At 36.0% G+C, this 57671-nt stretch carries 55 protein-coding genes (2 of these 55 only partly in view); 32 read left to right on the plus strand and 23 right to left on the minus strand.

Translation table 11 applies throughout. The features are described from left to right. Positions 1 to 209, minus strand: the start of a protein-coding gene (locus GFU89_RS01640) for a hypothetical protein (RefSeq protein ID WP_318845475.1). 373 nt of this gene lie to the left of the window's left edge; the window shows 209 of its 582 coding nt (coding positions 1-209); its start codon is at positions 207 to 209; the stop codon falls past the left edge of the window. Positions 210 to 543: 334 nt separating this feature from the next. Between GFU89_RS01640 and GFU89_RS01645 the strand changes: the two genes are divergently transcribed. The 5 genes from GFU89_RS01645 to GFU89_RS01665 all read left to right on the plus strand — a co-directional run bounded on the left by GFU89_RS01645 (position 544) and on the right by GFU89_RS01665 (position 5344). Beyond that, positions 544 to 909: a BlaI/MecI/CopY family transcriptional regulator gene (locus GFU89_RS01645; protein WP_318845476.1), complete on the plus strand. Its 366-nt coding sequence runs from the start codon at positions 544 to 546 to the stop codon at positions 907 to 909. A 5-nt stretch (positions 910 to 914) separates the two neighbouring features. Further along, positions 915 to 2828 carry a M56 family metallopeptidase gene (locus GFU89_RS01650; RefSeq protein ID WP_318845477.1) on the plus strand — a complete coding sequence of 638 codons (1914 nt, stop codon included), beginning with the start codon at positions 915 to 917 and terminating at the stop codon, positions 2826 to 2828. A 71-nt stretch (positions 2829 to 2899) separates the two neighbouring features. Then, a complete protein-coding gene (locus GFU89_RS01655; protein ID WP_318845478.1) occupies positions 2900 to 3790 on the plus strand; it encodes a GLPGLI family protein in 891 nt (296 codons plus the stop codon). A 100-nt stretch (positions 3791 to 3890) separates the two neighbouring features. Continuing rightward, on the plus strand, positions 3891 to 4457 hold the full coding sequence (locus tag GFU89_RS01660) for a sugar O-acetyltransferase (RefSeq protein WP_318845479.1): 567 nt from the start codon (positions 3891 to 3893) through the stop codon (positions 4455 to 4457). A 20-nt stretch (positions 4458 to 4477) separates the two neighbouring features. Beyond that, the gene (locus GFU89_RS01665; RefSeq protein ID WP_318845480.1) at positions 4478 to 5344 is read left to right on the plus strand and encodes a GLPGLI family protein; all 867 of its coding nucleotides are present in this window, start codon (positions 4478 to 4480) and stop codon (positions 5342 to 5344) included. Positions 5345 to 5412: 68 nt separating this feature from the next. Here GFU89_RS01665 and fsa read toward each other — a convergent pair whose 3' ends face one another. Then, positions 5413 to 6066: a fructose-6-phosphate aldolase gene (gene fsa, locus GFU89_RS01670; RefSeq protein ID WP_318845481.1), complete on the minus strand. Its 654-nt coding sequence runs from the start codon at positions 6064 to 6066 to the stop codon at positions 5413 to 5415. A gap of 308 nt (positions 6067 to 6374) precedes the next feature. On the opposite strand from fsa, the gene GFU89_RS01675 reads away from it, so the two are divergent. Next, positions 6375 to 6863 carry a YdeI/OmpD-associated family protein gene (locus tag GFU89_RS01675; protein WP_318845482.1) on the plus strand — a complete coding sequence of 163 codons (489 nt, stop codon included), beginning with the start codon at positions 6375 to 6377 and terminating at the stop codon, positions 6861 to 6863. 200 nt (positions 6864 to 7063) lie between these two features. Here the strand turns inward: GFU89_RS01675 and GFU89_RS01680 are convergent, their stop codons facing one another. After that, entirely contained in the window at positions 7064 to 7600 is a 537-nt protein-coding gene (locus GFU89_RS01680) for a tetratricopeptide repeat protein (protein WP_228460077.1), read from the minus strand. A gap of 195 nt (positions 7601 to 7795) precedes the next feature. Here GFU89_RS01680 and pepE point away from each other — a divergent pair, with 195 nt between their 5' ends. The 4 genes from pepE (at position 7796) to GFU89_RS01700 (ending at position 11986) form a co-directional block, all read left to right on the plus strand. Then, positions 7796 to 8488, plus strand: a complete 693-nt coding sequence (gene pepE / locus GFU89_RS01685; protein ID WP_318845483.1) for a dipeptidase PepE — start codon at positions 7796 to 7798, stop codon at positions 8486 to 8488. Beyond that, entirely contained in the window at positions 8488 to 9342 is an 855-nt protein-coding gene (locus tag GFU89_RS01690) for a hypothetical protein (protein ID WP_318845484.1), read from the plus strand. Before pepE ends, GFU89_RS01690 begins: the two co-directional genes overlap by 1 nt. Positions 9343 to 9438: 96 nt before the next feature. Continuing rightward, a complete protein-coding gene (gene dacB / locus GFU89_RS01695) occupies positions 9439 to 10812 on the plus strand; it encodes a D-alanyl-D-alanine carboxypeptidase/D-alanyl-D-alanine-endopeptidase (protein WP_318845485.1) in 1374 nt (457 codons plus the stop codon). 7 nt (positions 10813 to 10819) lie between these two features. Then, positions 10820 to 11986, plus strand: a complete 1167-nt coding sequence (locus tag GFU89_RS01700; RefSeq protein ID WP_318845486.1) for a HAMP domain-containing sensor histidine kinase — start codon at positions 10820 to 10822, stop codon at positions 11984 to 11986. 47 nt (positions 11987 to 12033) lie between these two features. On the opposite strand, the gene GFU89_RS01705 is transcribed toward GFU89_RS01700, so the two are convergent. The 5 genes from GFU89_RS01705 to GFU89_RS01725 all read right to left on the minus strand — a co-directional run bounded on the left by GFU89_RS01705 (position 12034) and on the right by GFU89_RS01725 (position 20904). Beyond that, the gene (locus GFU89_RS01705; protein ID WP_318845487.1) at positions 12034 to 13890 is read right to left on the minus strand and encodes a PDZ domain-containing protein; all 1857 of its coding nucleotides are present in this window, start codon (positions 13888 to 13890) and stop codon (positions 12034 to 12036) included. Positions 13891 to 14023: 133 nt separating this feature from the next. Further along, positions 14024 to 15655 carry a M1 family metallopeptidase gene (locus GFU89_RS01710; RefSeq protein ID WP_318845488.1) on the minus strand — a complete coding sequence of 544 codons (1632 nt, stop codon included), beginning with the start codon at positions 15653 to 15655 and terminating at the stop codon, positions 14024 to 14026. Positions 15656 to 15792: 137 nt separating this feature from the next. After that, positions 15793 to 18753 (minus strand): reprolysin-like metallopeptidase, encoded by a 2961-nt coding sequence (locus GFU89_RS01715; RefSeq protein WP_318845489.1) that lies wholly within the window; start codon positions 18751 to 18753, stop codon positions 15793 to 15795. A 229-nt stretch (positions 18754 to 18982) separates the two neighbouring features. Beyond that, positions 18983 to 19810, minus strand: coding sequence for a twin-arginine translocase subunit TatC (gene tatC, locus GFU89_RS01720; RefSeq protein WP_318845490.1), 828 nt, complete (start codon positions 19808 to 19810; stop codon positions 18983 to 18985). A gap of 134 nt (positions 19811 to 19944) precedes the next feature. Further along, on the minus strand, positions 19945 to 20904 hold the full coding sequence (locus GFU89_RS01725) for a KpsF/GutQ family sugar-phosphate isomerase (RefSeq protein ID WP_318845491.1): 960 nt from the start codon (positions 20902 to 20904) through the stop codon (positions 19945 to 19947). A gap of 157 nt (positions 20905 to 21061) precedes the next feature. On the opposite strand from GFU89_RS01725, the gene recQ reads away from it, so the two are divergent. From recQ to GFU89_RS01770, 9 genes are all read left to right on the plus strand, one after another. Continuing rightward, complete coding sequence (gene recQ / locus GFU89_RS01730) at positions 21062 to 23266, plus strand: DNA helicase RecQ (RefSeq protein WP_318845492.1); 2205 nt, start codon at positions 21062 to 21064, stop codon at positions 23264 to 23266. A 1-nt stretch (position 23267) separates the two neighbouring features. Beyond that, positions 23268 to 23819: a hypothetical protein gene (locus GFU89_RS01735; RefSeq protein ID WP_318845493.1), complete on the plus strand. Its 552-nt coding sequence runs from the start codon at positions 23268 to 23270 to the stop codon at positions 23817 to 23819. A gap of 10 nt (positions 23820 to 23829) precedes the next feature. After that, complete coding sequence (locus GFU89_RS01740) at positions 23830 to 24909, plus strand: glycosyltransferase (RefSeq protein WP_318845494.1); 1080 nt, start codon at positions 23830 to 23832, stop codon at positions 24907 to 24909. 66 nt (positions 24910 to 24975) lie between these two features. Next, positions 24976 to 25320, plus strand: a complete 345-nt coding sequence (locus GFU89_RS01745) for a hypothetical protein (protein WP_318845495.1) — start codon at positions 24976 to 24978, stop codon at positions 25318 to 25320. Positions 25321 to 25365: 45 nt separating this feature from the next. Further along, complete coding sequence (locus GFU89_RS01750) at positions 25366 to 25752, plus strand: cupin domain-containing protein (protein WP_318845496.1); 387 nt, start codon at positions 25366 to 25368, stop codon at positions 25750 to 25752. 130 nt (positions 25753 to 25882) lie between these two features. After that, positions 25883 to 27286 (plus strand): dihydrolipoyl dehydrogenase, encoded by a 1404-nt coding sequence (gene lpdA / locus GFU89_RS01755; protein WP_047374277.1) that lies wholly within the window; start codon positions 25883 to 25885, stop codon positions 27284 to 27286. Positions 27287 to 27406: 120 nt separating this feature from the next. Further along, entirely contained in the window at positions 27407 to 28261 is an 855-nt protein-coding gene (locus GFU89_RS01760) for a DUF4476 domain-containing protein (protein ID WP_318845497.1), read from the plus strand. A 66-nt stretch (positions 28262 to 28327) separates the two neighbouring features. Next, positions 28328 to 28909 (plus strand): TetR/AcrR family transcriptional regulator, encoded by a 582-nt coding sequence (locus GFU89_RS01765; protein ID WP_318845498.1) that lies wholly within the window; start codon positions 28328 to 28330, stop codon positions 28907 to 28909. A 44-nt stretch (positions 28910 to 28953) separates the two neighbouring features. After that, positions 28954 to 29745 (plus strand): SDR family oxidoreductase, encoded by a 792-nt coding sequence (locus tag GFU89_RS01770; RefSeq protein WP_318845499.1) that lies wholly within the window; start codon positions 28954 to 28956, stop codon positions 29743 to 29745. Positions 29746 to 29762: 17 nt separating this feature from the next. On the opposite strand, the gene GFU89_RS01775 is transcribed toward GFU89_RS01770, so the two are convergent. Continuing rightward, positions 29763 to 30209: a hypothetical protein gene (locus tag GFU89_RS01775; protein ID WP_318845500.1), complete on the minus strand. Its 447-nt coding sequence runs from the start codon at positions 30207 to 30209 to the stop codon at positions 29763 to 29765. 137 nt (positions 30210 to 30346) lie between these two features. On the opposite strand from GFU89_RS01775, the gene GFU89_RS01780 reads away from it, so the two are divergent. Next, complete coding sequence (locus GFU89_RS01780) at positions 30347 to 31171, plus strand: S1 RNA-binding domain-containing protein (RefSeq protein ID WP_318845501.1); 825 nt, start codon at positions 30347 to 30349, stop codon at positions 31169 to 31171. A 40-nt stretch (positions 31172 to 31211) separates the two neighbouring features. Here the strand turns inward: GFU89_RS01780 and GFU89_RS01785 are convergent, their stop codons facing one another. Next, positions 31212 to 35117, minus strand: a complete 3906-nt coding sequence (locus GFU89_RS01785) for a T9SS type B sorting domain-containing protein (RefSeq protein WP_318845502.1) — start codon at positions 35115 to 35117, stop codon at positions 31212 to 31214. A 179-nt stretch (positions 35118 to 35296) separates the two neighbouring features. On the opposite strand from GFU89_RS01785, the gene GFU89_RS01790 reads away from it, so the two are divergent. From GFU89_RS01790 to GFU89_RS01805, 4 genes are all read left to right on the plus strand, one after another. Then, on the plus strand, positions 35297 to 35890 hold the full coding sequence (locus tag GFU89_RS01790; protein WP_318845503.1) for a TetR/AcrR family transcriptional regulator: 594 nt from the start codon (positions 35297 to 35299) through the stop codon (positions 35888 to 35890). 88 nt (positions 35891 to 35978) lie between these two features. Next, positions 35979 to 37331, plus strand: a complete 1353-nt coding sequence (locus GFU89_RS01795) for a TolC family protein (RefSeq protein WP_318845504.1) — start codon at positions 35979 to 35981, stop codon at positions 37329 to 37331. A gap of 9 nt (positions 37332 to 37340) precedes the next feature. After that, complete coding sequence (locus GFU89_RS01800; RefSeq protein WP_318845505.1) at positions 37341 to 38402, plus strand: efflux RND transporter periplasmic adaptor subunit; 1062 nt, start codon at positions 37341 to 37343, stop codon at positions 38400 to 38402. A gap of 7 nt (positions 38403 to 38409) precedes the next feature. Next, positions 38410 to 41601, plus strand: a complete 3192-nt coding sequence (locus GFU89_RS01805) for an efflux RND transporter permease subunit (RefSeq protein ID WP_318845506.1) — start codon at positions 38410 to 38412, stop codon at positions 41599 to 41601. Positions 41602 to 41882: 281 nt separating this feature from the next. Here the strand turns inward: GFU89_RS01805 and GFU89_RS01810 are convergent, their stop codons facing one another. The 13 genes from GFU89_RS01810 to GFU89_RS01870 form a co-directional block, all read right to left on the minus strand. Beyond that, positions 41883 to 42329 (minus strand): KTSC domain-containing protein, encoded by a 447-nt coding sequence (locus tag GFU89_RS01810; protein WP_318845507.1) that lies wholly within the window; start codon positions 42327 to 42329, stop codon positions 41883 to 41885. A gap of 147 nt (positions 42330 to 42476) precedes the next feature. Then, entirely contained in the window at positions 42477 to 43373 is an 897-nt protein-coding gene (locus tag GFU89_RS01815) for a retropepsin-like aspartic protease (RefSeq protein WP_318845508.1), read from the minus strand. 178 nt (positions 43374 to 43551) lie between these two features. After that, a complete protein-coding gene (locus tag GFU89_RS01820; RefSeq protein ID WP_318845509.1) occupies positions 43552 to 44307 on the minus strand; it encodes a hypothetical protein in 756 nt (251 codons plus the stop codon). 569 nt (positions 44308 to 44876) lie between these two features. Next, positions 44877 to 45557, minus strand: coding sequence for a DUF2306 domain-containing protein (locus GFU89_RS01825; protein ID WP_318845510.1), 681 nt, complete (start codon positions 45555 to 45557; stop codon positions 44877 to 44879). Between the two features lie 36 nt (positions 45558 to 45593). Next, a complete protein-coding gene (locus tag GFU89_RS01830; protein WP_318845511.1) occupies positions 45594 to 46052 on the minus strand; it encodes a DUF2750 domain-containing protein in 459 nt (152 codons plus the stop codon). A 68-nt stretch (positions 46053 to 46120) separates the two neighbouring features. Continuing rightward, positions 46121 to 46495 carry a hypothetical protein gene (locus GFU89_RS01835; protein WP_318845512.1) on the minus strand — a complete coding sequence of 125 codons (375 nt, stop codon included), beginning with the start codon at positions 46493 to 46495 and terminating at the stop codon, positions 46121 to 46123. A gap of 98 nt (positions 46496 to 46593) precedes the next feature. Further along, positions 46594 to 47175: a GDP-mannose pyrophosphatase NudK gene (gene nudK, locus GFU89_RS01840; RefSeq protein WP_318845513.1), complete on the minus strand. Its 582-nt coding sequence runs from the start codon at positions 47173 to 47175 to the stop codon at positions 46594 to 46596. After that, positions 47168 to 47521 carry a DUF4406 domain-containing protein gene (locus GFU89_RS01845; RefSeq protein ID WP_318845514.1) on the minus strand — a complete coding sequence of 118 codons (354 nt, stop codon included), beginning with the start codon at positions 47519 to 47521 and terminating at the stop codon, positions 47168 to 47170. The genes nudK and GFU89_RS01845 overlap by 8 nt, the downstream gene beginning before the upstream one ends. Before the next feature lie 52 nt (positions 47522 to 47573). After that, the gene (locus GFU89_RS01850; RefSeq protein ID WP_318845515.1) at positions 47574 to 48164 is read right to left on the minus strand and encodes a Crp/Fnr family transcriptional regulator; all 591 of its coding nucleotides are present in this window, start codon (positions 48162 to 48164) and stop codon (positions 47574 to 47576) included. Between the two features lie 4 nt (positions 48165 to 48168). Next, positions 48169 to 49077 carry a TIGR01777 family oxidoreductase gene (locus tag GFU89_RS01855; RefSeq protein ID WP_318845516.1) on the minus strand — a complete coding sequence of 303 codons (909 nt, stop codon included), beginning with the start codon at positions 49075 to 49077 and terminating at the stop codon, positions 48169 to 48171. Positions 49078 to 49101: 24 nt separating this feature from the next. Then, a complete protein-coding gene (locus tag GFU89_RS01860) occupies positions 49102 to 49446 on the minus strand; it encodes a hypothetical protein (RefSeq protein WP_318845517.1) in 345 nt (114 codons plus the stop codon). A gap of 4 nt (positions 49447 to 49450) precedes the next feature. Next, positions 49451 to 50053 carry an HPP family protein gene (locus GFU89_RS01865; RefSeq protein ID WP_318845518.1) on the minus strand — a complete coding sequence of 201 codons (603 nt, stop codon included), beginning with the start codon at positions 50051 to 50053 and terminating at the stop codon, positions 49451 to 49453. Further along, positions 50054 to 50959, minus strand: a complete 906-nt coding sequence (locus GFU89_RS01870; protein ID WP_318845519.1) for an arginase family protein — start codon at positions 50957 to 50959, stop codon at positions 50054 to 50056. 393 nt (positions 50960 to 51352) lie between these two features. Between GFU89_RS01870 and GFU89_RS01875 the strand changes: the two genes are divergently transcribed. The 8 genes from GFU89_RS01875 to GFU89_RS01910 form a co-directional block, all read left to right on the plus strand. Next, positions 51353 to 51685, plus strand: a complete 333-nt coding sequence (locus GFU89_RS01875; RefSeq protein WP_047374319.1) for a single-stranded DNA-binding protein — start codon at positions 51353 to 51355, stop codon at positions 51683 to 51685. A 14-nt stretch (positions 51686 to 51699) separates the two neighbouring features. Then, positions 51700 to 52155, plus strand: coding sequence for an HRDC domain-containing protein (locus tag GFU89_RS01880; protein ID WP_318845520.1), 456 nt, complete (start codon positions 51700 to 51702; stop codon positions 52153 to 52155). Positions 52156 to 52277: 122 nt separating this feature from the next. Further along, positions 52278 to 53630, plus strand: a complete 1353-nt coding sequence (gene hisS / locus GFU89_RS01885; RefSeq protein WP_318845521.1) for a histidine--tRNA ligase — start codon at positions 52278 to 52280, stop codon at positions 53628 to 53630. Between the two features lie 224 nt (positions 53631 to 53854). Further along, on the plus strand, positions 53855 to 54718 hold the full coding sequence (locus tag GFU89_RS01890) for a PH domain-containing protein (RefSeq protein ID WP_318845522.1): 864 nt from the start codon (positions 53855 to 53857) through the stop codon (positions 54716 to 54718). 10 nt (positions 54719 to 54728) lie between these two features. Next, positions 54729 to 55571, plus strand: a complete 843-nt coding sequence (locus GFU89_RS01895; RefSeq protein ID WP_318845523.1) for a PH domain-containing protein — start codon at positions 54729 to 54731, stop codon at positions 55569 to 55571. Positions 55572 to 55589: 18 nt separating this feature from the next. Then, positions 55590 to 56237 (plus strand): GNAT family N-acetyltransferase, encoded by a 648-nt coding sequence (locus tag GFU89_RS01900; protein ID WP_318845524.1) that lies wholly within the window; start codon positions 55590 to 55592, stop codon positions 56235 to 56237. Between the two features lie 64 nt (positions 56238 to 56301). After that, on the plus strand, positions 56302 to 56838 hold the full coding sequence (locus tag GFU89_RS01905; protein WP_318845525.1) for a PH domain-containing protein: 537 nt from the start codon (positions 56302 to 56304) through the stop codon (positions 56836 to 56838). 58 nt (positions 56839 to 56896) lie between these two features. Further along, a protein-coding gene (locus GFU89_RS01910) for a class I SAM-dependent methyltransferase (protein ID WP_318845526.1) crosses the window boundary here: on the plus strand, positions 56897 to 57671 show its 5' portion. Its footprint extends 17 nt past the window's final position; the window shows 775 of its 792 coding nt (coding positions 1-775); the start codon lies at positions 56897 to 56899; its stop codon lies beyond the right edge, outside the window.

Below are 57671 nucleotides of genomic sequence, written 5' to 3' on the forward strand. Positions count from 1 at the left end.
GCAATCTTTCCGTTCGTTACGATATTATTATCCCCTTCTTTTGTAGCAATGGTCTGAAGATGTTGAATAACCAATGGAACGGTAGCTTCGATTTTTGATTTCGTATCCTTTAATATGCTCAGATCAGCAGCAGGAGAACCCTTCTTTTGTGCTGTAGTAACGTTGAAAATAAGCAGTAATAGTACAATCAATAAATTATATCTTTTCATGAGAAATTTTTAAAGCACTAAAATAAATATAATTTCCCGGTTAAAACAAATTCATTTTAATTTTATTTAATAAAATTTAACAAGTTTTAAGAATTTATCCCTGAAATGACTCTTTTTCTGTGGATTAAGCAGGTGAGTATTTCACTCCTTTACAAAATTAATATATTTTAACTAATTTTATTTTACTGATTATCAGAAAGATATATCATGAGTTATGTTTATCACTAAAAAAATAGTTGTTTGATTCATTTTTATTTCTACATTTGTATAACTAATTTCTTAGTGATATAGAATTGGATACTTTATATCACAATAATTGATAATTGAACAGGATATGAAAATTCAGACTTTAACAAAAGCAGAAGAGCAGGTAATGCAGTATTTATGGAAAATAGAAAAAGGATTCCTAAAGGATGTTCTTGATCTTTTTCCGGACCCAAAACCGCATACCAATACGGTCTCTACCATTTTAAAAGTATTGAAAGACAAAGAATTTGTAGACTATCGTGTACACGGAAGACAGCATGAGTATTTTCCGCTGGTTTCAAAAGAACAGTATTCCGGGAAAACGATGAAGAGTCTTGTGAAAAACTATTTTAAAGGCTCCTACAAAAGTGCCGTTTCATTTCTGGTAGAAAAAAACGAAATGACTGTAGAAGATCTTGAGATGTTATTGAATGAACTAAAAAAGAAAGACTAGTACCTATGGAAGCAATACTTTTATACTTTGGGAAAACAATTTTATGTTCGGGTGTAACATTTTTGTATTACCAGTTGTCTTTAAAGGACAAGACATTCCATCATTATAACAGATTTTATCTGTTGGCGGCAATTGTGATATCGCTGCTGCTGCCACTTATCAAAGTAGATGATTTTACGATAGAAGTAAATAATGATATGTATATGCTTCTTGACAAGATTCAGAATTTTAATTCAGAAAAAAATATAAATAATGGTAACCTTTATTTTAACATTATTTTTTCAACTCTGGGACTGGTTTCTCTCTATTTTTTAGGGAAGCTTATCTATGGGATTTTCAAAATCCAGCAGTTTAAAAAACAGTTTCAGAAAGAAAGTTTTGACGGGATCAACTTTTACCGTACAGACCTTAGCGAGGCTCCATTTTCATACTTTAAGAACCTTTTCTGGAAGAATGCCATTACACTGCATTCTGATATCGGAAAACAGATTTTAAAGCATGAGATGGTACATATTGAACAGAAACATTCCTTTGATAAAATTTTTATCGAGATTATTACTTCTGTTTTCTGGTTCAATCCGTTTTTTCATATTATCAAAAAAGAAATTAATCTCATCCACGAGTATCTGGCTGATAAAAAAGCCGTACAACAATCGGACACCAAAGCATTTGCGCAGATGCTTTTAGCAAGCCACTTTTCCGGAACACAGTTGCCTGCTGCCAGTCCGTTTCTAAGTTCAAACCTTAAAAAAAGACTTAAAATGTTACAAAAACCAAAAACCAAGTTCGGATATGCGCGAAGAATTCTTGCATTGCCAGTGTTATTTACCGTAGCTTTTGCTTATCTGGTAAATGCGAAGAACAGAGAGATTGAAGAAACAAACCTTTCCATTAAAAAAGTAGTTTCAGAAATCAAAAAAGATACAGTAAGACCTGAAAAATCAGTTCAGGGAAATATCACAGGATTAAAATCTGTATCACCGGAAGATCATACAAAATTGACCGATCTTGAGAAAAAGATAAAAGAAAAAGAGAAGGAACTGGACGGATTGGATCCGGAAAGTGATGCCTTCAGTGATAAAATTGAAGAAATAAGCAACCTCGCATCAGAGATAGGAGAGATTGCTTCCAAAGTTGAAGTTGATAAATATTTCAATTCTGCTGAATGGAAAAATCAGATGAAGGAACTTGAAAATATGGATCCTCTGGATAAGAAAGAACTTCGTAAAATAAAAAGAGCGGCAAAAAAAGCGGGAAGAGAGGCTGCAAGAGTAGTAAAAGAGATGGTTCCTCCCACACCGCCCAATGCACCTCAGGCTCCAAAATCTCCTAAAGTAGTTTATTTTAAAAATAATAATACAGTTTATTATAAGGATCTGAGCCCTAAAGAAAAAGAGGAAGTACGTAAAGCAATGGCAGAAGCTAAAAAAGCTATGAAAGAAGCAGCAAAAGCCAGAGTAGAAGGAGAGAAAGCCAGAATAGAGGGGGAGAAAGCCCGGTTAGAAGGAGACAGAGCAAGAGCTGAAAGTGCTGTATTCCTTATCAAAGGAGAAAAAGCCAGAATAGAAGGGGATAGAATAAGAAAAGAAAGCGAAAAAATACGTGTGGAAGCTGAAAAAACAGCACAAAGTTTCAGAGCTGGTAACTTTACCATGATAACTTCTGCTCCTAAGGTTATGGTAATGCACGCTGATTTCATCAAAAAAGACGGTAACGGAAACATTGCCATGAATGGGGTGAAAAAGTTTAGCATTAACGGTAATGATGATCACAACTATAAGTATTACATTGATGGAAGAGAAGCATCCAAAGATGATGTTAACGCTTTGAATTCTGCTAATATTTCAAAAGTAATGGTCAATACCCAGAAGGATGGGGAAGTGAAGAAAGGAGAAGTAAGAATTGAGACAAAGAAATAAAGTTCCAAAAAAGCTTTGTCAGTACTCCATTGTCAGAGCTTTTTTATTATGATCTGTATAATACATAAATTATGAAAAAAAGTTATTTCATTTTATTAGCATTTTTAAGCGTAGCCATTAACGCGCAAGTGAACAGGTTCTTTTATGACTATAAATACATCTCTGATTCAACCAATAAAGCAGACGTGAAAAGTGATGTTATGCTGCTGGATATTGATAAAAACGGATCTAAATATTACAGCCGCGAAAAATTTGTTGCTGATTCAACAATGAAAGCAGATATCGCCAAGCAGATGAAAGGGGGATTCGGAGGAAGCATCAATATCAAGAGAAATATAAAGCCGGGAACGACTTTTTCTACGGTCACGAAAAAATATCCGGATTATAGTGTTTCATTCTCTGAGAATATTGGAAATACAACCTATAAAATGCCGGAAGACCAAAAACCTGAATGGAAAATTCTTCCTGAAAAACAGAAAATTGGTGACTATAACACGCAAAAAGCAACCACGAATTTTGGAGGCAGAAGCTGGACTGCTTGGTTTTCTACAGACATCCCATTCCAGGATGGTCCCTATAAATTCTATGGACTGCCAGGACTTATCATTAAAATTGAAGATAAAACAGGATCTCATATCATGACTTTAATCGGTAATAAGAAAACGGAAGCCGCATCAGAAGAAGATGTGCAAATACCGGGTCTTACTACAATTGGTTTAGGAGGTAAAGAAATTGAGATAAACAAAAAGCAGTTTAAAAAAGCCTGGAAAGATTATCTTACGGATCCTACAAAAGATATGAAGCAAACCATGAGTACTCTTCCTGCAGGAGCTGTGGTACAGATGAAAAATCAGGATGGGAAAAGTATTGATGTGAATGAAATGTACAGGAATATCGAAAAAAGAGCAAAAGAAGAACAGGTAAAAAATAACAATAAAATAGAACCGGAGCTTTATAAATAAGCAGTTTCTATTTATTTAAAATACAGTAAGGTTATAATAATCTTACTGTATTTTTTTTTGTATTGTGTATCTTTAATCCCAAGACTTAGAATTTTATATCATGACAGAAAAGGAAAAATGTGCAGCAGGACTTTTATACAATGCTAATTATGACCAAGAACTGATTCAGGAACGTATTACCTGCAAAGATCTGTGCCAGGAATATAATGGACTGAAAAACTCAGATACGGAAAGGAGGTATGGACTACTCCAGAGAATAATTGGTAATATAAAAGAAAATATCTGTATAGAACCCAATTTCTGGTGTGATTACGGATATAATATAAAAGCAGGAGAGAACTTCTATGCGAATCATAACCTTGTTATCTTAGATTGTGCCAAAGTAGAATTCGGTGATAATGTATTTATAGGTCCCAATTGCAGCTTCTATACAGCAGGCCATCCGCTTGATGCTAAACAAAGAAACGAAGGTCTTGAATATGCACATCCTATTAAAGTGGGAGATAATGTTTGGCTGGGAGGAAATGTTGTTGTACTTCCCGGAGTTTCTATCGGAAATAACTCAGTGATTGGTGCAGGAAGTGTCGTAACGAAAGATATTCCGGATAATGCAGTAGCTGTGGGAAACCCGTGTAAAGTTGTTAAAAAGATTACAGAACAGAATTAAAAAACGATATCCACCTAACCATGAGAAAATTGATCATTCTATTCAGTCTTATATTGGCCGTACTCACTAATGCCCAGAATCAAAGGTTTATTTATGAATACAAATATGCCCTGGATTCTACAGCTAAAGATAAGCCGGAAGTGGAAATGATGCTTTTAGATGTTGCGGCAAAAGGATCAAAATTTTACAGTAAAGATTCTTTTGAATCAGATTCTCTTATGACTTCTGCTATGGAAAAACAGCTTCAGATGGGAGTTAAAGAATTAGATTTTTCAGGAATCAACTTCAAAGGCAAAATAAGTTATAGTGTTGAAAAGATGTATCCGGATTATTCAGTGAATTTTTTCAATAATCTTGCTGCTGACGAATATAGGGTTCAAGATGCCAGAAAACAAGAATGGAAAATATTATCAGATAAAGCAGAGATTGGCGGGTTCAAAGCACAAAAAGCAGTCTGCAACTTCGCCGGAAGAAAATGGACAGCCTGGTTTACAACAGACCTCCCTATTCAGGATGGACCCTATAAATTTCATGGGCTTCCGGGATTAATTGTAAAACTTGAAGATGCTTCCCAGACTCATTCCTTCGAATTAAAAGGAAATAAAAAACTCCCTGAAGGATATGAATGGCAGAGTACCAAAGAAAAAGAGCGGTTTAATGCTCTTGTTACCGTGAATGAAACCAAGTATAGAAAAGCTTTTAAAGATTACCTTGCCGATCCTATGAAAAGTGAAAAAAAGATGATGGCTCAGGGAATTGAAATGCAGGAAATAGATGAGTCCGGGAAATTGATTCCTGTTGATAAAGCACAAAAAGATAAAGAAATAAAAAGGAAAAATGATCTGAAAAAGCAGAATAATATTCTTGAACTGGATCTGCTGAAATAAATAATACTATAAAAATAAAAACCCGGAACATCGTTCCGGGTTTTTTATATCTGAATAAGAATCAGTTATTATGCTAATTTCTGAGAATCAGCAATGAACTGAGCCAATCCGCTGTCTGTTAATGGGTGCTTCAATAAGCTCAAGATCGGAGGCAGTGGAGATGTAATTACATCAGCTCCAATTTTAGCACAGTCAATGATGTGCATTGAATGACGGATAGAAGCCGCTAAGATTTCAGTTTCGAACATATAGTTATCAAAAATCAATCTGATTTCCTGAATAAGGTTCAGACCGTCTGTAGAAATATCATCTAATCTTCCTAAGAATGGAGAAACATAAGTAGCTCCTGCTTTTGCTGCTAAAAGAGCCTGTCCTGAAGAGAAGATCAGTGTACAGTTAGTTCTGATTCCTTTATCAGAAAAATATTTTAAAGCTTTGATACCGTCTTTAATCATCGGGATCTTTACGACGATATTAGGGTGAATAGCAGCCAATTCGTCTCCTTCTTTAATCATTTCTTCATACGTTGTAGAAAGAACTTCCGCAGAAATATCTCCATCTACAAGTTCGCAGATCGTTTTGTAATGGTTTTTGATCGCTTCAGATCCCTGGATTCCTTCCTTTGCCATTAATGAAGGGTTGGTTGTTACACCATCTAAAATTCCAAGATCTCTCGCTTCCTTGATTTGCTCTAAATTAGCTGTGTCAATAAAAAATTTCATTTTGTTAAATAGATTTATTGATACAAAGATAGGGAATTAATTGAGTTCTGGGATATGAATTTTGAGTTACGGAGATTCACGTTTGAGGGGTTGGGAGTTATAGAAAGGGGGATGTTTCAGAGTAGGAGAGCAGAAGATAAGAGCTTATAGAGTGAAAAAAAATAAGTCCTGGGTTGCTCTTCAGACAAACAATTAATTTTGCACCTATCACCTATCACCTATCACCTATCACCTATCACCTATCACCTATCACCTATCACCTATCACCTAATTTGTATTTCTGCAAAATCAGTTTATATTTGTTATCCATGAAAAGCAACAGTTTTACAGCCACATTGGAAATCATAGGGATTAATCCTTTTGTATTTGTTCCGGAAGAGATTTTGGACAGGATTTTTGATGATTCAGGCAGAAATAAAAGTCCGATTCCGGTAAAAGGAACAGTAAACGGGCAGGATTTTAAACAAAACCTGATGAAATATCTGGGTGAATGGAGGCTGTATGTGAACCTTACAATGTTGAAAAATTCCCCGAAGAGAATTGGAGAAGTCATTGAAGTTGTATTGGAATATGATGATTCTGACAGAAGTATTTCTATTCATCCTCAATTGGAAAAAGCAATTAAAGAAAGTTCTCTGGCAACAGAAAACTTCCAAAATCTGATTCCCTCAAGAAGGCAAGAACTGGTTCGTTATATCAACAATTTAAAAACCGAAGCCAGTATCCAGCGGAATATCGAGAAAATCATCCGTCATTTACACGGTGAAACAGATTTTTTCGGAAAAATGATTGAATAAGAGTTGAAAGTGGAGAATATATGAATAGTATTTATTCAGTAATTTTCAAGGAAGTGTATTCCCATTAAAGCTCCTTCAGCGACGATGTCGCATCTCTTTGCTCCCTTAAAATAAATGGTAAGTAAAATAAACCTTTGCGTTAAATTCAAGTTAGATACAAATAAAAAATGCCGGAAAAACTTTCCGGCATTTTCATTCTATTAAGAATTTAAAGCTTTGCTAAGCTTCACAGCGTCCTGATTGGTAGGATCATACTGTATAGATTTAGCAATGTGCTCTTTTGCCTTATTAGGATCTGTTTGCTGTTCTGCAAAGGCAATATAGAAATAGGCATACGCCAGATTTTTCTTATTTTGCTCTACTTCTTCCGGTTTTACGGTTGCAATATACTTTTCATAAGCCAGTTTTGCATTGGCATCATCTTTTGCAGACTGATAAGCATAAGCCTGGCTGTAGTAAGATGGAGCCCAGTCCGGTAATAAAGCAGAGATTTTCTTCCAGGTATCAATGGCATTGGGCCAGTCTGAAGCTTCCTGATAAGCTGCTGCTAATTTTGCTAAGGATTCCGTATCCTTTGGGTTGGCCTCAATCTGTTTTTTAAGACCGTCAATCGTTGGGTTGCTTGTCTGACTCGTTGCTGCCGAAGTTTCCGGTTGAGTCGTTTGCGCGTTTACAAGACTTACACTTCCTGCCAGTATCAAACCTAAAAATAGATTTCTACTATTAATTGTACTCATTTTCATAATCTTATATTTTAAATTCGAAATCTAAAATTCAATAATAATTCCACAAAATCTTAAATTTTAGAAGCTTTAAGGTTTTTTAGAAAATATTAACGGGAAACATGTTTTTTTTAGTTTAATTTTTGATTCGTTAATGTTTGAAGCTATCTTTGTCATTCATTTTTTTATTAATAAATATAATTTAGTGGTATGAATATCATATTAGCTTCAACATCTACCCTTTTTGGCGGGGAATATCTGGAATACTTAAGAGAAGAATTAATCCAACTCTATAAAGGAATTGACGAAATTGTATTTATCCCTTTCGCAAGGCCAGGCGGAATTTCCCATGATGATTATACAGCAAAAGCACGCTCTTTCTTTGAAACAATCAACATAAAAGTAAAAGGTCTTCATGAATTTGAAGATAAAAAAGAAGCCCTGAATCAGGCAAAAGGCTACTTTACCGGAGGCGGAAATACCTTTTTATTGGTTAAAACATTACATGAAGAAGGATTGATGTCTGTCTTAAAAGAAAACGTTTCAGGAGGAAAAGCATATCTTGGATGCAGTGCGGGAAGCAATATTGGAGGTCAGAATATGAAGACAACGAATGATATGCCGATTGTATATCCGCCAAGTTTTGACTGTATGGGACTGGTTCCTTTTAATATCAATCCACATTATCTTGATCCTAACCCGGATTTGAAGCATAATGGAGAAACCAGAGAAACCCGTATTCAGGAGTTTCTTACCCAGAATGATATCAAAGTAGTAGGTCTTAGAGAAGGAAACTGGATCAGAAGAACAGCAGATTCTATTACGGTGGAAGGAAATGAGCTGACAAGGATTTTTGAAAAAGGTAAAGAGCCTTACGAAATAGAAGCAGGAAGCAGACTTTAATGAACAAAGAAGAGATCAATCTTTTTATAGAACGTAATCTGACTAATTTTTCAGTGAACAGTACCGGATGGGAGCAACTGATCCGGAAATTGCTGTTTGAATTTGCCATCGCAGGCTGGAATATGGAACACCGTGTTTTTGGAAAGGAAAAATTCGGTGGGTTGAGGTGCTATACGTATTCTGAGGACGAAATGCTTAATAACAAGCTTAAAAATATCAAAGACAAATATTCAGAATTGTCGGTGAAGACTTGTGAGATCTGTGGCAGTGAAGGTAAAATGAGAACCATAGGTTCCTGGCAGACTACATTGTGTCTGAATCATTTTCTGGAACAGCAGCCTGTTATTGAAATTGATACTCAACAGAACATCAGAAGAGATAATAAAACCCTTCTGAATATTAAAAATATCATAAAAGCCGATCTGGAATATGATCTTCAAAGAATGTGGGTTCATATAAAAGGACAAGAAGAACTATTTTATTTTTCATGGCAGGAACCTAATTATTATCTGCTGTTAAAAACAATTCCTCTCTTGCTTTTTCCGGAAGACAGGCGAAATGAAATTTCAACATTATTCCAAAGTTTAGAAGACTGTGAAATATGTGGTTATAAAGCTGTACATCAAAAAAATTGCCTGCGCTGCCATAATGAACAATGGAATGAATCAGGATATTTTATAGAAGATTACGGAGAAAAATCAAACTATATAAAAGAATGCCAGATGGATATTTTTATGGATGAAGATGATTACGAAAAATATTTCACCCATGACCGTTCATTTGAAAAATCGCCTGACCACCAGATTCTTTTCAGCTCCGAATATCTCCGGGAATATGAAAAGCTTTTATTTTAACTATATTTGATTAGAATTTAAATCAATGAACAAGGTTCAGATACTGGTTGAGAACCCTATTGGAAACCTGTGCATTTAGACCCAAATAACAATTTAATGAAAAAAACACTTGCTGTTCTCATACTCTCTGTACAGATGGTTGCTGCGCAGAATATTGCTCAGAAACTGGATAAAGTAACCAAAGACCTCATGGATTCTTCAGGAACGGTTTCTTCCAGTTTATCATTTTATGTTTCAGATGAAAATGGCAACTTTATATACGAATATCAGGGAAGTAAGGGACTTTCTACTGCTTCTACACAGAAAATTTTTACCGCTGGTGCTGCACTGGAAACTTTAGGTAAAAATTATACTTTTACAACCACTTCAAGCTATTCCGGAAACATATCCGGAGGAACGCTGAACGGAAACCTTTTCATCAGTTCCAATGGTGATCCTACATTAGGAAGCTGGAGATATGATGCCTATAAACCCGAAAATTTTAAAAAGAAGCTAATTGAGGCCATTAAAAACTCAGGAATTACAAAAATATCCGGAGATCTGGTGATTGATGATTCTTATTTTGACCATCAGACGATTCCCGGAGGATGGCCTTGGGATGATCTTGGAAATTATTACGGAGCCGGTGTATGGGGAATCAATTGGAAAGAAAACCAGTTTGATATCAATATTAACGGAACCGATTTTAAAAACTTTTCTTATCCCCTGGAAGGCGTAAAATGGCTGAATGATCTGAAAGCCGGAGGAAGTTCTGACCAGAGTCTTATTTTTACCGCACCTCATTCTGACGTAGCCCTGATTAACGGAATGCTTCCGGCAGGAAAAACAGTAACGGTTTCCGGTTCTACCCCTAATCCGCCTTTACAGCTGGCAGCAGAAGTGAAACAATGGCTGAAAGAATCAGGAATTGAAATTTCAGGAAAAACGGTAACGAATTCACAGCTTGAAATAGAAGGAAAACAGGCATTGGAAGCTCCTAAAAATAACATTCTTTTGACTTACCAATCTCCAACTCTGGATAAAATTGTTTATTGGTTTCTAAGGAAAAGTATCAACCTGTATGGAGAAACATTGATTAAGACCTTAGGAAAAGAGAAAAAAGGAAATTCAAGTTTCAAAAGTGGGGTTTCTTATCTGAAAGAATTCTGGAAATCAAAAGGAATCAATCCTAATATGATCAATTTTGCTGATGGCAGCGGACTTTCACCACAGAATTATGCAGCAGCAAAAGCAGAAGTACAGGCACTTTTATATGCTAAAAAGCAATCCTGGTTTGAAGCGTACTACGATGGATTTCCTGTTCAGGAGAATGGAATGAAGATGAAAAGCGGAACCATGAGAGATACCAAATCTTTTGCAGGATACCACACCGCAAAAGATGGAAAAAAATATGTATTTTCAATTATTATCAACAACTATCAGGGAAGTGGAAATGCAGAGCTGCAGAAAATTCTGAATGTTTTAAAATAAAATAACTTTGAGAAAATCCATTCTTACCAGACTGAATAACTGGATCATTTTTGTTGTCATGACTACTTTGGTGATTGCTATTGTAGTGGCTTCAACATCACTCATTAATTTTCTCAGAAAAGAGGAGATCAAAAGGATCAGTCTTCTTTCCAAAGCGATAAGAATACAGCAGGAAGTAAAGACTCCGGATACGGATGTTCTGGATTTGCTTCCGGATATCCTTAATATCAACAATACCATTCCGTTCATTGTAACAGATAAGTATAAAAACCCTATTCTTGATCTCGGATACTACAGAAATATCCCTGAAAATACCATAAAGAATCCTGAAAAACTTCAGGACCTGATCCGGAATATGGAGAAGAATTATGATCCTATTGAGATCAAAGTACCGGATGGAAACAATCAGTTTGTATACTACGACAACTCGCGTATGCTGAATAACCTTCGGTATTCGCCTTATATTTTAGGACTGTTTATTTTGTTGTATTTCGGTTTTTCATTCTGGTTTTTCAGAACCATCAAAAAGACGGATGAAGGTTATCTCTGGGCAGGTTTGGCGAAAGAAACGGCCCATCAGATTGGAACCCCTCTATCTTCTATGATTGGCTGGATGGAAATTATGAAACTGGATAATCCTGAATCGGAAGGAGTACACGAGATAGAAAAAGATATTGAGAGACTGAGAACGATCTCTGAAAGATTCTCAAAAATAGGATCAATCCCCGAATTGAATGACAGAAATTTCAATGAAACAATTCAGGAAAATTATGATTATCTGAAAACCAGAATCTCCAGAAAAATTAACTTTACGTTGAATCTTCCTACCTATACCGTATTGGTTCCCCACAATAAAATTCTGATGAGCTGGGTGATTGAAAATCTGGTGAAAAATGCTGTGGATGCTATGAAAGGTGAAGGTGCTATTACGATGTCAATCTTTGAAAGAAATAAAAATATTCTGATTGAAGTAAAAGATAACGGAAGCGGAATGACAAAACAGCAGGCCAGAAGTGCTTTCAATCCCGGATATTCTACTAAGAAAAGAGGGTGGGGACTCGGATTATCATTGGCCAGAAGAGTAATTCATGAATACCACAACGGAGATATTAAAATTTCCCAGACTGAAGTAGGAAAGGGAAGTACCTTTAGAATAACGATTAAGAAAGAGTAAAGCTTATAGCTGAAAAATAAAAAGCGGGGAAATTTCCCCGCTTTTTATTATTTTTTACCAGTGAGCCACTGTGTCTGTAGTTTCAGTTCTTCCGGAGTAGGATTCACCTTGAATGCAGGAGTTTCCATGGTCATTTTATCCAGAATAGCCTTTCCTTTCAGGTTCATTTTCTCTTTCTTACCGGCATTATCTCTTAAAATAGTTACCGTAACGTCCTGTCCGTCTTTGATGGTTCTTGTGTAGGCAATAAAGTCCTGTACTTTTTTGATGTCTACCGTTTTTCCGTCCAGAGCAAGTACCTGGTCGGTTATTTTAAATCCAATACTTTTTGCAAAAGGAGAAAGGGCGGAGTTTTCATTAAAAGCAAAAGCGTTGTTTTTTTCATCAAAACCAGTTTGGTTCGGGTCTTTGATAAACCAGAAAAGAGGATGGCTTTCCTGCTTTTGGATGTCTATACCTACCATTTTCAGATATTCTGCATAAGGGGTAGGCTGGTTTCCTGCAATATATTTATTGTAGAAATCTTTTACCTGAGGATATCCGGTTACCGTTACCAGCTCGTCAATCAGTTTATCATCTTTAAACGGTTTGTTTTCTCCAAATCTTTGAGACAGTTTTCTGATCATATCACGGTATCCCATCTCTCCGTTGGAAAGTTTTCTAAGCTCAATATCAAGACACATTGCAAGAAGAGCTCCTTTCTCATACACATTTCTGTACTGATCTTTGTAAGGCTCCACCAATACATTTTTGCTCATTACTGTAAACGGCATCGTATCATCGTAACTCTTGGAGTTGGCAATCTTCTCACCAATTCTTTGAAGAAACTGATCTTTATTAATCAAACCTTCCTGAATCTGGAACAGGTTGGCAAAATATTCCGTTCCCCCTTCATACATCCATAAATGCTGAGACATTTTCGGGTCTGCATAATCGAAATAGTGAATCTCTTCAGAATGGGTCTTCAGAGGATTTACCGTATGGAAAAACTCGTGAGAAACCACATCTGTAATGGTATTGTCAATAGCATCTTTCGGCATTGCTTCCGGAAGTACTACACTTGTAGATTCATGGTGTTCCAGTGCTCCGAAGCCCTTCACTTTAGGTCCGTCACCTCCGGAAAGGTAAAGCATGATCGCATACTTTTTATTCGTATTCATATCACCCAGAAATTTCTTCTGAGCAACCACCATTTTTTCAAGATTTTCTTTGAAATCAGCAGCTTTGTATTTTCCTGTTGGAGAATATACTCCCAGTACCAGATCCATTCCTCCTGCATTGAAGGTGATGTAATCCGGTTTTGTATACATAAGCGGAGAATCTGTCACCTTAGCATAGTTTGCAAGGGTATAGGTATCTGTAGCATCAGATTTGTCCTGGTCTACCAATGCTGTTGTTCCGTAGAAATCTGTTGGCTTCTGAACAATCAGCTGATAAGGAACGTCCTGCATATTATCAATATATCCGATAAATCCGTGGGTATTGACCATATATACTTTTCCGGCTTCAATATCTGTTCCTGACGGAGAAAATACGGCTTTATGCTTTGAAGTATCTAATTCATCATCAAAACTGTCATTGACAAGATAAGAGATTTTGGAAAGACCCTGCGCATTTTTCAATGAATAGGTGTTGTCATTTACTTTAGTGAAAGTAAGTTCTTTTCCTTTATTATCATAAAATTTGATCCCTTCGATGAATCTTCCATAGTCGTCTACAGAATAAGTACCCGGAACCGTTTTTGGGAAATGAAATTTAACATCCCCGGATTTCATTTTCGGAAATTCCATGGTCACGGCTACTTTATCATCTTTTACATTGACAAGATCAATGGTTGTTTTAATAGACTGAGCATTTGCTAAAAAAGAAGCAAAAATACCGAGACTAAGTACTGTTTTTCTCATTAGGTTTACATTAATAGTTAAATAGTTGCTCTTTTTGTCATTTTGTTACGGAAGAAGTATTAAACTTTTCTTAAAGTTTTACATTAAAAAAGTGAAAAGACAAATCTGCTGGTCTGCAAATTTGCCTTTTCTTTTATTTAGTATTGTAATAATTGATATAATAGTTAGGGTTTAGTTCAACCGGGCTATCATTTTTAAGCTTTACGGTCTGCCATTCTTCTGTAGGATTGATAGTCTGATCGCCATTGATGATGATAGGTAATTTCAGGTTTTTTACCACATCTGTATAACGGAACTTTAAAGTATCACCATTCTGAGTATACTCAAGAGTTGGTATTTTTATTGTTCTCAGGTACTGATCAAAAACACTCGAGAAATCAATGCCGGATTTTGATGAAATATAATTTTCAATCTGCTGGGTGGTAACCGTCTGATGATAAAAATCTTTATTCAAACCTCTTAAAATCTGTCTGAATTTTTCATCATTATTGATGACCTGTCTTATGGTGTGAATCATGTTGGCTCCCTTCGGATACATATCTCCGCTGCCTTCATTTCTTACTCCGTATTGGCCGATAATAGGAATGTCATTATCTATCCCTTTCCTGATCCCCTGAACATAGATTTCAGCAGATTTTTTGTCCATATATTTTTCCGTAAAAAGAGTCTCGGAGTAGTTGGTGAAACTTTCATGAATCCACATATCAGCCTGGTCTTTTGCTGTAATATTATTGGCGAACCATTCATGGCCGCTTTCATGAATAATAATGAAATCCCATTTTAATCCAACTCCTGTCCCTGAAAGATCTCTTCCCAGATAGCCGTTCTGATATTTGTTTCCATAGGCTACATTACTCTGGTGTTCCATACCAAGGTGAGGAGACTCTACAAGTTTGTATGAATCTTCATAAAACGGATACGGACCAAACCAGTATTCAAATGCTGAGAGCATAGGTTTTACCTGTTGAAATTGTTTTTTTGCCTTGTCCAGATTATAGTCAATAACCCAATAATCAAGGTCCAGTTTTCCTTTTTCACCCTCAAATATATCTTTAAAATTCACATATTTTCCTATACTGGGGATAATGGAGTAGGCGTTGATAGGATTTTTAACCTCCCAGGTATAAGTAGTTTTACTGCCGGTTGTTTTTTTATCAGTCAGTCTGCCGTTCCCTACACCTACCAGATCATTAGGAGTTACAATTTTCATAATGACTCCGTTATCAGGTTCATCGCTCCAGATATCTTTGGTAGGAAGCCATATGGAAGCTCCTATTCCCTCGTCAGCAGCAGTCATCCATGGATTTCCTTTTTCATCTTTAGTAAAAACCCAGCCTCCGTCCCATGGAGCGTTTTTAGCAATGGTAGGTTTTCCGGAATACGTAACATTGATCGTATATTTTTCTCCTTTTTTGAATTTTTTATTCGTAGTAATGAAAATAAAGTCTCCGTCCTGCTTATAATTGGCAATAGGAAAGCTTCCTTCCACTTTATCAGCTTTCATCGGCTGCTGAAGGTCGATCTGGAAAACAGGATTTGTAACATCTTTGATGATCTCAAAGCTGATGATATTATTTCCTTTAATGCTTTTCTGTTCAAAATCCGGTTCTACAGAAAGATCATATTTTTTGACGTCCCAAAAATTCCTGAATTCAGTATTGGAACCCTTTAAAGTATCCTGTTTGGTGAAAACCTTACCCTTTTCAAAGAACTGTCCGAAAACAAGTCCTGATGCAAATAACAGGGTATATGACAACTTTTTCATTTAAACTTTTATTAATAATCTTTTCAAAAGTATAAAATTAAATCAATAGCACATACCGGAAATGTAATAAAATACAGATTTTGAGAAAGCATAAAAAAAGCCCGGTCAATGCCGGGCTGTAAAAAACTTATTAGGTTTTATTTTTTGATGAATTTAAGGTTTGTAGTGGTTCCTTTATCTTCAATTGAAATAATATAAGCTCCGGTGCTTAATCTTGAAACAGGAATTTTATTATCATTAATCTGACCGTTCATTACTTTTTGACCCGCCATATTGGTAATGATAAACTGAGCTTTAGATGAAATCTGAGTTACATTTAATACATCACTTACCGGGTTAGGGTAGATCTGAATAGAGCTCTTATCTTTTACTGTCTCACTGGTAGAAAGTTGCTGTTGGATAAGTACCGGATAATCCTCTACTTCACCATATTGCTGGTTGCTGCATCCACTGTTTGGCTGGCTTTCATATCCCAATACTACTCTCATAATCACGTTTCCTCCGGTATAAGCATCTGCAGGTACTGAGAATGATCCTGAAACAGGAGTTGCTATACTAGGTGCGCTGGTGTAGATTACTTCAGATGAAGAGAATACTCCGTCTCTGTTGAAGTCTATCCACGCAGTTACTCCGTCATTATACTGTGAACCTGTCCATGCTTTGGTAATACTTACATTGTTACCTGAAGATCCGGACATAAGGGTGATCAGTTTCGAAGGATCTGTAGTGTAGTCTGTATACGGTGTATTAGCACTGCTATTTGAAACAGGGCTCATTCCAGCACCGGTTACTGTAACATTGGAAATATACTCATCTGCTGCATTGGTTCCGGTTATTGAACATTTAGCAAAAGGAGATGTTGTGAAATTTGTTGATGCAGAATAAGAACCAACAGAAGATCCGCAAACATTGGCTATCTGTACTTCATATTGAGTAGATTCTGTAAGTCCTGAAATGTTATAAGAATTTGTTGAAACAGGAACGGTAGTCCATGTTGCTGTTCCTACTTTTCTGTACATTACAGAATAGGTAGACCCTACCAGGGCTGTCCAGTTCACAGATGCTGAAGTTCTTGTAATTCCTGTTACCGTAATTCCAGCCGGGGCAGATGCTGTACAGGCACTTGCTGATGCTGAAACTGTGGCATTTCCAACGGCATAGAATACATTATCAATGGCGCTTACTCTTATCTTTACACTTGCACCCGTTGCCAAAGAAGAGAACGAAAACGGCTCAGCTCCATCATTAGGTGTGGAAGGAGTAATAACTGTCCATGTAGTTCCATTGTCTGTAGTATAGTCTAATTTAACATTCTGTACACTATACGGTGCATTATTAGTGTTTACCACATCCCAGGTAACAGCTCCTGGTGTATTATTATAAACTGTAGTTGAAGTTACTTTAAATGGACCTTCGTTTCCTATATCCACCTTCATCAGACTGCTTTGTGTCTGCTGTTGTGCAACATTCGGGTTGTTATCTCTTACTGTTACCTTGAAATTCATGGTTCTTGGGATATTGGATACTGTTTCCCAATCTGCAGCGCTGGTAAGGGCACCATTAAGAACATTTGACAATTTAGGGAAATAACGCGTAGGAGAGTTTGTAGGCATTAAAGATCTGAAGTTCGCCCCATTATTTCTGGTTGCACTTACTGGTCCAAAAGTAGAAGTAGCCAGATCATATTGTTCCCATGTGTAAGTCATTGGATCATTTTGTGTATCTGTAGCAGAAGCAGTCAGCACAAAAGCGGTTCCTTTAGGAATCATTTTATTAACCATTGGCTGTATAGAAGGAGGTGTATTCGCTACTGCTGTAATAGTACCGCAATCCTGAGCATTGACATAGGCTCCTACTTCTTCAATATTTTTGGTATGAAAATAAGCATCAGAATGCATCTGAACATTATAGTTGGTAATACCAGCGTATCCCATAATAGTAGATCCTGATCCAGGTTCCATGTGAGCACCATGCAAAGCAATAGACATTGTGTGTGCTCCACCGAACTGGTGACCGATTTCATGAGCTACAAAATCTATATCATAATTGTCTCCGAAAGGCTGATCCGGAGTAGAAGGTGACGTGATTCCCGCACCTTTGGAAGTTGCATCATTGTTGTTTGCAGGATTTCTGCAGACATTTCCTACATCTCCGGCGCTTCCACCACCACCTCTGTGGCCAAAGAAATGTCCTATATCATAGGCATTATTACCTACACCGGCAGTATTTGTAAGAGTTTGCTGAAGCTGTAGATTCCATGCACCGGGAGCACTGTAGCTGCCATTTGGATTTACGATTACATTGGCATAAGGGTCAGTTGTTGGATCTGCGAATATAAGTTGTGGAAGATCCTGTACAATCATATGGATGCCAAAATCTTTTTCAAAAACTCCATTTACACGATTCATTGTGGCATTAATACGGGCTGCGGCTTGAGGAACACCTCCGGCAAGCTGAGTATATTCGCCATTTACGGAGATGGCAATTCTATAGGTTCTGTATTTTTGTTCATTACTTTTATTAACATTACCGAGCCCGTTTAAAACATTTTTTGTTTTGAGAAGCTTATTCATTTCTTTCTTTGCCTTCTCAGGCTCAGAAGTTCTACATTCGAAAGGATCTTCATGAGATTTGTTGGATTTGAAAAAGACTCCATATACATCTTTTTCTTTGTTGATGGGCTCTATGAATTCATATTTTCCTGTATTGGAATCAAATGTCATAGATTGGAAGTCATTTGGTGCAGTACTGAATCTGACTTGTTTATGAGGGTTGTCCAGTCCAATACCGGCATATGCTCCCAATTCATATCTGTCTGCCATAGATTTTTCTATTACAGGCGAGCTGTACACTGAAAATCTTTCAATTCTTCCGTCTGCTGTAGGGATAGAAACGATGACAGGGTTTCCTCCTTTTCCTGCTTCAGGAGCATTCTTTAATTGATCTCTTAAAGCAGAAAGATCAAATTTGTAGGCATATTCTACCTTTACTTCCTTCCTTACCGGTGTTATTTTTTCCGAGACCGGTTCCCAGCGTTGTGCCTGCAAACCACTCAGGCTTAAAGCTAGTGCACACACGAAAATAATTTTCTTTTTCATATTTTTTATTGATTGTTGTTGAATTTTTTAAAGATAGTGTATTTTTTAGAAAAAAATATTGATAATACGGTGTTAATTGTTCCCAACTTTATATTATTAGTTAAATTTTATTATTGTTTTAAATTAAATTAAGAATAAATATAATTAAAGTTGATATTTTTATATAAAATAAGCGCTACCATTCATTTGAATGGTAGCGCTTAGGCTTTTATTTAGTAAAAAATACTGATTATTTCTGTACTGCCGGAAGGGTTTCGTTGCTTTTCTGTACTTTCTTATAAGTAAATGTACACATCATAATACTGAATTCATATAGAATAAGCAATGGGAATGCAGCCATCAACATACTTAAAACGTCTGCCGGAGTAATGATGGCAGCAACTACCATAATCAAAACAATAGCGTGTCTACGGTACGTTTTCATGAATATTGGAGTAAGAATTCCGATGCTGGTAAGGAAGTAGATCAGAATCGGGAAAAGGAAAATAACGCCCATCCCTAAAACTACCTGTAAAAATAAGGTGGTATAATCACTAAGGTCGTAAAGCGGAACAATAATGTCTGAAATCTTAAAGATAACCCCAAAATTAACCGCAAACGGAAGGATTAAAAAATAACCGCACATCACTCCGGTCATGAAAAGAATCCATACTGCATTGATAATATAAATGGAATTTTTTCTTTCTCTAGGATGTAAAGCCGGACCAATAAAACGCCACAATTCCCATACAATATAAGGAAACGCAGCTACCATTCCTCCAAAAACAGAAACAGCCATCATCACATTGAACTGCTGATACAATCTCTGTACACGAACAGGGAAGTCTTTTGGAAGGTGAATACTGTCTTCTCCCAGAATCATTCTTGAAAAATGATTAACCACTCTGAAAGTCGGGAAATCATTTCTGGTGGGACCAAAAAAAACATGGTCCATAATCCAGTTGATATTGAAACCAACTACAAAGGCGGCAATTATGATAGCAATAATCGAACGGATCAGATGCCCTCTTAATTCTCCTATATGTCCAAGAAAGGACATGTCTTTACCATCACTCACAGAATAAAATTTTAAGTCGCAAATTTATAAAAAAAATGACAGAAGTAAGAGTCTGCAGCTTATTAGTTAAATTTTACTTTTAATCTGCAAAATATCTTTTATTTATTAATCTCTAACCTCTGGGTTTTTACCATTTAATTAATCCCCTCATCCAACAGTTTATGCAGATCTATAATTCCGAAATACTTTCCGTTTTCCGTTACAATAAGCTGTCCTATGTTGTTTTCTTTCAGCGTTTTCATGGCTTCTTTGGCCAACGCATCTTTCTCAATGGTTCTTGGATGGGCAGACATAATATCTTTAGCCAATACTTTACTGATATCTTCTCCTTTCATCAGCATTCTTCTCAAATCTCCGTCTGTGATGACACCAATGATCTGATTTGAGTTCGTCACAACAGTAATTCCGTGGCTTGAAGCACTGATTGAGATAATGACATCTCTTATAGAAGCATCTTCTGTAACCTGAGGTTTTTGAGACGAAAGAAACTGCTCTACTTTAGAAGTAAGGTTTTTTCCTAAGCTTCCTCCCGGGTGGAATTTGGCGAAATCATTAGCCTTGAAATCATTGAGTTCCATTAAAGCAACGGCCAAAGCATCTCCCAAAGCCATCTGGATTGTGGTAGAGCTGGTAGGTGCCAGTTTATTAGGACAGGCTTCAACGTCAACGTGAGTATCTAAAATAACCTCAGAAAACTCAGCCAGTTTACTCTTTTTATTTCCCGTCATCCCGATCAAAGCGGAAGAATAGTCTTTTAAATAAGGAACAAGGTTAGCAATTTCAGGAGAATTACCGGAATTTGAGATGCATAAAACAACATCCTGCTTCTGAATTACTCCCAGATCTCCATGAATAGCTTCTGAAGCATGCAGGAATTGCGATGGGGTTCCCGTTGAATTTAAGGTAGCTACAATTTTATTTCCTACATGGGCTGATTTCCCAATTCCGACTACAATAAGCTTTCCTTTTGCTGAATTGATGATCTCTACCGCATGTGCAAACTGGTCATCAATCCTGTTTTTTAATTTTTCGAGTTCAGAAATCTCTATTTCTAAAGTAGTTTTTGCAATTGATATAATGTTGGTTCTATCCATTTTATGATGATAAGGTATACAAAAAAGTTCTTTAAAAACGTTATATTTTAAAAAGAATATTTAATATAAATTTTATTTTTATAAATTCGTTCGCTTTTATTTTAAGCAGAATTTTTATAACTTTGGGTGTGATGCAAATTTAGCAATAGAAAATTAGATGAGCGCAAAAAAAGCCAATTTATCAGGCGAATTGAAAAAGTATTTTGGGTTTTCTACATTTAAGGGCCAGCAGGAAGAAATTATAGACAACCTATTGAATGGGAAGGATATATTTGTTTTAATGCCTACAGGTGGTGGAAAATCATTATGTTATCAGCTTCCGGCACTTATTTCGGAAGGTACGGCAATTGTCGTTTCGCCTTTGATAGCGTTAATGAAGAATCAGGTAGATGCAGTGAATGGCCTTTCATCTGAGGATGGGGTAGCACATGTATTAAATTCCTCATTAAACAAAACGCAGACCAAGCAGGTTTTTGACGATATCAAAAGCGGCAAAACCAAACTTCTGTATGTAGCTCCTGAATCATTAATAAAAGATGATTACCTGGATTTTTTGAAAGATGTGAAAATTTCTTTCTTTGCTATCGATGAAGCCCACTGTATTTCAGAGTGGGGACATGATTTCAGACCGGAATACAGGAATCTGAAACAGATTATAGACAGAATTGCCAATGTACCGGTGATTGCTTTGACGGCTACTGCTACTCCCAAGGTTCAGGATGATATCCAGAAAACTTTAGGGATGACGAATGCATTGGTGTTCAAAGAAAGTTTCAACCGTCCTAATCTATATTATGAAGTATGTCCTAAAATCAATATCGATAGGGAAGTCGTCAAGTTTATCAATCAGCGTAAAGGGAAATCAGGAATTGTATACTGCCTGAGCCGAAGAAAAGTTGAAGAATTTGCCCAGCTTCTGCAGGTAAACGGAATCAATGCACTTCCTTACCATGCGGGTCTTGACCAGAAAGTAAGAGTCGCAAATCAGGATAAATTCCTGATGGAAGAAGTGGATGTAATTGTTGCAACCATTGCCTTTGGGATGGGAATTGATAAACCGGATGTACGTTTTGTGATCCACTACGATTTTCCAAAATCATTGGAAAGCTACTATCAGGAAACCGGAAGAGCAGGAAGAGATGGGGGAGAAGGCCACTGTCTGGCATTCTACGATCCTAAAGATATTGAGAAATTAGAAAAATTCCTGGCACAAAAACCCGTTTCAGAAAGAGAAATCGGATTACAGCTTTTAAATGAAGTGGTAGGCTACGCTGAAACTTCAATGAGCAGAAGACAATATATCCTGTATTATTTTGGAGAAAATTTCGATCCGATAAAAGGAGCCGGAGCCAATATGTGTGACAACTCATCCAATCCGCCAAAAGTAAAAGATGCTACTGCAGACTTAGAAAAATCGCTGAAACTAATCAGTGATACAGGGGAGAAATTCAAATCTAAAGATCTGATTTCAGTTATCGTAGGGAAAGAAAATGCAGTCACAAAATCTTACAAACTTGAGCAAAGTTCTTATTTTGGCTTTGGAAAAGATGAAAAAGATAATTACTGGAAAACAATTCTGAGACAGGCCACGGTTCAGAACTTCTTACAGAAAGATATTGAAACTTACGGTGTTTTAAAGATTACAGAAAAAGGAAAAACAGTAGTGAATGGTACTTCTAAAGATGTATTTTTAATTGCTGAAGACAGAGAATTTGACCTTACCCAAGCAAAAGCAGAAAGCGATCAGGTGCAGCAGCAAGCTAGTGGAGGTATGGATCAGAACCTTTTTAATTTGTTGAAAGAACTTAGAAAGAAAGTTGCCAAAAAACATGGAATTCCACCATATACCGTATTTATGGATCCAAGTTTGGAGGATATGACCGTTCAGTATCCAATTACAGTAGATGAAATTACCAAAATCTATGGTGTAGGTGAAGGGAAAGCTAAAAAATATGGTAAAGAATTCGCAGACTATATCAAAACATATGTAGAAGATAATAATATAGAACGTACTCAGGATATGGTACTGAAGCAGGTGGCCAATAAATCAAGCCACAAAGTTTTTATTATCCAGAATACTGATAAAAAGATTGACCTTGAAGATATTGCAAGAGCTAAGAACCTTTCTATGGATGAACTTCTGAAAGAAATGGAAAGAATTGTATATCAGGGAACAAAACTGAATATCGACTATTATATTGAAGATAATTTTGACGAAGATATCGTAGACGGATTTATGGAGTTTATGACCGAATCTGAAAGTGACAGCATGAAGGTATTGCTGGATGAATTCGGGGATGAATTGTCTGATGAAGAAGTGAGAATGCTGAGAATTAAATTTATCAGTGACGTAGCAAATTAAAATGATTTTAAACAATAACGAGATAATTTTAAAAGAAATTCTTCCTAAGAAGAGTTTCTTTTTTAATATGACAGAAAAGTTGAGGACAGCTTTTTCTGTATTTTATTTAGCAATCGGAGTATTTTTTATTACGAGCTTAAACTCCAGTTTTTGGGTTTTCTCAATAATAGGAATTGGTATTTTTTGTAATGCTTTATACATTACTTTTTTCAGATGGATTTTAAAATATAGGAGGCTGAAAAATAATTATTATGTAATTACAAATCAGAGAATAGCTGTTGTTGAAAAGGCAAACGGGAAGATTTTAAAATACAAAGAATTGAATGAAATAGATCAGGTGAATGCTGAAATGAATTCGAAACATTTTGGTAATATCATTTTTGGTGAACCTGAAAGTATGTTTGGTAAAGATGATGAAAAATTTTCTTTTTTTAGAAGAAGAGGAGTCAATTTTGCTGAAGATAAATATGCGTTTATAAGCGTGGAAAATATTAATGAAATTATTCCTGTATTTAGCGAGTTAGGTTTGAAGGTTAATAAAACTTTTTACTAACTTTACATTGATGAAAAAGATATCTGTCATATTTATTCTGCCGGACTTAGAAACCGGGGGAGCAGAAAGGATTGTTACTACTATAGCGAATCATCTCTCCAGAGATCGGTTTGAGCCCAAGATTTTGCTGTTGCGTAAACAAGGCGGATATTTGAATTTTCTGAAAAAAGATGTTGAGATCATCGATATCAATACCGAAAGAATAAGACATTCTTTAAAACCCATTTTAGGAGAAATCTACAGAAGAAAACCCGATATTGTATTCTCAGGTTTTGGTGAGGTGAATGCTTATTTGGCGCTATTTATAAAACTGTTTCCAAGAACGAAATTCATAGCCAGGGAAACCAATGTTGTAACCCAGCATGTAACCCGTAAAGAGATTAAGTTTTTCTATAATTTTTACAATAACTATCAGAAAATCATTGCGCAGAGTGATGATATGATGAAAGATCTTGTTGATAATTTCAATATTAAAAAGAAAAAAATTGTTAAGATCAATAATCCTGTAGACTTTGATTTTATTGAGGATAAAATGGCATTATCTTTAAAACCCGAATGCTTCAAGTACAATTATAAAAATGTAGTGGCTATTGGTAATTTATCCTCCAGAAAGGGGTTTGATAACCTGTTGAAAGTTTTTTCCAGACTGAAGAACGAAAACATTATGCTTCATATTCTGGGTGATGGAAAAGATAAAGATGTTTTGCATCAGACCAAGGAGCTTTTAGGATTAAAAAAAGTTATTTTTCATGGCAGACAGGATAACCCCTACCAGTATCTGAAATACGCGGATTTATTTGTACTTTCATCAAGATACGAAGGTTTCCCGAACGTACTTCTGGAAGCGGGAGCATGTGGAACGTATTCCTTGGCCAACAACTGCCCCGGAGGAATCAATGAAATTATCCAGCACAATGTAAATGGAGAAGTCGCTAATATTGAAAACTATGATGCTTTTGCCCAGCAAATTGTTAATGTACTCCAGAACAATTACAATAGAGATGCTATAAGAAACTCTATCAAATCACGGTTTTCAAAGAATATTATTTTGGATAAATATGAAAAGGTATTGTTGGATTTAATGAAGTAGGACTACTATACTATTTGTCTTATGGTGTTTTAATTTCTTAGATTTGGGGCGATAAAATAGATCGTAATGAACAAAATCCCGAAAATAGGATGCGCTTGTGAAAAACCTGACTTTAATTATACTGAATTCAGAAGTTCTGAATTAGGTATAGATCATACTAACGGAAGACATGGAGAAGTTTCTATTCAACAATGCAAATTATGTCAGAGAATATGGATTCATTATTTTGTAGAATATGAAAGTTTTTCAAAATCAGGAAGATGGTACAAAGGAATTGTTTCAAAAAAAGATCGTTCACAGATAACTCCGGAAAATGCAGTAGAGTATCTGGAAAGCCTTGAATGGTATGTATATGGAGGGTCGTTTTTTGAAAGTACGGGAACTTATGGACAAGGAAAGTTGACTGTATAATATTTCATGCTTAACAAAATAAGCCTTAACATTAAAGCCAAATCAATGAAACCATTTATAATTGTTATTTTGATGCTGAATTCTGCTGTAATGATGGCTCAGCAGAAAACTATTTCCAGAAAAGAATTGTTGAAAACAGCTGTTGGTCAGAGTGTTAAATCGGCGGAGATTCAGGAAATAACAATGGCCGCAGGGCTGGCAGCTCCCAAACATGTGCATCCATGTCCTGTAGTAGGAATCATAAAGTCCGGTGAGGCTGTGTTTCAGATAGAAGGAAAGGAAAGTGTTCTTCTTCGTGAAGGAGATGCTTTCTATGAGCCTAAAAATACTACGATTCTCCATTTTGATAATGCATCAACAGAAAAACCGCTGATCTTTACAGCAATTTATCTGAAGGAGGGAAATGAGGAAAATATAAAATTCATAAAATAACATTTTTCATAAAACTAAAGCATATAATTATCATTTTTAAAATTGATAAAACTCACTTTGGTGCTTGGTAATTTATATGTAAATTTGTGAGAATTAAGATAGATAATAATAAACAAATTCATAGAATAACATGAGTCAATTCGATGTTACCGTAATAGGTTCTGGTCCCGGTGGTTATGTTGCTGCTATCCGTGCAGCACAATTAGGTTTCAAAACAGCAATTATTGAAAAATATTCAACTTTAGGCGGAACTTGTCTTAACGTTGGATGTATTCCGTCAAAAGCACTTCTTGACAGCTCTGAACATTTCGAAAATGCAAAACACAATTTTGCAGGTCACGGAATTATCATCAATGAGCCGCAAGCAGACATCGCAAGAATGATCGAACGTAAAAACGAAGTGATCAAGCAAAATACAGATGGAATCAGCTACCTGATGAACAAAAACAAAATTACTGTTTTTGAAGGCGTAGGAAGCTTCGAATCTGCTACTCAGATTAAAGTGACAAAAAACGACGGTTCTTCTGAAACGATCGAATCTAAATATACCATCATTGCAACAGGTTCTAAGCCATCTGCATTGCCTTTCATTTCTTTAGACAAAGAAAGAGTGATTACTTCTACGGAAGCTTTAAATCTTAAAGAAATTCCTAAACATCTGGTAGTAATCGGAGGAGGAGTAATCGGTCTTGAACTGGGTTCTGTATACCTAAGATTAGGAGCTCAGGTAACGGTTGTAGAATTTATGGATAAAATCATCCCTGGAATGGATGGAGCTTTAAGCAAAGAATTGACTAAAGTTCTTAAAAAACAAGGAATGAAGTTTATGCTTTCTACTGCGGTTTCTGCGGTTGAAAGAAACGGAGATACTGTGAAGATCACCGCTAAAGATAAAAAAGGAGAAGAAGTAGTAGTAGAAGGTGACTACTGTTTAGTTTCTGTAGGAAGAAAACCTTACACAGACGGTCTTGGTCTTGAAAAAGCAGGAGTGGAACTTGACGAAAGAGGAAGAGTAAAAGTAAACGACCACCTACAGACTAACGTAGCTAATATCTATGCAATTGGTGACGTTATCAAAGGAGCGATGCTTGCTCACAAAGCTGAAGAAGAAGGAGTTTTTGTTGCTGAAACATTAGCAGGACAAAAGCCTCACATCAACTATAACCTTATTCCTGGTGTTGTTTACACATGGCCGGAAGTTGCAGGAGTTGGTAAAACTGAAGAGCAGCTGAAAGAAGAAGGCGTAGCTTACAAAGTAGGTTCTTTCCCAATGAGAGCATTAGGAAGAAGCCGTGCAAGTGGTGATGTAGATGGTCTTGTTAAGATTATTGCAGACGAAAAAACGGATGAAGTTTTAGGAATGCACATCATTGGAGCCAGAGCTGCTGACCTTATTGCTGAAGGAGTAATTGCTATGGAATTCCGTGCAAGTGCTGAAGATATCGCAAGAAGTTCTCACGCGCACCCAACGTATGCAGAAGCAATTAAAGAAGCTGCATTGGATGCTACGGGGAAAAGACCAATCCATATGTAATAATTGATTAAAAAATTTAATCATTTAAATATTTAAAATTAAAGGCTGTTTCTTTTTGAGACAGCCTTTTTATGTGGATTTTGGCATGAAAATGGAGATTGATTTTTGAAAATTTAATGCATGAAAAAGATTTTTATCAGTTGGATGCTTTTAGCGGGGATCAGCTCTTTTGCCCAGGAAGCAGGAAAGGCAGGTGAATTATTAAAAAATGAAGCTTCCACCACAGAAATGAAGGCTCCTAAAAGCTTCAGTGAAAGAAATAAAACCTTTGAACAGCCAAGATCCGGAAACAATCCGATTCCTCAGGGAAACAGAATCAAAAATCCCAATTATCAATGGAACAGAAACTACGGCTATGCGGAAGTTTTTCTGAGAATTCCTGAACAAGGCTTTTTTACCGTTGAGGTTGGAGACCAGATGATGGCCAATGGTTCGGGAAAATACAGGTTTTTTGATTTATCGTCAGGAAGAATGCCTATCTCAATCTACGAAAATGGTTTTCTGATCTACAGAACTACTCTCATGCTTCGCAATAACAACAGAATGGTATTGGATTTCTTCAGTAATGAAGGCTTGTATCTTCTGGATTCTTACCCTGTTAAGGGTCAATATGGCTTCAATGACTGGAACGATGTATGGAACAATCCTTACGGAAATCACTCCGGAGATGGCTATAATCAAGGGAATGTAATGGATAGTAATTCGTTTCGTCAGTTTTTTGATATGCTGATGAGGAATGAGAAGTTTGATGATGGTAAAATAGCGATGATTAATCAGCAGATGCGCACTTCTATGTTTACTTCTGCACAAATAAGAGATCTGGTAAAAGCAATCAGTTTTGATAATAAAAAACTGGCATTGGCAAAATCTATGTTCCGAAGCTGTGCAGATAAAAATAATTATTTTCTGGTAAATGATGCTTTTGATTTTGAGAGCAGCAGACGTGAACTGATGGAGTATATTTCGAAATTATAATATTTAATAGAAATAGGCTTAAGTTCGTTTTTTTTATTATTTTTGTATCGATCATTACAAAATAAAATGAAAGGAAGACCTAATATCTATCAGGATAAAGAATTGATTTTAAAAGCTCAGAAAATTTTTTGGGAAAAAGGCTTTACAGCAACTTCACTTAATGACCTTAGTACTTCAACAGGAGCAGGAGCAGGGAGTTTGTATAACTCTTTTAAAGGAGGAAAGAAAGAACTTTTTAAAAAAAGCCTGGAGCAGCGAAGAGAAGATTTTGAGAATTTTAAAAATACATTAAATAAAAGCGAAGATCCGATTGGACTCATCAAAAACTTTTTCCTAAATATTGCCAATGCTAAATATAATGACCACATGAAAGGCTGTATCGTGGCCAATACTCTTGTGGAAATGACATTTGTTGATGAAAATTTAAAAGATGAGGCTGTGGAGATATTAAAGGAAACAGAAAAATTGTATACCTCAGTTATTCAAGAACAGCAAAATAAAGGAACACTGAAATCAACAATTCCAGCAGAAGTTTTGGGTAAATACCTGATCTCGTTTTGGTGTGGAATTAACTCCCTTCGCAGAATGTATCCGGATAAAAAAACTTTGAAAACTCAGATGGAATTACAATTGCAGCTTTTGCAATAAATTTTTTTAAACATTTATTTAACGATCATTACAAAAATAAAACAATGAATTTACAACTAAAAAGAAAGAAAGCATTTATTAGTGGATCTACACAAGGCATAGGATTTTCGATTGCAAAACAATTATTACAGGAAGGGGCATCAGTTATTATCAATGGAAGAAGCAAAGAAAAGATGGAGTGGGCAGTGGGCAAACTCCAGCAGGAAGTTCCAGATGGTGAAGTGTCAGGAATTGTTGCAGATTTTGGTGAAAAAGAAGATCTTATCAAGCTTTCCGAAGAACTTACAGATATTGACATTCTTATCAATAACTTAGGTATTTTTGGAATTAATGATTTTTATGAAATAGCAGATGAAGAGTGGTACCGTTATTTTGAAATCAATGTGATGAGCGGAATGAGGTTATCAAGAAAGCTCCTTCCCGGGATGATAAAGAAAAACTTTGGTAGAATTATCTTTATCAGCAGTGAATCTGGAGTAAATGTTCCTGAAAATATGATTCATTATGGAATGACTAAAGCCGCAATGTCTGCCTTAAGCAATGGATTATCTAAGCTTACAAAGGGAACAGCTGTTACCGTTAATACAGTTTTAGGCGGTCCTACTTATTCAGATGGAGTTGCCAGTGCAGTAGAACAGATTGCAGAAGGACAAAACCTGACAGTTAATGAAATGAAAGAGAATATTATCCATAGCTCCAATCCTCATATACTTTTACAAAGATTTATAAATCCAGATGAGATTGCCAGTCTGGTGGTATACCTTTCAAGTCCGCTTTCTATAGCTGTGAATGGAGCAAGTTTGAGAGCTGATAGTGGCGTTCTGAAAATAATTTAGTTTTTTTAATAATTGGATTACATGATTTTTATGTTATCATAAAACTTAGAATTTTTCGGGGCAATATTAAACTGGATTCCAAAAGTTACTCCTTTAAAATATTTTTCTCTATGAATGGGAAAGGCATAGCCCGTATTGAGAAATATAGCATTGAATAAAGAAATACCCCATCTTGGTTCTAATGAATAAGGATTGACTGATACTCCAAGCATCTGTCCAAAATGTAAAAAGTTGATATTAACTTCAGGAATAAGTTTATCTGTTTGGTTAATTCGGGTATAAAGCAGGGAAGGGCCAACAATGACCGATCCTTCATATGTTTCGCCAAATCTGTATTCTAATCCTGCTTGCAGAACGTTTCTCCCAGTGTATCGGTAAGAAATATTCAGTGCAGTTTTCTCAAGCAGCTGAGCATTTGAAAAGGTAACCGAAAGGAGCAGAGGTAGGATGAAATATTTTTTCATGATTATTTTTTGGTTCAAATGTAATGGTTTTACGGTCTTTATAAAGAATGAAAATAATTCTTTAAAGGAATTATACTCGTATTGACTAGGTTGGCATCTTCAAATTTCCGTACCTTTGTCAGCTAATTTTATCATCAATGCAACTCGGAAAAACTCAAACTTTAACAATTTCAGAAAAAATTAATTCAGGATGGATCCTCGTGGATGAATCCGGTGAGAAAGCTTTTCTGCCTAAAATCTTTATGCAGGACGAAAAAGAAATAGGAGAGGAAGTTGCTGTTTTTGTCTATCAGGATGATGATAAATTAAAAGCAACTACTGAGATCCCATTGGCTGAAGTGGGTGAATTTGCAGTAATGAGCTGTGTACAGAGTCTTCCAAGCGGAGCTTTTATGGATTGGGGAATTATTAAAGATTTATTTATCCCTTACAAACAGCAGAAAACCAAAATTATTGAAGGAAAAAGATATCTGGTCTATATTTATGTAGACGAAGATATGGAGCTGATTACAGGTACTACGAAGTTCAAGAGAAACCCGCAGTATGATGATCTTCCATTCCAAAAAGGGGACAAAGTAGATCTGCTTATGATGAACGAAAGTGAACTGGGCTGGAATGTTATCATCAACAAACAATACATTGGTTTAATCTATGTTTCTGATGTTTTCAAAAAACTATATCCGTTATCAGAAGAAACAGGATATATTAAAGCAATCCGTGAAGATGGAAAAATAGACATTACTTTACAGCCGGATGGGTTTGAAAATATTGACGAGTTCAAACAGAAGATTCTGAATAAGCTGGAAGAAAACTACGGTCTTCTGTATGTATCAGATAAGTCTTCTCCTGAAGAGATCAAAGATGAATTGGGAATGAGTAAGAAGAACTTTAAAAAAGCAATCGGAGGACTTTATAAAGATAAAATCATCGATATCTTAGAAGATAAAATCAAATTATTATAAAATAAAAAACGAGCAGAAATTTCTGCTCGTTTTTTTGTTATTATCGGTTCTTGATCAGAAGCCATCCGTTGTAGATTCTTCCGTCAGAAACTTTTATGGTATACCAATAGTTTCCTGTAGAAATAGGATGTGATTCATATTTTCCATCCCATTGGAAAGGTCTCTTTTTAATAATCTCTTTATAGAGTATTGCTCCTTTTCTATCATATAAATAGACTTCTGTTCCTGGATAATTTTCCAGTCCTGCTATTCTCCATGTATCATTGATTCCGTCACCATTAGGACTGATTGCATTGGGAATATTGAATATGGAGAAGTTCTTCTGACCGATGATGCATCCGGATTTTGTTCTTACATATACAGTATATTCTCCCATACTCAAATTGGTGAAAATATTAGAATCCTGCCATGTGAAATTGTTTAAAGAAAATTCATAATTTCCGCTCTGAGAAAGAATAACTGTTGCTGTATTGTTTGTAATATTTACAGAAACAATATGGGCCAACACAGAATAGCTCACCTGTGTAGAGCTTGTGCTTTCACAACCAAAAATATTGGTTACTTTCACGGTATAAGTTCCTGGCGTAGATACTGTAATGGTTTGAGTAGTTGCTCCGGTATTCCATTCATAAGACTTAAATCCCGGCCCTGCATCCAGAATAACAGATTTCCCTTCACAAAAATCCATTTTCTCAGGAAGCTGAACAATAGGTTTAGGATTAAGGGTAAGATTTAATCTTACCACTTTAAAACATCCGTCCGGAGTAGCTACTTTTACATGAATAAGCGTTGTTCCGGTATTCAGTGTATAAGCTGAAGGATTGGCAACAGGATTTCCAGCAGTATCAGTGTAGTTGAAAATATAATTACCAGGATTATTAATAATGTTGGCTTCATAAGAATGAAGATTAACAATCATTGAATTTCCAGTAGTAGTATTACATAATACCTGTGTGACATCTTTAGCGGGAACATTATCTGTGGATAAAGTTACAGTTATTGCCAGTTTCTCAGATTCACAATTGTTTAAAGTCTGGGTTACATAATAGATTTGTCCGTTGACCAAAGGAGTTGTTATTGATATCACATTTCCTGCCGCATTATAGAATTTAAGAGCTGCTCCTGTTACAACAAGCTTTTCTAACGTAGGATTTGCAGAAGCACAGAAATCCTGATTACTATTTGCGGTCGGTTTAGGAGTGTTGTTTACCGTTACGAGAATAGCTGTTTTATTACTTTCACAACCATTAATAGTCTGAGAGGCATGATAAGTCTGCCCATTGATAAGCCCAGTCGTAGTTGGCAAAATATTTCCTGCCGCATCATACCATTTGATATTCTGACCTGTGATCTGGATATCAGAAACCTTTGGATTGTTGGTAGCGCAGAAAGTTTGTTGAGCGTTTGTACTTGTTGGTAGAGGAGGAGATGTTACAATTACATTCTGATTCTGAGTGGCTGTATTTCCATTCCCATCATTATATGTCCAATGGATGATATAGTTTCCAGGGATTGAATATGATAACGGATCTGTGGTTGTTGCGGTAACAGTTCCGGCGCAGTTATCTGTAGCAGTAGGAGGAATGGTAATTGTTGTATGACAGTCTCCTGTAATGTCTGCTAAATTGACTACATTAGGAACCGGAGCGATATTGTCACCCACGACAACATTTACAGTAAAGCTGCCGTCACAAGCTCCAGATCCTGAAACCTGGCACGTATAGGTGCCTGCATGAGCAGTTGTTGCACTAGGTATTGTTGGATTCTGCTGATTGGATGTGAAGCCATTTGGCCCGGTCCAGTTGTAGGTTGTTCCTCCTGTAGCGTTGAGTTGGATTGTACCGTTAGGACATACTGGAGAATTAGACGTAACAACTGCAGCAGAGGTGCAATCCTGGAATTTAGCGATGAAAATATCGTTTCCACCTCCTTGTGATTGCTGAAATGTACCGGGTGTTGCAATTCCAGTAGTATTTCCACCTGACATTCCCGTCAGATAAATTGCTCCATCATTGTCTTTTGTAACTTCGCCTTGCTGTGTAGCACCGTTTCCTGTATAATAAGTACCCCATTCTTTTACATCATTTTGACTGTATTTAATTAAAAATGTAGAAATATACATTGCAGGCATTCCCATATAAGCTCCGGGAGTAGAGATGTCAGGTTGCCCACTTGAATGTAGTCCTGTAAAAAAAACATTTCCGGAAGTGTCGGGATATGCTAATAATTGAAAAGAACCTGTAAAATCGAAATAATTTTTTGTAATAGCATTAGTGGCTAAGTTTACCCGCCATATTCCAGGTTGTCCCAAGGGAAAAGCTGTCGTGGTATATCTCCCTGGAAGAATTAAAGTGTTATTTACAATTCCCGCTTTCCATATTTGTTCTGAGCCGGCGTTCCCATAATAGCTTGATTTGAGAATAGTATTTCCAGATTTTGAGATCCTGAGATATATACCGTCTGACTCACCTCCTTTTAAAGGCTGGAAAGCATTAACCATAGGAATGGTTGAAGATTGTGTAGCTCCAATTATTTCAAGATCAATGTTCGAGGATAGAATCTGAAAAATAGAAGTAGAGCCATCGCTTCGTCCAAAATACGTTGCCCAGTCAATATTACCAGTTGTTGAATTTAAAGAGGCTAAAATACCATCTGTATATCCTATAGGTGTTGACTTTGCCGGTTGCATTGCATTGACAGTAGGAAAGTCAGTGCTAAAAGAATCACCCCCAATATAGATATGATTTTGATTGTAAGAAACAGTATAAAGTTTGTTTAGCCTGCTGGAAACAAATTCTTTTTCAAAAACAAAACTCCCGTTATTATTAAATTTTACTAAAACAATGTTTTCATTATATTGCGATCTTTGAACGGTTCCACCAGCATAAATATTAAAGCTTTCATCAAAATCAACGTCTGCAAATACATCTTTCATTCCAAAGCCGTAATACGTTCCCCAAAGTTTTTGCCCATTTTTTGTGAGCTTCATCAGAAATGCATCAAGCCCGCCGGCCACGTTTTGCTGATAGGTTCCGGAAGTAGCAAAGTTGGTAGTACTATTTGTGGTTCCAAATAAATAGCCCGTACTCTGAAGATCTGTTTTGATTCTGCCATAATCTTCTCCATATCCTCCTGCATAACTTCCCCATATTCTTGTAGGTACAGGATCTATAATAATTGTTTTATCAGAACTGTTTAAAGGGGCATTAAATCCAAAAGTCTGAGCTCCAAAATCCTTAAAAGACACATCAATACTTTTCTTTGTGTTACCCGTAATCCAGCTGTTAGGAATGTTTTCATAGATTTCCCCAAAACGTACATTCATGGTCAGTTTTCCGTCTTTTATCAACGTAGGAGCGCCATGAAATTTCATTTTAATATCTGAAATTTTTCCACCAGGATTGATGATGAAATTATATTCGATGGGTTTTAAAGTATCATTAGGCTTAAAGAATACTAAATCTATATGAGGATATATATTCTTGTAACGGATTTTTTGATACTGGTGAACATTACTAATGCCTTTGGGGTTATTGGGCAGGTTGTAATAGTTGTTATAATCTGGAGATTTTCCCTCTGCTGTAATAGTTGCTTTATTAGAATTAACAAGCTCAATATCTATTCTGTGAATTAGTTTTTCATAAATATACTCGTTGCTATCATACTGTTTTGGACTTGGAAGTGTATGCTCTGCCTTTTTTGAAAAATCAGGATTTACAGTTTTCTTTATTTCGTAAATATCATAAGAAAATCCATTAGAACGCAATTGTACATTCAGACCATTGGAATGGAAAAGATATTTGACATCTTTATTTTCTTTCCCGTCCTGATCAATAATCTGACCTTTGTTTTCATAAAAATAATAGGAGTTGTTTGCTGAATTTTTTTTCTGTGAAAATAGAAGTACTGTGCTCAAAACTGCGAACAGCGAAAGAATTTTCTTCATCAGGTTATTAATTTTTGCGGCAAAGATATAAAAATAGCTTTCTCTTTAAACATTAAGTAATTGCAAACTTCAAGTTGCAGACATGATGGATATCATGACATTTTTGTTTAATTTTTTTGTTTAACAATTTTGTCAAAAATAAATTTTAGTATAAATTTGCACAAATTTGTTTAACAAAAATGTCAAATCAAGCAAAAAAAGACCAAACACAGGAATTGATCAAGGAGACAGCGAAGAATTTATTCTTTGTGAAAGGAAAATTTGATGCTACTACGCAGGAGATTGCAGATGAAGCAGGAGTGAACAGGACTCTTATTAACTACTATTTCCGTTCAAGAGATAAGCTTATCCAGATCATCTTTGATGAAGCACAAAGAGTAGAGCAGGAAAAATCGAAGATCATTCAGAATTCAGCTCTTCCTTTTAAAGAGAAAATCAGCCAATTCATAGAAAGCAGTCTTACTACAAGCCTTCAATATCCTTATCTGGAAACGTATATCGTATCACAGATCAATAAAGGAACCTGCCATCACAGAGAAATTGAGGAAGATATCCTGAATGAAATGTATAGTGATATCGAAAAAGAAATGGAATTGGGAAATATAGAGAAAATGGCCCCGGTTCAGTTTATTCTGAACATGGTTTCGCTGTTGGTGTTCCCAAGTGCCATACGACCATTATTTATGGAAAATTTATTAATCAATGATGAAGAATATGATAAGATTATTTCTGAACGAAAAGAGATTATTATCAATATGTTGTTCAAAAACTAAAAAAACTAAAGTATTTCTGAAAATGATTCGTCATTTAGAAATAAATAATGACTGAGAATTAAATAAAAAATAAACGAAGTATAAAATTATGAATAGAAAACGTATAACTGCTACAAAGCTAAAAATTGGGATAGCTTCAGCATTTATGATTTTCGGCTCTTCATTGATGTCTGCCCAGCAGCAGGTTTCCCTACAGGAAGCAATTAAACAGGCGCTTCAGAATAAGGCAGAAGCCAAAAAAGCTGCTTTACAGGTAAAAAAAGCCGAATACAAGATTGATGAGGCCAGAGCCGGTGCTCTTCCACAGGTCAGTGCTACAGCCGGACTTACATATAATCCTATTATTCAGGAGTCTTTGCTGGAATTTGGAGGAGAGAAAATCAGGGCTCAGTTTGGGCAGCCTTGGGGATCAACAGCTTCTGTACAACTTCAGCAGGCGATTTTTGATCAGAGAGTATTTACAGGACTTAAAGCTGCAAAATCAACAAGAGAGTTTTATGTGCTGAATGCTCAGCTAACCAATGAGCAGATCATTGAAAATGTAGCAACAGCTTATTATCAGGTGTTTGTTCAGGAAGAAAATCTTAAAACGGTAACTGCCAGCTATGCCAACACTGAAAAAGTAAGAAATGTTATTAAAAGCCTGGTTGATAATGGTTTGGCAAAATCAATCGATTTAGACAGGACAAATGTTCAGCTTACGAATATTGGTTCCAATAAGCAGACTTTAATCAACTCTGTTGAGCTTTCAAAAAATGCATTGAAGTTTTACATGGGAATCCCTATTGCTACAGACATCGAGCTTGAAGAAAAGGAGATCGAACCAAAGCCTGAGCTGATTGCGAGCAACGTAAATCTTAATGATCGTACCGAAATCAAAGTTTTAAATAAAAACAGGGAACTTTTGGTTTTCAATAAAAAAGCTACCGAAGCTTATCTTTATCCTTCAGTAAATCTTACTGCGAACTACGGATGGGGAGCAAACGGAGCAAAATTCCCGTTGACAAATGGTCTTAGTAAGGGAGTTCTTTGGAGCGATTATTCAGCAATTGGTCTGAATGTAAATATTCCTATTTTCACGGGAGGAGCTACAAAAGCGAAGATCAATCAGGCAGAAATTGATATTCAGGATCTTGATGTTGATATTGAAAACACTCAGTTGAGCTTAAGTTTGGACTATAAAAATGCAATCACCAATATGGAAAATGCATTGATTAATATTGAAAGCATGAAAGATAATGTAGGATTGGCGGAAAGAGTTCAGAAAAATACCCAGTCAAATTATCAATATGGTCTGGCAACCCTTACGGAGGTGCTGGATTCTGAAAATGCTTTGACACAGGCAAAACAGAACTATTCTAATGCATTGCTGGATTACAAACAGGCAGAGATCAAGCTGATAAAAGCTAAGGGTGAACTAAACACACTACAAAACTTATAATAAACTAAAATGAAAAAAACTTTAATATATATCATCGTAGCAGCTGTACTTGTAGGTTTAGCCGCTTATAAGATTGCTGGTAACAAAGAAAAGCAGACTAAGGAAGTACAGGAGGTTGCCAAGCAGGTAGATAAAATCAACGTTAATATTGTAACCGTTACAAGAGAAAATATTGATACAGACTACTCAGCCAACGGAACTTTCATTCCTAAGCAGGAAATGAACCAGTCTTCTGAAATTGCAGGACGTATTGTGAATGTTTTGGTTAAAGAAGGTTCAAGAGTAAGTGCTGGCCAGGTTTTAGCAACGATAAAAAGAGATGCTATCGAAGTTGACATTTCTCAGGCTCAAAACAATTTGCAAAATGCAGTGATTGATAACCAACGTTATGAAAATGCATATAAAACAGGAGGGGTTACAAAACAGCAGCTTGATAACTCAAGATTACAATTGAAAAACGCACAGGTTGCAGTAAGAGCTCAGGGAGTAAGAGTAAATGATACAAGTATCCGTGCAGGAATCAGCGGTACTATAAACAAAAAAATGGTAGAACCGGGAACTGTAGTTTCTGTAGGAACTTCCATGTTTGAAATTGTTAATATCAACAGCCTTAAACTTTCAGTATTAGTGGATGAAAGCCAGGTTGGCAGAATTGCACTCGGTCAGGAAGTTCCAATTAATGTGAATGTTTTGCCAGAAGACTCTTTCAGCGGTAGAATTACATTCATTGCTCCTAAAAGTGATGCTACTTTAAATTTCCCGGTTGAAATTGAGGTTCAGAATAAAGGAAACCTAAAAGCTGGGATGTATGCAACGGCTACCTTTAAAACCAATCACGGTGCTGAAACCCAGAATATGTTGACGGTTCCTGCGGAAGCTTTTGTAAACGGTGTAAGTTCAGGTCAGTTATTTATTGTCAACAATGGTACTGCTAAATTAATTAAAGTTCAGACCGGAAAAGTATACGGTGACAAAGTTCAGATCTTAAGCGGACTGAATGGAGGTGAGCAGGTAATTACCAGCGGACAGATTAACCTTGATAACGGTTCGAAAATCAATATCGTAAAGTAACCAGAAGATGAAGTTAGCAGAAATATCCATTAAAAGACCATCGCTGGTTATCGTATTATTTACGATACTTACGCTGGGTGGTTTATTAAGTTACTCCATGATGGGGTATGAGTTGATTCCAAAGTTTGAAACCAATATGGTAACCATTTCTACGGTATATCCGGGAGCTTCACCTGCTGAGGTGGAAACTTCGGTAACCCGGAAAATTGAAGATGCTGTAGGTTCTTTGGAAAACGTGAAAAAAGTAGAATCTTCATCTTACGAAAGTTTATCGGTTATCATGGTGCAGCTGAATACAGGTGCCGATGTAAACTATGCTTTGAACGATGCACAGAGAAAAGTAAATGCTATTTTAGCAGATCTTCCTGACGATGCAGATCCTCCTTCTTTGCAAAAGTTCTCATTGGATGATCTCCCGATCATGACTTTGAGTATTGCCAGTGATAAACTGAATAATAAAGATCTTTATGATCTTTTAGATAAAAAAATTGAACCTATTTTTTCCCGTGTAAACGGTGTTGCCCAGGTAGACCTTGTAGGTGGACAGGAAAGAGAAATTCAGGTAAGTTTAGATGAAAAGAAAATGCAGGGGTACGGTCTTGCCATCGCAGATGTACAGCAGGCAATTCTTTCTTCAAACCTGGATTTCCCAACGGGAGCTTTGAAAACGAGAACTTCAAGATCTACAATCAGGCTTTCTGGAAAGTATAAAAATGTTGCTGAAATGAATAATCTTGTAGTTTCCAATAAAAATGGGGCTCAGGTGCGTTTATCTGACATTGCAACAGTTTTTGATACACAGAAAGATGTGGAAAAAGTGGCAAGATATAACCAGAATTCAACGATTTTACTTCAGGTTAAAAAACAATCTGATGCCAATGCGGTTTCCGTTTCAAACTTAATTAAGAAGACAATCGCTGATGTTCAGACTAATTATAAAACTCAGGGGATTAAAATAAATATTGTAGATGATACAACAGACTTTACACTTGAAGCTGCAGACCATGTAATTTTCGATTTATTCTTGGCGATTATCCTGGTAGCAGTAGTAATGTTACTATTCCTTCATAACATCAGAAATGCGTTCATTGTCATGGTTTCTATTCCGATGTCATTGATTGCAACTGTGATTGGAATGTATCTGATGGGGTATACCTTAAACCTGATGAGTTTACTGGGACTTTCATTAGTGGTTGGTATTCTTGTGGATGATGCAATTGTAGTTTTGGAGAACGTTTATCGTCACATGGAGATGGGGAAAAGCCGAATTCGTGCGGCATATGATGGTGCATCGGAAATTGGATTTACCGTAACGGCGATTACATTGGTAATTGTGGTGGTATTCTTACCGATTGCAATGAGTTCAGGATTGGTTGCTGATATCCTGGCGCAGTTCTGCGTTACCGTAGTTATTGCGACAATGTTCTCGTTATTGGCCTCATTTACTATTATTCCTTGGTTATCTTCAAGATATGGTAAATTGGTACACCTTTCAGGTAAAAATCCTTTTGAGAAGTTTATTCTTTGGTTCGAAAAGCAATTGGAAAAATTCACACACTGGATCACAGGAATTCTGGAATGGTGTCTAAAAACAACATTAAGAAGAGTAATGACGGTTATAATAACATTTATTATTTTGATTTCTTCATTTATGTTGGTTGCATTTGGTTTCATTGGAGGTGAATTCTTCCCTAAAATGGATAGAGGACAATTCCTTGTTCAGATGGAATTACCAAAAGATGCTTCTGTAGAAAAAACCAATCAGATTACTCTTGCAGTTGAAAAATATCTGAGAGATGACAAAGATGTTGTAGATATGATCACGACAGTGGGTCAGCAGTCATCAGGTTTTGGTGGAGCACAGGCTACATTGTATCAGTCAGAGATTCAGGTGATTTTGGTAGATAAATCTGAACGTAATGAAAGTACAGATATTAAGTCTGCAAGAATCAAGAGAGCATTAGAAGAAAAATTCACAGGAGTTGAATTTAAAACCGCACCTATTGGATTAATGGGAGCAGATAATGCACCAATTGAAATGGTAGTGACAGCTCAGGATAATGAAACAGCAAATAAAGAGGCCAACAGAATTCTTGAGTTGCTTAAAAAAGTTCCTGGTTCTGTAGATGCAGAATTATCCACTGACTCTGGAAGTCCTGAAGTACAGGTGAATATTGACAGAGATAAAATGGCTTCTTTAGGCTTGAATCTTTCTAGTGTAGGACAAACAATGCAGACTGCATTTAACGGAAATACAGACGGAAAATTCAGAGCTGGAGAATATGAATATGATATTAATATCCGTTTTGGCGATGCGAACAGAAAGTCTATTGAAGATGTAAGAAATCTTATGTTTACCAATCCTAAAGGAGAACAGATAAGATTGAGCCAGTTTGCAGAAGTAAAAATGGGTTCTGGACCAAGTTTGTTGGAGCGTAGAGATAAAGCACCTTCTGTGAAGGTAAAATCTAAAGTGGTAGGTCGTCCTGTAGGGGATGTTGCCAATGAATGGGCTGCTAAATTTATGGATAACGAAAAGACGAAACCGGCAGGAGTAAGCTACATCTGGAGTGGGGATATGGAAAACCAGACCGAAGGTTTCGGTACTTTAGGGATTGCATTGATGGCTGCTATTGTATTGGTTTATCTGGTAATGGTTTCATTATATGACTCATTTGTATATCCGTTCGTGGTATTATTCTCCATTCCACTGGCATTGATCGGGGTAATGGTTATTCTTGCCATCACCGGAAATTCATTAAACATATTTACGATGCTGGGGATGATCATGTTGATTGGTTTGGTAGCGAAGAACGCGATTATGATTGTCGACTTTGCGAATATGAGAAAAGAGGCTGGTGCAAGTACGCATGATGCTTTGATTCAGGCCAACCACGCACGTCTTCGTCCGATTCTTATGACCACTATTGCGATGATCTTCGGTATGATCCCGATTGCAATTGCAAAAGGTGCAGGAGCAGAAATGAACAACGGATTAGCATGGGTAATTATCGGTGGTTTGACATCGTCATTATTCCTGACTCTGATTATTGTACCAGTAGTGTATTCATTATTTGACTCTATCTTAAGAAGAATGGGTAAACATGAAAAAGTGGATTATGCAACTGAAATGAAAGCTGATTATGTGCATAGAGAGCTAAGTGAAGACGGATTTACTTCGAAACACGTAGATAAATAAAAATTAAACCTTTAATTAACCGAAAGCCGCATCAGAAATGATGCGGCTTTTTTGTTGGTATAAGTTGATGATGGTTTGATAGGTTTTGGCTAAAGCCGTTGGGTAATGTTGAAAAAAGAGATTATTTTATTTCACTCAGAATGACACCAATTGTACTATAAGATATCAATAGGAGCGGGCTTTAGCCCGCTTAAGGCTATAATATTAAATGATGGCTTTAACTAAAACAAAAAAAGCTCCCAGTAAAACTGAAAGCTTTCATATATTGTAATGTAGAAAAATTAATCTGCCATAGCCTCTCCGGACTTTCTGTAGATAAAGTTTCCATAGACGTGTCTTCTTGCAAAACGGCTTGGTGAATCAGCGTTAACCATTTTGATATAGGTATTTCTTGGAACTCCTATGTACTCATACATATTTCCGTTCAAATGCTGAACCTTTAAAATCGATTTTTCAAGGTAAAAATCCTGAATGTTAGATTTTGTAATGGTTTCCGTATATTCTTCTTTGTATTTGTCCTGTGTTTCAGAATTAATACTTACCAAAAAGTGATACGCTTCAATTACAGACTTGCTTCTTTCTTCTGCTTCTATTTTCCCAGCTTCATCATTAATGAATTTATCAGGATGTGTATCTTTCATCACATTTCTGTAAATAGTCTTTAATTCTTTTAAAGTAACATTTTTATCTACTCCAAGAAGTGTTCTGTGCTCACCAAGTTTTTTCATATCTCTAACCCTTATTTTCGGGGTGCAAAATTAAGCAATTAAATTTAAAAAACCATAACTTATTCATTATTAATTTATTTGGTGTACTATAAAGTTGAAAATTGAGCTAGATACAACAGACGAAATTTGTATTGTTAACCTTTACAGTTAATTAACACCCGAATACAGATTTTTATTGAGTTTAAAATAAATAAATCCGTTCTTAAAATCAATCACAGTATTGAATCTTTTTAAAAACTGATTGCCAAAAAATCCAGCCATTTTTTCTGTAGCATCAATGCCTTCTGTGGAGCCGGAAAGTGTAATGGGTAGGTTATAAAGATATTTTTGAGCAAATTGAACAGCCGGGCAGAGAACTACAGGCATTTCATAGACACAACCGTCAGAACCTCTTGCTGTAGCTTTGCCTATGGTTTTCATAACTTTTACCAGCCCATTACTTTTAGCAAAAGGAGAAGCCATGGTAAGTACATCATCCGCGCCGCTGTCCAATCCGAAAAACCCGGAATATTCTTTACCATTTATTATTATACTGCTTTCTACAGCAGGGTAGTTATCAACCATATGAAGTTTTACTTTCTCATATCCTGTTAGATCCATAGACAGATCATTTTCTTCATAAAAACGGATTTCATTTTTATGATAATCTATTTCAATGATTTTTCCTTTCATCAGATCCGTTCCGAAAACCCCGTCAAAATTGGCAGAATCATAGGGAATAAGAGTAAACTGTATATCGTTTTTCTGAATGTTTCCAAACTGTACGGTATTGTGACTGCTGTAATCAACGGTATTCACCCCGTTTGAGCCTTTGTTTTCAGACTTTCCATCAATTTTCAGCGGGACTTTTTTCTTTGCATTGATATTAATGACAGAACCATCAGCGCCTGTATCAAAGAGGAATTTAATACTGTCGGTTTTATTGACTTTGCAGTACACATACACAGAATTGTTTTCCAGGGAAAAAGGAATGATAGTGGAAGTTTTTTGAGCTGATACTGCTATAGAAAATAACACTGTCAGAGAAATAACAATACGTTTCATGGAATTAGTTTTTAGATAGACGAAAATAACTGTAATTGATGCTTTTACAAAGAAATAACAGGCCATTAACCCTCTTTTAACCGTTCCTTAACCAAGTGTCTGCAAATAAAAAACAGTACCCAATCTGAGTACTGCTATTATTTTTTAATCATTAAATCTTTTGATTTTTGAATCAATATTACGGTTCATCACAAGTTCTCTTCAACTTTGTGAAAATCTTGTCAAAATCCTTATAAGATGTTTCTTCATCATTACGTTTTTGTCTGAAGCTTGTATTGGCACAGTTATGAAACCCCAAACCTATCATATCGATCAAAGCATAATCTTCTTTTTGCGGGTCATTCATTTTGGTATTGAATCTTGACATTACTCCCTGTGGATCAGAATTATTCTTGCTTTTAAGCTCAATGTAATTTTTCCAGGCGGCAAACATCTTTTCTCTGTCCGGAGAAGATATAGCGTCAATCTGCTCTTTGCAGGTAGTATAATATTTACTGTTTTTAAGAGTGAAAGGATCAGAATAAGCGATAATTTCTTCCTTATTCAGCTGGTATTCATTTTCAAATGATTCCATAATTTCTTCCTGAAGCTTTTTCCATCTTGGAAGATCAATTACTTTAAGGCTGTACAGTTCCTTTTTCTTTTCTTCATATTGCTTTTCAAGATTCTGTAGGTAAGCTTCTCTGTTTTGACGAATTTCTTCAAGCTGGGAAAGTTTAAAAACAGGTCGGGTATCAAATACAACTCCATTGAATTGATATAAAAGCTTATTTACTCCGTCTATTTCTTCTTTTTTATATTTAGCCGAGTCAAAATACCCTTGATTATCACAATTAAAAGTCTGATAGTTGTAAGGGGTCAGATTGTTTGCTTTAGAAGGAGTTTTTTGCCCCCAGATAGTAATGGATAAGGCCAAAGCAAGCCCGATCATCATTTTTTTCATGTACATAACCTGTTGAAAGAATCCGAATTTTCTGAATTTCGGTGCAAAATTAAGGCTTTAAATTTGAAATCTAAAGAATTAAATAGATTTTCTCAATTGATTTTGCATATTTTATATGAATTTTGTACTGAGGAATTCATTTTGCTTTTATATCTTGTCTGTGATTGATATAGAAAGCCTTTCACAGTAGGGCATACAGAGGATATAAGTGAAAATTCCGGGAGTGGATATTGTTGGTAATTTATATGGACTTCGAGAAATTTCGATGTGAATTTCGGTTAAAATTCAATGGGTTTAGAATGAATTGAAGATATTGGATTAAAAATAGGGTCTTTTATAGTTCCATTTCTTGCTCTTGATGATTGTTTTTTAGATTTAAAATAATAGATTTACAAAAAGTAACACAAACTATGACCCTTTATTTTTTTCTTCTTTTTATTGTCGCTGTTTTTGGCGGAATCGCTTATCTGCTCATGCGTTTTTTCAGCAAATGGACTAAGAATAACAAGTATGAACTGATTTTTAATACTTTAATATTTATTGCATCATTTTTTCTGGTATCATTTCTCAGTCTTTGTATTTTCTTTTCCACCGTTGATTTTTCCAGATAATCCTGTGTTTTTTCTGATAATTGTATAAGCAATGCAAAGGTTGATCAAAAGAGCAGCCCAGACATTCAGTCCATAAAAAAGTTCATAATCATGCTGCGCTTCATTATACAGCAGATGTTTAACGATTCTGAAAGTAATAGCTGTTGTAGTCACCGCATAGCTTAAAATCATATAATTTCTATGCTTGGTAACATTTCCTTTTTTAATAGAAAGTATGGCAGCAACGGTAAGATAAGCCCAAAGCACATCCTGAATCAGAAACCCTGTAATTCCGATCAGACCTCCATTTGAAAACAATCCCAGTACAAAACATGCCGGAACATTGATGATAAGAATATTGTAAACATATATTTTCCCAATGATCTTGTGAAGATCTCTGTTTTCAGCTAAAAACCGATTGGAAAACTGAGTAAGACCCGCCAGAAGGCAAAGCGTTATAGAAAAAATATGAATGTAAAAAAAAGTCATCCAGTATGGATTGCCGACTACCTGCTGTTTAAAGGCCAGAAATCCGATATTTTTATCAAAAGAAGTATATTGGGAAATCGTTTTCAGCATTAGAATACTGAAAATCATAACTGAAAATACAGCTGTTACTTTAATGATTTTTATTCCCAACAACTTCATCATCCATGGGTTAATAGATAAACTCTCAAGGATTGGAATTTAATCTTCCAAAACTTCTCTGATCTGTTTTTCCATATCATCAAGGCTTTCAAACTTTCTCAATTCCAGAGATTTTCCGGAATTTCTAAGCTCTTCTATAATATCAAGAATCAATTCTAAAGGCTCTGCCTCATAGCCAAACATATGACTGTCGAAATTTGTTCCCACCAATAATCCATCACTATTCATTCCCAGGCACCAGTTTTCTACAAATTCGGTAAGGGAAACGGGAGAGGGATCATAATGATTCCATTCATTTTCTATACATGATTTTGCTCTTGCAGGATCAGACCAGAAACAAATGATCTGCACCGGTTCACCATCTTCGTATTCTGCTTCGCTGGAATAGGAGGTAGCATATCCCTTATCATCCTGTAAAGCATACACGATTTCTGTCTCGGTGATTTTTTTAATAAATTCTTTATGGCGGTTCTGAACCGTAATATGGTCTTGAAGCATTTTATTTATGATAAATTATTAGGTATGAATGATGAATTGATTGTGTCGGTGAGTAGTCAGTATCTGTCTTATGAAGTTTCACCACTGTTGATATGTATTATTTCGGGATTCTGACCATCTGAATCTCTTTTGGATCTTCCATAAAGTCCTATTTCAAGATCGTTTGGAGATTCACTATCCAGTTCCGATGGGTGTACATACGTATACATACCATACCCATGTCCGGAAACCAGCCAGCCTTCTGTTAGATTTAAATGTATAACATTAAAATCCCCTGCTGGGCCTCCGGCATGTACCGGACCGAATTCTTTCATGAGTTTTATTGCTTCCTCTTTTACGTCTTCGACCGTACTGATGTCGTCAAAAATAATATAAGTACCATTTTCAAAAAGAACCCAATCCTGAAATTTAGGATTAATGGCAAGCTTCACATGTTCAATCATCCGTTAGTAGTTTTTTAAATAAGAGTGATAAGTTAATATTTTTATTTAATATAGAGCAATTTACCCATTATCGATCAATTATCAATGATATCCTGATTTTACATCATTCCTTTGATTCGTAAATGCTGCAAAAGCATAATGGTCTTAGCATCTTTGATTTCTCCTCCATCAATCATTTTCAGAGTTTCCTCAAAAGATAATTCAAGTACTTCTATATTTTCACCTTCCTCTTCCAATCCTCCGCCCTCATTAATTTTCATTTCGTTGGAATATTCTGCGATAAAGAAATAAAGGATTTCCGTAACCGATCCTGGCGACATATAAGCTTCAAATATCTTTTCAACTTTGGAAATTTTATACCCGGTTTCTTCTTCCGTTTCCCGTTTTATGCAGTCTTCCGGATTATCATTATCCAAAAGCCCTGCACAGGCTTCAATAAGCAGTCCCGTATCATTTCCGTTGATATAAGTTGGCAGCCGGAATTGTCTGGTAAGAATAACTGTTCTGGAAGTTGTGTTGTAAAGGAGAATCACTGCACCGTTTCCGCGGTCGTAAGCTTCTCTGCTTTGGGTTTCTGTGGTTCCGTCCTTTTTTGTAACAGAATAGGTGACTTTGTTTAAAGTATACCAGTTGTCTGAAAGGATTTCTGTCTGAAGGACGTTGATATCAGGATTATGCATTGGGAATATCTTCTATGGTATAATAAATGGTCAGGCCTCTTTCTCTGGCTATTCTTACATCCTCATCAGCTCCTTTTGAAGCTCCTTCTATACGCAGCACTGCATCACATTTTTCCAGAAGGGCATGAGCTACGGGATACTGTATTTCCTGCCATGCTTCATCACCTATTTGGGTAGAACCGGCAAGGTTGATCAATGGCAAAGCAACCCATTCTCCGATAATAGGAATGTGTCCCTTTCTAAAGATGGGAAGAGCAACGGCTTCAAGATTGTGAAGATTCTGCTGAATAAGCTGCGGATCATCATTCGTTCCGCTGCGGTAAGGGCCTGCAATAAGTATAAACATGGTTTTTTTTGGTAAAATAACAGAACTTTCAGGATAAAAAAAATAATATAGCTTAAGAGAAACTGTTTTTTTGTTTCGATTTTATAAGACTTAAAAACTCTGGGGTAATGCCTAAATAAGAAGCAATTTGCTTTTGCTTGATACGTTTTACCGCTTCAGGGTATTTCTGTAGAAAGTTATAATAACGTTCTTCTGCAGGTAAAGAAAGATTTTCAATCGTTCGGAGCTGTTCTCTGATGTAAGCGTTCTGCATCATGATCCGGAAAAACCGTTCAAATTTCGGAATTTGGAGATAAAGTTCATCAAGATGATCTTTCTGAAGTTGCAAAATACTGCTTTCTTCCAACGCTTCAATATTTAGCATAGCAGGTTTTTGATTGATAAAACAATACATATCAGTGATCCACCAATCAGAAATAGCAAACATAATGGTAGATTCTTTTCCTGTGGTATCCATATGAAAAGCTCTCAAAATCCCTGTCTGAACAAAATTGATCTCCTTACAGGCTTGCTGCTGCTGTAAAATCAGTTCTTTCTTAGCTACCTTTTTTTCTTTTAATAAGGAGAGAAAATAAGATTTCTCCTGACTGGTAAGTGAAATATGCCTGGAAATGTTTTTTAGGATTAAAAGTTCTTCCCCCATTCTCTTATTGCTTCTTTAATAGATCTACTAAAGCCTCATTAAGGTCCGGAAACTTAAAATGAAACCCTGCATTCTGAAGTTTTTGTGAAGAAGCTCTGGAACCTTCCAGTATAGCTGTAGCCAGTTCTCCGAATATCAGTTTTAAAACAAATCCGGGAACATTAGGCATGAATAAAGGTTTTCCAAGTACTTTAGCAATCTTTTTTGTAAGATCTTTATTAGTGGCATGTTGTGGCGAAACAGCATTATAAGCTCCATCCATTGTGGAATTTTTTAAAGCAAGTTCATAAACAGAACAGATATCTTCAACATGAATCCATGGCATATATTGCTGGCCGCTTCCTAAAGGTGATCCTATATAATATTGAATAGGAGGTACCATTTTCTTTAAAGCCCCATCTTTTTCGGAAAGCACAACAGCAGTTCGTATTTTAACTACTCTTTCTGCCAGATCCTGTTCTTTGAAATCGTCTGCAGCTCTTTCCCATAAAACCACAACTTCACTTAAAAAGTCATTGCCCGGAGGATCATTTTCAGTATAGATTTTTTCTGAAGTTTCAGTACCGTAAAAATTAATTCCTGAAGCCGAAATAAAAGATTTAAGCTTTATTTTATGTTTCCTTAATGCAGTACGAAGTAATTCCGCTGAATCAACACGGCTCGATATCAATTCTCTTTTTCTTTCTGGTGTCCAGCGCTTTTCTGAAATGTTGGCACCAGCAAGATGAATGATGTGAGAGACATTCTCCAGAGCAGCTTCATCTATACTTCCTTTTCTGATATCCCATTCATACTCATGATCATGTTCTTTTTTTCGGGTCAGAAACCTGATTTCGTATTCCCTGCCTATCTTTTTGGCCAGTTCTTTGGCGATCATGCCACTGGCTCCGGTGATCAGAACAACTTCTTTCATAATATTTTATTTAAGGGGTGTGGGTTATGCCTGATTCTTTACAATCAGTACAAAATCATCTTCCAGAAGTTTATAGCCGTAGTCGTAAATAAACTTGTATTCAGAACCATTTTTATAAACTTTCAGATTGGTAAAATAATCAAAATCAAAACCTAAGCCATCCAGTCTGGATCTGGGCACTTTTGTTTTGCCATCAGGATTGATTTCCATCAGGATACGGTAATTCTTGCGGAGTTTGTTGTTCACATTCCGCATCAGGTTACTAGAATCCTTATTTTGCTTATTATTATAGGCGTTTCGGCAGGCATCGTTGCAAAACTTCTTATCAGACCTCCCGATGATTTTTTCGCCACATTCCAGACAATTCATCTTCTTATTTTTTTATTTTGTGGGGATGTGCATGTCTTTTTCGTAACAGCCTCATGAATCTGCTGTGGATAGGATAACTTCTGTTAGGAGTAATATTATTAAAGAACAAAGCTACCAGCAGCAGAATGATACACCCGGAAAGAACAGGGGAGATGACATACCAATATCCCAATTCCGGAATTTTTCCGGTAGAACTTACAGCAATCAGGGCTGTAGCACCACCAGGTGGATGCAGAGTTTTGGTGTACTGCATCAAGACAATAGAAAAAGCTACTGCCAAAGGAGCCGAAAGCCAGATGATATCCGGAACAAACTGATAGACTGTAACGCCTACCAATGCCGACAGTACATGTCCGCCTACAAGATTTCTGGGTTGCGCCAGCGGACTTTGTATGGCCCCATAAATAAGAACACTGGAAGCCCCAAAAGAACCGATCAGGAATATGTTCTCAGTTTCCATTAACGAATGAGACTGGATAAATGCTATGATCCCAATTCCGAAAAAAGCACCCAAAAATGACCAGATATGCTCTTTGTAATCAACAAGCGTTTCTTTATAGATCACATATTTGGAAACTCTGAATGTTCTTTTTATACTGTTCTTCATTTAGTCTTCTTTATTTTTTATAATTTGAATTAAATTTTCTACAAATGGCCGTGTATACATTCCATTTTCATCATAATCAGGATCTAAAATAGTAATCTCTATCCCAAAACACAACGGACTTTCAAATAACGGTTCCAGCATTTCTCTGAGATTATCATAGCTGATTCCGTCTTCCATTCTGCTGTCTACAGCCGGCATGAGCTCATCTTTCAGAATATCTACATCAAAATGAATGAAAAAGCCATCCAAGCCTTTATCATTCACCATTTTCAAGAAGTCTTCTGCCGTTTTTCTGAAACTATTCTCTCTGAGGCGGTAAAGATCATAATAATGAATATTGGAATTGATGATTTGGTTAATATATTCTTCATCATCTGTTTCTGCATTTCCGCAGCAGAAGATATTTTCTTCAGCTAAATAAGGCTTTAAACCATCAATATTGGTCAGTTTCTCATGTCCGGTTCCGGTAATGATGGCGAGATCCATTCCTGCAGCACCTCCGGTTTCTGAAAGTTCCGGCGGAATAAAATCTGTATGGCCGTCAAGATAAAAGAGTCCAAAGTTTCCCAGTTTTTTCAATGCAACAGCATTTCCAATCAGAATGCTGCAATCACCACCCAGGATAATATTGAATGTGTTTTTTTCGTAATTCTTTAGAATATAGTCAGCCTGCTTTTGGGCATATTCAATAATGAGATCTGCATTTCTGACATTTGACTCCTCATCAAAATCCATGGAATATTCTGGAGCATCAAGTCTGAAAACGTTGGCAGGAGCAATTCTACGATGAAAATCAAATTTCCTGAGCCAGTCCGGAAGTTTTCGAACCCCGGGTTCTGTCTCATGTTCCTTTTTTGTAAGTCCCAAATTGAGAGGAAACTCAAAAATATTGATATTCCTTTTCATAGATGAATTTTCACAAAGATACGGAATTATCCGTTTGTAAATGGATAGGATTTGAATGATATAATAATACTAAAAGTCATACTACTTCAAAAAAATCCTTGGCAATACATCTATTTTTCAATGTTTTTTTGAAGAAGAAAAATATTTTAGGATACAGTTTTCTATCGTTTAATTTTTACTTAAAAATGATGGTTATTGTTTTTTAAGCTTAGTAAATAGTGTCTTATACAGAATTTTATTTATTTTATTATTCGTTTTCAAACGACTACAAACGGATTTAAATAATTTCTAACCGACTGAGGATGGATAACATCGCAATCTTTGCAACAGAGATTTGAGAAAAACAGTGAACGTCTCTTATCTAAATTTATTAATCTTTAAAATCTAAAAGTTATGTCACTAAGAAACAAAGTAACATTAATTGGTTACACAGGAAAAGAAGTTGAAATGGTAAACTTCGATAACGGAAATGTAAAAGCAAGCGTATCCTTAGCAACAAGCGATCATTACACCAATGCCAAAGGAGAAAAAGTAGAAGAAACGCAATGGCACAATCTTATTGCTTTTGGGAAAACAGCAGAAATTTTTGAGAAATATGTTTCCAAGGGAAAAGAAATTGCTATAGAAGGAAAGCTTACCTATAGATCATACGATGATAAAGATGGAGTGAAGCGCTATATCACAGAAATTCGGGTGGATGAGATCTTATTATTAGGAGGAAAATAATTCTAAAAACACAAATGATGAAAGTAAAAGTTTTTAAAATCAGGCTTCCGGAAGAATTTCTGTACAAAGATCAGAAAATGCTGGATGATTTCCTGGAAGCCAATGAGATTATGAAAGTAGAAACAGCTTTTGTAAGTGAAGAACGGTATTGGTCTGTAATATTGTATTTTGAAGATCTGAAACTGACAAAAAATACAGTTAAAGAACCCAAAGCAGTAAAATATTCTGCAGAGAATGATTTCTTGAATACAGATGAAGAAAAGATACTGGATGCTCTGAAACTCTGGCGATCAGAAAAAGCAAGGGAGCAGAATCTTCCCACTTATTTCATTGCCAGCAATAAAGAGCTGATATCTGTTGCTAAGTATAAACCTGCCAAAAAAGAAGAATTGCTGGAGATCAAAGGGTTTGGAAAGCATAAGATTGAAAACTATGGTGAAGAGATTCTTGAAATTCTTGAAAGTGTCTGATTTTTCAGAATAATTGATTACACAATAGCAAAAAGCTGGGGAAGATTGTTTCTTCAGCTTTTATGCTGTGTAAAGTCCATGCAATTCCGTACTTTTGCATTTATCAAAATGACATACAAAAAATGAAGCCAAGTTTAGCAAAAGGGACGAGAGATTTTACGGCACAGGAAGTTTCCAGAAGAAAATATATCATCAATATTTTACAGAATAATTTTGAATTATTCGGGTTTCAGCCATTGGAAACTCCAAGTTTTGAAAATCTTTCTACACTGACAGGGAAATACGGAGAAGAAGGAGATCGTTTGATCTTTAAGATTTTAAATTCAGGAGATTATACTTCTGAAACCAATCAGGAAGACTGGGATAATAAAAACCATCAAAAGCTTGTTTCTCAAATTTCAGAAAAAGCTCTTCGTTATGATCTTACTGTACCTTTTGCAAGATTTGTGGCGATGAATCATGGAAAGTTGACATTTCCATTCAAACGTTTTCAGATCCAACCGGTTTGGAGAGCCGACAGACCTCAGAAAGGAAGATACAGAGAATTTTATCAGTGTGATGCAGATGTGGTAGGAAGTGAAAGCTTATTGCAGGAAGTAGAGCTGGTTCAGTTGTATTTAAAATCTTTTGCAGACCTGAAAGTTCCTGTTACGATTCATATGAACAACAGGAAAATCCTTTCCGGATTGGCAGAATATGCAGGAATCACAGATAAGCTGATTGACTTTACTGTTGCATTAGATAAGCTGGATAAAATCGGTAAAGAAGGCGTTGTAAAAGAATTACTGGAAAGAGAAATTTCTCAGGAATCTATTGATAAGCTGGATTTCCTGTTCAGCCAGTCTGACGATGCATTGGAAAACCTTCTTCAACTAAAGGAAAAATTTGCAGGAAATGAAATCGGTCTGAAAGGTGTAGAAGAACTTGAATATGTTCTTACACAGTCTCTGAGCCTTGGAGTTGATATGCAAAATCTTGTATTCAATATTACCCTTGCAAGAGGAATAGATTATTATACAGGTGCTATCTTTGAAGTGAAAGCAGATGAGGTTGCTATGGGATCCATCGGTGGTGGAGGTAGATATGATAACCTTACAGAAGTTTTTGGAGTTAAAAATATTCCGGGAATAGGAATTTCATTCGGATTAGACAGAATTTATCTGGTTATGGAAGAATTGAATCTTTTCCCTGAAGAAGCATCATCTAAGATTGAATATTTGTTTGCTAATTCTGGAGGAGAAGAAACAATAGAAGCTTTAAAACTGATCATGCAGCTAAGAGCAAAAGGAATTTCTGCTGAATTGTATCCTGAAAATGCAAAAATCAATAAGCAGTTTACTTACGCAGAAAAGAAAGGGATAAAGAATCTTGTTTTCCTGGGTGAAGAAGAAATTAAAAATAATACCGTTACCTATAAGGATCTTGAAGCTGGAGAAAAGAAAACAGTTTCTTTAGAAGAATTCTTAGGATCATAATATTGACAAAACTACCAAATCGATTTTATCATTTGGTTTTGGAATATATCAAAGAAAAACAACCACAAAAGCTTTTTTGTGGTTGTTTTTTTTTGATGGGTGTTAAGATTTAAATATTTTTGACCTTTACAATCGGTTCAGAATTTGTAATTTGGATCGATGTATACAAACAGGGTGAAAATTATGCTCTGAATTGATTAAAAACTTTTAAACATAAAAACCAGATGAACATTATTTGCGCATTGTGTGGAACACCGCTAACGGCAACAGATATGTCTGTAGGTAAAAATAAACTTGCTGACGGTGGTTATTTGTGTGCCGGATGCTTTACCAAAGCCGTTACTATCAACAGAGAGCTTATCCATAATCTTGATCAGTTTTATTTTGCAGAAATTACAGGAATGATTCTGAAAAGTAAAATTGATGCAGACCAGAATCCCGGAGACTCTCAATATACCGGAAACAACCATTACCAATATGATGCCCCTACCAGACTGGATGAAATAAAAGATCAGATTGTTGCTCTTAATGCAAGACTAAGCGTTCTTGCTAATGAAGAAGTGAATGAATTGGCGAATGTTCTGGACGGAGATGAAAAATTGCTGGCTATTGCAGAAGGAATTGATCTTCAGAGTAACAGGGAAGGAATTATATTTTCGACACAGAAAAGAGTCGCTTTTATTGATAAAAAGTTTCTGGGCGGAGTAGTAAAAAATGAATTTTCCCTTCAGGATATTTCTTCCATTGATCATATTGAAAATCTCTTGTATTCAATTCTGAAAATCAATACTTATAGAGGTGATGCACAATTTAAGCTGCATAATAAAAACGATGGAAGAGCATTTTCCAATGTCAAAAATAAAGTTGCAAATTATTCTGAAAATGAATTGAGAAGGGATTCAAGTCCATTACAGGCATTTTCCCAGACAATTCCGGATTTGGTTCAGGAAAATGTTTACTCTACAGATAAAGGAGATTCCGGAGCTATTTTTGAGCAGTTGGAAAAACTGGGTAAACTAAGAGAGATTGGAGTGCTGACAGAGGCTGAATTTGCCGAACAAAAGAAAAAATTACTTGATAAATTATAAAAAAGAAAAAATGAGTAATAACTGTGCATTGTGTAAAACAGAATTGACCTCTATGGATACGCTTTTGGGAGCTAATAAGCTTTCAGATGGAAATGTTTTATGCAATAAATGTTTGAATGAAACGAGCAATATCAATGAAGAATTGCTGTACAATCTCAATAAATTCAGTATTGATGATATTAATGAAATGCTGAAAACAGAGAAAAAGGAACCGGTTCTGCCAGTGGCAAACCAAATTCTTCCTGTAACGATAGATTCTGATGCAAACCAAATTCCGAAAGAAGTTTACAAACGGAGACAGCGCAAAATAAAATTTGAACTGGAAAAGCTGAATGCCAACCTTTCTATGTTTACCAAAGGAGAAATCAAAGAACTTCCTTATCTGATTTCCGAGGAGGAACAAATCATTGCCATTACAGATGCTCAGTTTGTCAATACATTGGATGCCGGAGTATTGGTGGCAACCCCCAAAAGGATGATTTCTGTATCTAAAGGTATGTTTGGGGCAGCAAAGATTAATGATTACCATAATGAAACTATAAAGTCGGTAAGCTTTGTTGCAGATCCAAGATCTCCGATCATTAAACTGCATTTGGACGAAAGGGTAGTTGAGTTTGAATGTTATATGGATAAGGAAGACGCTGAGAAGTTCTATGACACTATAAAAACCATTTATAATAATCCTAAAGAACAATCTCCGAAACAAATTGATACTGTGGGCAAAAGTGTTTCAGTGTCATCAGAAGAAGTTTTTAATCAGCTTGAGAAATTAGGAAAGCTGAGAGAAAACGGGATTTTGACAGATGCGGAATTTGCAGAACAGAAAAAGAAGCTGCTGGAGCAGTTGAAATAAAACTTTTAATATCCAATCATGAAAGACAAAGTATCAGCAGAAATAGTAGAAAACTGGCTTAAAGGATGGTGTTTATCAAGAGAAGTCTCTTTTCCTGTTCAGTATAAATCCGGATTCCATGTGATGGTAGGAGATGAAAAACAAAAAGAACGTTTTGTATTTCCTCAACTTAATGATGATTTTTTCGAACTTGCAGATTCAATTGATGAACCCTGGGTTTATCTCAAAGTATCTACTTCTCCTGATGAATTTATGGAAAAAATTCCTGAAAAATGGAAACTACAGCCACAGGGGTATTTGATGACTTGTTTTCACCCGATGAATTTCCCGGAAATCAGTCTTGCAGAAGGATATCACTTAGAGTTTTCTGAGTATAATACCACTTTTGTTGTCAGGATTTTAGCAGAGAATGATGAGCAGGCTTCTATAGGCCGCGTCTCTCTTATCAATGATGCGGCAATATATGACAGGATTATTACCGAAAAAAATCATCAAAGGAAGGGACTCGCTTCTTTTTTATTGAAAGAACTTGAGAAGATAGCCTTATCTAAAGGATTTTCAAATAATCTTTTAGTAGCAACAGAAGAAGGAAAGCTGTTGTATGAAACGTTAGGCTGGAAGATGTATTGCCTGCACAGTTCTATCGTAATTCCTTCCGAAACGTAATATTTTAGTCAAATTAAATATTTAATCACTAATAAATAGTAATTTAGGATCATAAACTGTAACTATGAGTGAGAAATCAAGACTTGACGAAATAAGAGAGGAACTTAAAAAACTGGATATCAGTCCTACCATATTTGCCAGAAAAGAAATTCATGAGCTGCCGGACATTCTTTCAGCAGACGAAAAAATAGTCTATCTCGTTGAAGGCAGAAATAAAACAAACAATCATCACATCATTTTAGTAGCTACGGACAGAAGATTGATCTTTGTAGATAAGGAATTTATGTACGGGTTGAAGGTAGAAGACTTTTCCTACAGCAAAATAAGTTCAATACAATATGAAACGGCAGTATTGCTGGCTTCTATAGACATTCAGGTAACTGATGACATCGTAGAAATAGACGGAGTAGGAAAGTACCATGCTGAGCTTTTTTGTGAAAAGGTAAGAGACTTTATGTCCCGTCCTGAAGGATCCACTCAGAATACACCTGAACCGAGCATTTTAGACCAGCTCGAACAATTGGGAAGATTAAAAGAATCCGGAGTTGTAAGTGAAGAAGAATTTCTTGACCAAAAGAAAAAGCTCATGGATAAATTATAATTCCTATCTAGAGGAGCTTTAATGAAAAGCATAACTAATACTATTTTAAACTAAAACTATGGAAAATTACTTAGAAATTAATAAAAACTCATGGAATGCAAAAGTAGAGCCGCATTTGAAATCGGATTTTTATTTTGTAGATGAATTTTTAAATGGGAGAAGCTCACTTAATTCAATAGAACTGGAACTTCTTGGAGATATACAGGGAAAGAGTATTTTGCACTTACAATGTCATTTTGGACAGGATTCTATTTCTCTTTCAAGAATGGGTGCAAAAGTGACAGGAATCGATTTGTCAGATAAGGCTATTGAAGCAGGAAAAGATTTAGCTCAGCAATGTAAAACTGATACGGAATTTATCTGCTCAGATGTCTATACTTTGCCAGATGTTCTGGATAGAAAATTTGACATTGTTTATACAAGCTACGGTACCATAGGATGGCTTCCTGATCTTGAAAAATGGGCGGGTGTTATCAATCATTTTCTAAAACCTGGAGGGCAATTTATTATGGCAGAATTCCACCCGGTTGTTTGGATGTTTGACGATGACTTTACAAAAGTGGCTTACAACTATTTTAATGAAAAGCCGATAGTAGAAACCTATGAAGGAACCTATGCGGATCAGACTGCACCTATCGTACAGGAATATATAATGTGGAATCACTCATTATCAGAAGTTCTTGACAATCTGATTAAAAAGGATATCAGTATCAACACTATTCGGGAATTTGACTGGTCGCCATATCCATGCTTTAGTCATGTGGATGAATTTGAAAAAGGAAAATGGAGAATTCCACAGTTTGGAAATAAAATCCCGCTGGTTTACGCTTTGG

The organism is Chryseobacterium sp. JV558, assembly GCF_033712365.1.
Lineage (GTDB): Bacteria > Bacteroidota > Bacteroidia > Flavobacteriales > Weeksellaceae > Chryseobacterium.

Bases quoted from the DNA above. Each gene is read 5' to 3' on its own strand.
- GFU89_RS01645 (WP_318845476.1), top strand. From the start codon at position 544: ATGAAAATTCAGACTTTAACAAAAGCAGAAGAGCAGGTAATGCAGTAT.
- GFU89_RS01650 (WP_318845477.1), top strand. From the start codon at position 915: ATGGAAGCAATACTTTTATACTTTGGGAAAACAATTTTATGTTCGGGT.
- GFU89_RS01655 (WP_318845478.1), top strand. From the start codon at position 2,900: ATGAAAAAAAGTTATTTCATTTTATTAGCATTTTTAAGCGTAGCCATT.
- GFU89_RS01660 (WP_318845479.1), top strand. From the start codon at position 3,891: ATGACAGAAAAGGAAAAATGTGCAGCAGGACTTTTATACAATGCTAAT.
- GFU89_RS01665 (WP_318845480.1), top strand. From the start codon at position 4,478: ATGAGAAAATTGATCATTCTATTCAGTCTTATATTGGCCGTACTCACT.
- fsa (WP_318845481.1), bottom strand. From the start codon at position 6,066: ATGAAATTTTTTATTGACACAGCTAATTTAGAGCAAATCAAGGAAGCG.
- GFU89_RS01675 (WP_318845482.1), top strand. From the start codon at position 6,375: ATGAAAAGCAACAGTTTTACAGCCACATTGGAAATCATAGGGATTAAT.
- GFU89_RS01680 (WP_228460077.1), bottom strand. From the start codon at position 7,600: ATGAGTACAATTAATAGTAGAAATCTATTTTTAGGTTTGATACTGGCA.
- pepE (WP_318845483.1), top strand. From the start codon at position 7,796: ATGAATATCATATTAGCTTCAACATCTACCCTTTTTGGCGGGGAATAT.
- GFU89_RS01690 (WP_318845484.1), top strand. From the start codon at position 8,488: ATGAACAAAGAAGAGATCAATCTTTTTATAGAACGTAATCTGACTAAT.
- dacB (WP_318845485.1), top strand. From the start codon at position 9,439: ATGAAAAAAACACTTGCTGTTCTCATACTCTCTGTACAGATGGTTGCT.
- GFU89_RS01705 (WP_318845487.1), bottom strand. From the start codon at position 13,890: ATGAGAAAAACAGTACTTAGTCTCGGTATTTTTGCTTCTTTTTTAGCA.
- GFU89_RS01710 (WP_318845488.1), bottom strand. From the start codon at position 15,655: ATGAAAAAGTTGTCATATACCCTGTTATTTGCATCAGGACTTGTTTTC.
- GFU89_RS01715 (WP_318845489.1), bottom strand. From the start codon at position 18,753: ATGAAAAAGAAAATTATTTTCGTGTGTGCACTAGCTTTAAGCCTGAGT.
- GFU89_RS01725 (WP_318845491.1), bottom strand. From the start codon at position 20,904: ATGGATAGAACCAACATTATATCAATTGCAAAAACTACTTTAGAAATA.
- recQ (WP_318845492.1), top strand. From the start codon at position 21,062: ATGAGCGCAAAAAAAGCCAATTTATCAGGCGAATTGAAAAAGTATTTT.
- GFU89_RS01735 (WP_318845493.1), top strand. From the start codon at position 23,268: ATGATTTTAAACAATAACGAGATAATTTTAAAAGAAATTCTTCCTAAG.
- GFU89_RS01740 (WP_318845494.1), top strand. From the start codon at position 23,830: ATGAAAAAGATATCTGTCATATTTATTCTGCCGGACTTAGAAACCGGG.
- GFU89_RS01745 (WP_318845495.1), top strand. From the start codon at position 24,976: ATGAACAAAATCCCGAAAATAGGATGCGCTTGTGAAAAACCTGACTTT.
- GFU89_RS01750 (WP_318845496.1), top strand. From the start codon at position 25,366: ATGAAACCATTTATAATTGTTATTTTGATGCTGAATTCTGCTGTAATG.
- lpdA (WP_047374277.1), top strand. From the start codon at position 25,883: ATGAGTCAATTCGATGTTACCGTAATAGGTTCTGGTCCCGGTGGTTAT.
- GFU89_RS01760 (WP_318845497.1), top strand. From the start codon at position 27,407: ATGAAAAAGATTTTTATCAGTTGGATGCTTTTAGCGGGGATCAGCTCT.
- GFU89_RS01765 (WP_318845498.1), top strand. From the start codon at position 28,328: ATGAAAGGAAGACCTAATATCTATCAGGATAAAGAATTGATTTTAAAA.
- GFU89_RS01770 (WP_318845499.1), top strand. From the start codon at position 28,954: ATGAATTTACAACTAAAAAGAAAGAAAGCATTTATTAGTGGATCTACA.
- GFU89_RS01775 (WP_318845500.1), bottom strand. From the start codon at position 30,209: ATGAAAAAATATTTCATCCTACCTCTGCTCCTTTCGGTTACCTTTTCA.
- GFU89_RS01780 (WP_318845501.1), top strand. From the start codon at position 30,347: ATGCAACTCGGAAAAACTCAAACTTTAACAATTTCAGAAAAAATTAAT.
- GFU89_RS01785 (WP_318845502.1), bottom strand. From the start codon at position 35,117: ATGAAGAAAATTCTTTCGCTGTTCGCAGTTTTGAGCACAGTACTTCTA.
- GFU89_RS01790 (WP_318845503.1), top strand. From the start codon at position 35,297: ATGTCAAATCAAGCAAAAAAAGACCAAACACAGGAATTGATCAAGGAG.
- GFU89_RS01795 (WP_318845504.1), top strand. From the start codon at position 35,979: ATGAATAGAAAACGTATAACTGCTACAAAGCTAAAAATTGGGATAGCT.
- GFU89_RS01800 (WP_318845505.1), top strand. From the start codon at position 37,341: ATGAAAAAAACTTTAATATATATCATCGTAGCAGCTGTACTTGTAGGT.
- GFU89_RS01805 (WP_318845506.1), top strand. From the start codon at position 38,410: ATGAAGTTAGCAGAAATATCCATTAAAAGACCATCGCTGGTTATCGTA.
- GFU89_RS01810 (WP_318845507.1), bottom strand. From the start codon at position 42,329: ATGAAAAAACTTGGTGAGCACAGAACACTTCTTGGAGTAGATAAAAAT.
- GFU89_RS01815 (WP_318845508.1), bottom strand. From the start codon at position 43,373: ATGAAACGTATTGTTATTTCTCTGACAGTGTTATTTTCTATAGCAGTA.
- GFU89_RS01820 (WP_318845509.1), bottom strand. From the start codon at position 44,307: ATGATGATCGGGCTTGCTTTGGCCTTATCCATTACTATCTGGGGGCAA.
- GFU89_RS01825 (WP_318845510.1), bottom strand. From the start codon at position 45,557: ATGATGAAGTTGTTGGGAATAAAAATCATTAAAGTAACAGCTGTATTT.
- GFU89_RS01830 (WP_318845511.1), bottom strand. From the start codon at position 46,052: ATGCTTCAAGACCATATTACGGTTCAGAACCGCCATAAAGAATTTATT.
- GFU89_RS01835 (WP_318845512.1), bottom strand. From the start codon at position 46,495: ATGATTGAACATGTGAAGCTTGCCATTAATCCTAAATTTCAGGATTGG.
- nudK (WP_318845513.1), bottom strand. From the start codon at position 47,175: ATGCATAATCCTGATATCAACGTCCTTCAGACAGAAATCCTTTCAGAC.
- GFU89_RS01845 (WP_318845514.1), bottom strand. From the start codon at position 47,521: ATGTTTATACTTATTGCAGGCCCTTACCGCAGCGGAACGAATGATGAT.
- GFU89_RS01850 (WP_318845515.1), bottom strand. From the start codon at position 48,164: ATGGGGGAAGAACTTTTAATCCTAAAAAACATTTCCAGGCATATTTCA.
- GFU89_RS01855 (WP_318845516.1), bottom strand. From the start codon at position 49,077: ATGAAAGAAGTTGTTCTGATCACCGGAGCCAGTGGCATGATCGCCAAA.
- GFU89_RS01860 (WP_318845517.1), bottom strand. From the start codon at position 49,446: ATGAATTGTCTGGAATGTGGCGAAAAAATCATCGGGAGGTCTGATAAG.
- GFU89_RS01865 (WP_318845518.1), bottom strand. From the start codon at position 50,053: ATGAAGAACAGTATAAAAAGAACATTCAGAGTTTCCAAATATGTGATC.
- GFU89_RS01870 (WP_318845519.1), bottom strand. From the start codon at position 50,959: ATGAAAAGGAATATCAATATTTTTGAGTTTCCTCTCAATTTGGGACTT.
- GFU89_RS01875 (WP_047374319.1), top strand. From the start codon at position 51,353: ATGTCACTAAGAAACAAAGTAACATTAATTGGTTACACAGGAAAAGAA.
- GFU89_RS01880 (WP_318845520.1), top strand. From the start codon at position 51,700: ATGATGAAAGTAAAAGTTTTTAAAATCAGGCTTCCGGAAGAATTTCTG.
- hisS (WP_318845521.1), top strand. From the start codon at position 52,278: ATGAAGCCAAGTTTAGCAAAAGGGACGAGAGATTTTACGGCACAGGAA.
- GFU89_RS01890 (WP_318845522.1), top strand. From the start codon at position 53,855: ATGAACATTATTTGCGCATTGTGTGGAACACCGCTAACGGCAACAGAT.
- GFU89_RS01895 (WP_318845523.1), top strand. From the start codon at position 54,729: ATGAGTAATAACTGTGCATTGTGTAAAACAGAATTGACCTCTATGGAT.
- GFU89_RS01900 (WP_318845524.1), top strand. From the start codon at position 55,590: ATGAAAGACAAAGTATCAGCAGAAATAGTAGAAAACTGGCTTAAAGGA.
- GFU89_RS01905 (WP_318845525.1), top strand. From the start codon at position 56,302: ATGAGTGAGAAATCAAGACTTGACGAAATAAGAGAGGAACTTAAAAAA.